Annotated in this window: 47 protein-coding genes and 1 riboswitch (1 of these 48 cut by a window edge); of the genes, 35 read left to right on the top strand and 12 right to left on the bottom strand. The window is 51.6% G+C overall.

Annotated elements, in window-relative coordinates; all coding sequences use genetic code 11:
- The 11 genes from PSAB_RS16435 to PSAB_RS16385 form a co-directional block, all read left to right on the top strand.
- A protein-coding gene (locus PSAB_RS16435) for a pyrimidine-nucleoside phosphorylase (RefSeq protein ID WP_025335683.1) crosses the window boundary here: on the top strand, positions 1–1,296 show its 3' portion. It extends 36 nt beyond the left edge of the window; the window shows 1,296 of its 1,332 coding nt (coding positions 37–1,332); the start codon falls outside the window, past its left edge; it ends in the stop codon at positions 1,294–1,296.
- A gap of 50 nt (positions 1,297–1,346) precedes the next feature.
- Positions 1,347–1,859, top strand: a complete 513-nt coding sequence (locus PSAB_RS16430; protein WP_025335682.1) for a flavin reductase family protein — start codon at positions 1,347–1,349, stop codon at positions 1,857–1,859.
- A gap of 258 nt (positions 1,860–2,117) precedes the next feature.
- A complete protein-coding gene (locus tag PSAB_RS16425) occupies positions 2,118–3,311 on the top strand; it encodes a D-alanyl-D-alanine carboxypeptidase family protein (protein WP_025335681.1) in 1,194 nt (397 codons plus the stop codon).
- A gap of 215 nt (positions 3,312–3,526) precedes the next feature.
- A complete protein-coding gene (gene spoIIAA / locus PSAB_RS16420) occupies positions 3,527–3,880 on the top strand; it encodes an anti-sigma F factor antagonist (RefSeq protein ID WP_025335680.1) in 354 nt (117 codons plus the stop codon).
- Positions 3,877–4,332, top strand: a complete 456-nt coding sequence (gene spoIIAB / locus PSAB_RS16415; RefSeq protein ID WP_025335679.1) for an anti-sigma F factor — start codon at positions 3,877–3,879, stop codon at positions 4,330–4,332. The genes spoIIAA and spoIIAB overlap by 4 nt, the downstream gene beginning before the upstream one ends.
- An 11-nt stretch (positions 4,333–4,343) precedes the next feature.
- Positions 4,344–5,099 (top strand): RNA polymerase sporulation sigma factor SigF, encoded by a 756-nt coding sequence (gene sigF / locus PSAB_RS16410; protein WP_025335678.1) that lies wholly within the window; start codon positions 4,344–4,346, stop codon positions 5,097–5,099.
- A 358-nt stretch (positions 5,100–5,457) separates the two neighbouring features.
- Positions 5,458–6,048: a chloramphenicol phosphotransferase CPT family protein gene (locus tag PSAB_RS16405; RefSeq protein ID WP_025335677.1), complete on the top strand. Its 591-nt coding sequence runs from the start codon at positions 5,458–5,460 to the stop codon at positions 6,046–6,048.
- A gap of 183 nt (positions 6,049–6,231) precedes the next feature.
- Positions 6,232–6,633, top strand: coding sequence for a YhfM domain-containing protein (locus PSAB_RS16400; RefSeq protein ID WP_025335676.1), 402 nt, complete (start codon positions 6,232–6,234; stop codon positions 6,631–6,633).
- A 32-nt stretch (positions 6,634–6,665) separates the two neighbouring features.
- Positions 6,666–7,193: a hypothetical protein gene (locus tag PSAB_RS16395; protein ID WP_025335675.1), complete on the top strand. Its 528-nt coding sequence runs from the start codon at positions 6,666–6,668 to the stop codon at positions 7,191–7,193.
- A gap of 195 nt (positions 7,194–7,388) precedes the next feature.
- A complete protein-coding gene (locus PSAB_RS16390; RefSeq protein ID WP_025335674.1) occupies positions 7,389–7,892 on the top strand; it encodes a ferritin in 504 nt (167 codons plus the stop codon).
- Positions 7,893–8,066: 174 nt separating this feature from the next.
- Entirely contained in the window at positions 8,067–9,104 is a 1,038-nt protein-coding gene (locus PSAB_RS16385; protein WP_025335673.1) for an NAD(P)/FAD-dependent oxidoreductase, read from the top strand.
- Between the two features lie 304 nt (positions 9,105–9,408).
- Here the strand turns inward: PSAB_RS16385 and PSAB_RS16380 are convergent, their stop codons facing one another.
- A complete protein-coding gene (locus PSAB_RS16380) occupies positions 9,409–10,029 on the bottom strand; it encodes an NAD(P)-dependent oxidoreductase (RefSeq protein ID WP_025335672.1) in 621 nt (206 codons plus the stop codon).
- Between the two features lie 218 nt (positions 10,030–10,247).
- Between PSAB_RS16380 and PSAB_RS25145 the strand changes: the two genes are divergently transcribed.
- The 4 genes from PSAB_RS25145 to PSAB_RS16360 all read left to right on the top strand — a co-directional run bounded on the left by PSAB_RS25145 (position 10,248) and on the right by PSAB_RS16360 (position 19,928).
- The gene (locus tag PSAB_RS25145; protein WP_226991717.1) at positions 10,248–10,481 is read left to right on the top strand and encodes a tyrosine-type recombinase/integrase; all 234 of its coding nucleotides are present in this window, start codon (positions 10,248–10,250) and stop codon (positions 10,479–10,481) included.
- Positions 10,482–10,721: 240 nt separating this feature from the next.
- Entirely contained in the window at positions 10,722–11,390 is a 669-nt protein-coding gene (locus PSAB_RS16375) for a type 1 glutamine amidotransferase family protein (protein WP_025335671.1), read from the top strand.
- Positions 11,391–12,128: 738 nt separating this feature from the next.
- Positions 12,129–12,788, top strand: a complete 660-nt coding sequence (locus tag PSAB_RS16365) for a hypothetical protein (protein ID WP_025335669.1) — start codon at positions 12,129–12,131, stop codon at positions 12,786–12,788.
- Positions 12,789–13,343: 555 nt separating this feature from the next.
- Positions 13,344–19,928: an S-layer homology domain-containing protein gene (locus PSAB_RS16360; RefSeq protein WP_025335668.1), complete on the top strand. Its 6,585-nt coding sequence runs from the start codon at positions 13,344–13,346 to the stop codon at positions 19,926–19,928.
- A gap of 111 nt (positions 19,929–20,039) precedes the next feature.
- Here the strand turns inward: PSAB_RS16360 and PSAB_RS16355 are convergent, their stop codons facing one another.
- Positions 20,040–20,483, bottom strand: coding sequence for a DUF3888 domain-containing protein (locus PSAB_RS16355; protein ID WP_038595997.1), 444 nt, complete (start codon positions 20,481–20,483; stop codon positions 20,040–20,042).
- Between the two features lie 127 nt (positions 20,484–20,610).
- On the opposite strand from PSAB_RS16355, the gene PSAB_RS16350 reads away from it, so the two are divergent.
- Positions 20,611–21,336, top strand: coding sequence for a hypothetical protein (locus PSAB_RS16350; protein WP_025335666.1), 726 nt, complete (start codon positions 20,611–20,613; stop codon positions 21,334–21,336).
- 156 nt (positions 21,337–21,492) lie between these two features.
- Here the strand turns inward: PSAB_RS16350 and PSAB_RS16345 are convergent, their stop codons facing one another.
- From PSAB_RS16345 to PSAB_RS16320, 6 genes are all read right to left on the bottom strand, one after another.
- A complete protein-coding gene (locus tag PSAB_RS16345) occupies positions 21,493–22,338 on the bottom strand; it encodes an ABC transporter permease subunit (RefSeq protein WP_025335665.1) in 846 nt (281 codons plus the stop codon).
- Positions 22,335–23,324, bottom strand: coding sequence for an ABC transporter ATP-binding protein (locus PSAB_RS16340; RefSeq protein ID WP_025335664.1), 990 nt, complete (start codon positions 23,322–23,324; stop codon positions 22,335–22,337). The genes PSAB_RS16345 and PSAB_RS16340 overlap by 4 nt, the downstream gene beginning before the upstream one ends.
- The gene (locus PSAB_RS16335; protein WP_025335663.1) at positions 23,321–24,496 is read right to left on the bottom strand and encodes a hypothetical protein; all 1,176 of its coding nucleotides are present in this window, start codon (positions 24,494–24,496) and stop codon (positions 23,321–23,323) included. Before PSAB_RS16335 ends, PSAB_RS16340 begins: the two co-directional genes overlap by 4 nt.
- Positions 24,465–25,022 carry a sigma-70 family RNA polymerase sigma factor gene (locus PSAB_RS16330; protein WP_025335662.1) on the bottom strand — a complete coding sequence of 186 codons (558 nt, stop codon included), beginning with the start codon at positions 25,020–25,022 and terminating at the stop codon, positions 24,465–24,467. The genes PSAB_RS16335 and PSAB_RS16330 overlap by 32 nt, the downstream gene beginning before the upstream one ends.
- Positions 25,023–25,249: 227 nt before the next feature.
- Positions 25,250–26,254, bottom strand: a complete 1,005-nt coding sequence (locus tag PSAB_RS16325; RefSeq protein ID WP_025335661.1) for an acyltransferase family protein — start codon at positions 26,252–26,254, stop codon at positions 25,250–25,252.
- Positions 26,255–26,684: 430 nt separating this feature from the next.
- Positions 26,685–27,209 (bottom strand): hypothetical protein, encoded by a 525-nt coding sequence (locus PSAB_RS16320; protein WP_025335660.1) that lies wholly within the window; start codon positions 27,207–27,209, stop codon positions 26,685–26,687.
- Positions 27,210–27,642: 433 nt separating this feature from the next.
- On the opposite strand from PSAB_RS16320, the gene PSAB_RS16315 reads away from it, so the two are divergent.
- From PSAB_RS16315 to PSAB_RS16295, 5 genes are all read left to right on the top strand, one after another.
- Positions 27,643–28,629 carry a phosphotransferase enzyme family protein gene (locus PSAB_RS16315; RefSeq protein ID WP_025335659.1) on the top strand — a complete coding sequence of 329 codons (987 nt, stop codon included), beginning with the start codon at positions 27,643–27,645 and terminating at the stop codon, positions 28,627–28,629.
- Positions 28,630–28,908: 279 nt separating this feature from the next.
- A complete protein-coding gene (locus PSAB_RS16310) occupies positions 28,909–29,148 on the top strand; it encodes a hypothetical protein (protein WP_025335658.1) in 240 nt (79 codons plus the stop codon).
- A gap of 7 nt (positions 29,149–29,155) precedes the next feature.
- The gene (locus PSAB_RS16305) at positions 29,156–30,250 is read left to right on the top strand and encodes a GerAB/ArcD/ProY family transporter (protein ID WP_025335657.1); all 1,095 of its coding nucleotides are present in this window, start codon (positions 29,156–29,158) and stop codon (positions 30,248–30,250) included.
- On the top strand, positions 30,247–31,647 hold the full coding sequence (locus PSAB_RS16300; RefSeq protein ID WP_025335656.1) for a spore germination protein: 1,401 nt from the start codon (positions 30,247–30,249) through the stop codon (positions 31,645–31,647). Before PSAB_RS16305 ends, PSAB_RS16300 begins: the two co-directional genes overlap by 4 nt.
- Before the next feature lies 1 nt (position 31,648).
- The gene (locus PSAB_RS16295; RefSeq protein WP_025335655.1) at positions 31,649–32,845 is read left to right on the top strand and encodes a Ger(x)C family spore germination protein; all 1,197 of its coding nucleotides are present in this window, start codon (positions 31,649–31,651) and stop codon (positions 32,843–32,845) included.
- A gap of 140 nt (positions 32,846–32,985) precedes the next feature.
- Here the strand turns inward: PSAB_RS16295 and asd are convergent, their stop codons facing one another.
- From asd to pyk, 3 genes are all read right to left on the bottom strand, one after another.
- Positions 32,986–34,071 carry an aspartate-semialdehyde dehydrogenase gene (gene asd / locus PSAB_RS16290; RefSeq protein ID WP_025335654.1) on the bottom strand — a complete coding sequence of 362 codons (1,086 nt, stop codon included), beginning with the start codon at positions 34,069–34,071 and terminating at the stop codon, positions 32,986–32,988.
- Positions 34,072–34,182: 111 nt separating this feature from the next.
- Complete coding sequence (locus PSAB_RS16285; RefSeq protein ID WP_025335653.1) at positions 34,183–35,103, bottom strand: phosphotransferase family protein; 921 nt, start codon at positions 35,101–35,103, stop codon at positions 34,183–34,185.
- A 117-nt stretch (positions 35,104–35,220) separates the two neighbouring features.
- Positions 35,221–36,636 carry a pyruvate kinase gene (gene pyk, locus PSAB_RS16280; protein WP_025335652.1) on the bottom strand — a complete coding sequence of 472 codons (1,416 nt, stop codon included), beginning with the start codon at positions 36,634–36,636 and terminating at the stop codon, positions 35,221–35,223.
- Between the two features lie 131 nt (positions 36,637–36,767).
- On the opposite strand from pyk, the gene PSAB_RS16275 reads away from it, so the two are divergent.
- The 5 genes from PSAB_RS16275 to PSAB_RS16255 all read left to right on the top strand — a co-directional run bounded on the left by PSAB_RS16275 (position 36,768) and on the right by PSAB_RS16255 (position 41,371).
- On the top strand, positions 36,768–37,148 hold the full coding sequence (locus tag PSAB_RS16275; RefSeq protein WP_025335651.1) for a (2Fe-2S) ferredoxin domain-containing protein: 381 nt from the start codon (positions 36,768–36,770) through the stop codon (positions 37,146–37,148).
- 114 nt (positions 37,149–37,262) lie between these two features.
- Positions 37,263–38,093: a GNAT family N-acetyltransferase gene (locus tag PSAB_RS16270; protein WP_051529785.1), complete on the top strand. Its 831-nt coding sequence runs from the start codon at positions 37,263–37,265 to the stop codon at positions 38,091–38,093.
- 130 nt (positions 38,094–38,223) lie between these two features.
- A complete protein-coding gene (locus PSAB_RS16265) occupies positions 38,224–39,387 on the top strand; it encodes an AI-2E family transporter (RefSeq protein ID WP_025335649.1) in 1,164 nt (387 codons plus the stop codon).
- A 26-nt stretch (positions 39,388–39,413) separates the two neighbouring features.
- Positions 39,414–40,889, top strand: coding sequence for a carboxylesterase/lipase family protein (locus tag PSAB_RS16260; RefSeq protein ID WP_025335648.1), 1,476 nt, complete (start codon positions 39,414–39,416; stop codon positions 40,887–40,889).
- Positions 40,886–41,371, top strand: a complete 486-nt coding sequence (locus PSAB_RS16255; protein ID WP_025335647.1) for a DinB family protein — start codon at positions 40,886–40,888, stop codon at positions 41,369–41,371. The genes PSAB_RS16260 and PSAB_RS16255 overlap by 4 nt, the downstream gene beginning before the upstream one ends.
- 146 nt (positions 41,372–41,517) lie before the next feature.
- Here PSAB_RS16255 and PSAB_RS16250 read toward each other — a convergent pair whose 3' ends face one another.
- Positions 41,518–42,696, bottom strand: a complete 1,179-nt coding sequence (locus tag PSAB_RS16250; protein ID WP_025335646.1) for a hypothetical protein — start codon at positions 42,694–42,696, stop codon at positions 41,518–41,520.
- 258 nt (positions 42,697–42,954) lie between these two features.
- On the opposite strand from PSAB_RS16250, the gene PSAB_RS16245 reads away from it, so the two are divergent.
- The 9 genes from PSAB_RS16245 to PSAB_RS16205 all read left to right on the top strand — a co-directional run bounded on the left by PSAB_RS16245 (position 42,955) and on the right by PSAB_RS16205 (position 57,147).
- A complete protein-coding gene (locus tag PSAB_RS16245) occupies positions 42,955–43,608 on the top strand; it encodes a stage V sporulation protein AA (RefSeq protein WP_025335645.1) in 654 nt (217 codons plus the stop codon).
- Positions 43,609–44,034 (top strand): stage V sporulation protein AB, encoded by a 426-nt coding sequence (locus tag PSAB_RS16240; protein WP_025335644.1) that lies wholly within the window; start codon positions 43,609–43,611, stop codon positions 44,032–44,034. It begins immediately after the preceding gene.
- A gap of 689 nt (positions 44,035–44,723) precedes the next feature.
- Entirely contained in the window at positions 44,724–46,448 is a 1,725-nt protein-coding gene (locus PSAB_RS16235; RefSeq protein WP_038597227.1) for a spore germination protein, read from the top strand.
- Between the two features lie 114 nt (positions 46,449–46,562).
- The gene (gene lysA, locus PSAB_RS16230; RefSeq protein WP_025335642.1) at positions 46,563–47,897 is read left to right on the top strand and encodes a diaminopimelate decarboxylase; all 1,335 of its coding nucleotides are present in this window, start codon (positions 46,563–46,565) and stop codon (positions 47,895–47,897) included.
- Between the two features lie 123 nt (positions 47,898–48,020).
- Positions 48,021–48,452, top strand: coding sequence for a peptidylprolyl isomerase (locus PSAB_RS16225; protein ID WP_025335641.1), 432 nt, complete (start codon positions 48,021–48,023; stop codon positions 48,450–48,452).
- Between the two features lie 684 nt (positions 48,453–49,136).
- Positions 49,137–52,742, top strand: a complete 3,606-nt coding sequence (locus tag PSAB_RS16220; protein WP_025335640.1) for a collagen binding domain-containing protein — start codon at positions 49,137–49,139, stop codon at positions 52,740–52,742.
- A 586-nt stretch (positions 52,743–53,328) separates the two neighbouring features.
- Entirely contained in the window at positions 53,329–54,720 is a 1,392-nt protein-coding gene (locus tag PSAB_RS16215; protein WP_025335639.1) for a TldD/PmbA family protein, read from the top strand.
- Between the two features lie 3 nt (positions 54,721–54,723).
- A complete protein-coding gene (locus PSAB_RS16210; RefSeq protein ID WP_025335638.1) occupies positions 54,724–56,076 on the top strand; it encodes a TldD/PmbA family protein in 1,353 nt (450 codons plus the stop codon).
- 198 nt (positions 56,077–56,274) lie between these two features.
- A complete protein-coding gene (locus tag PSAB_RS16205) occupies positions 56,275–57,147 on the top strand; it encodes an AraC family transcriptional regulator (RefSeq protein WP_025335637.1) in 873 nt (290 codons plus the stop codon).
- 136 nt (positions 57,148–57,283) lie between these two features.
- Positions 57,284–57,453: riboswitch (FMN riboswitch) on the top strand.
- The last annotated feature ends 218 nt before the right edge of the window (positions 57,454–57,671 follow it).

Genomic DNA, 57,671 nt, shown 5'->3' with positions numbered 1-57,671 from the left:
GGCGGCGAGCTGACAAGAGAGGAAATTTCTTTTCTCATTCAAGGCTACACCCGGGGAGAGATTCCGGATTATCAAATGTCCGCGTGGGCGATGGCGGTCTATTTCCGGGGAATGAACGCCCGCGAGACCGGCGACCTGACCCTGGAAATGGCCAAGTCCGGCGATCAGGTCGATCTCAGCCCGATCGCCGGAATCAAGGTGGACAAGCATTCCACCGGCGGAGTGGGTGACAAGACGACGGTCGTTCTCGCTCCGCTGGTGGCATCGGCTGGCGTACCGGTCGCCAAAATGTCCGGGCGAGGCCTCGGACACACCGGCGGCACACTGGACAAGCTGGAGTCCATCTCCGGCTTCTCCGTCGAGATGGAGCGCGAGCGCTTCTTCGCCCAGGTCGGCGAGATCGGCGCGGCGGTCATCGGCCAGTCCGGCAACATTACGCCCGCCGACAAGAAGCTGTACGCCCTGCGCGACGTAACGGCGACCGTGAATTCCATTCCGCTCATCGCAAGCTCCGTCATGAGCAAGAAGATCGCCGCCGGCGCGGACGCCATCGTGCTGGACGTCAAGACCGGCAGCGGCGCGTTCATGAAGACGCTGGACGACTCCATCGCGCTCGCGCAGGCGATGGTCGATATCGGTACACAGCTTGGCCGGCATACGGTCGCGGTCATCAGCGACATGGACCAGCCGCTCGGCTACGGCATCGGCAATGCGCTCGAAATCAAAGAAGGCGTCGAAACGCTTCGCGGGCACGGGCCAAGCGATCTCACGGAAGTGTGCCTGATTCTCGGCAGCCAGATGCTTGTTCTCGGCGGGAAGGCGAAGGATACGGAGGAGGCCCGCGCCATCCTGAAGCAGCATATCGCGGACGGCAGAGCGTTCGAGAAGCTGAAGGTGATCGCAGCGGCGCAAGGCGGGGATGTCGCCCAGATTGAAACGCCTTCGAAGCTGCCCACCGCCCGGAGACAGGCAGAGGTTAAAGCGCAGTCGGACGGATATATCGAAGCGATTCAGGCCGAAGAAATCGGCATCGCCGCCATGCTGCTCGGCGCGGGCCGGGAGACGAAGGAATCCGTCATCGACCTGGCCGTCGGCATCGTGTTGTCGAAGAAGGTTGGCGACGCCGTCTCCGCCGGAGAGACGCTGGCGGTCCTGCACATCAATGACGCTTCCGAGAGCAAGGTGAAGGAAGCCGAGGCCAAAGTGCTGGAGGCCTACCGCATTACGGCTCAGCCGGTAACTCCGCCGCCGCTCGTCTATGCTATCGTCACGAAGGATGGCGTAACCCGGTATTAATGGGTTATACTGGGTGATGGATGTTATTTTTTCGTGGTGGAGGAGAAGGAATGAGCCAAGGGTTTAAATTGTTGGAGCCGCAGGAACTGACGGATAATGTGTTCAAGCTGGTCGGGGAAGACTGGATGCTGATTACGGCGGGAGGCGCGGACAGCTATAACACGATGACAGCGAGCTGGGGCGGACTGGGCGTTCTCTGGCACAAACAAATCGCTTTTTGCGTCGTAAGGCCAACCCGCTACACCTATGAATTTATGGAGTCCTCGGATACGTTCTCGCTGTCGTTCTTTACGGAGGATTACCGGAGCGCGCTGGAGATTTGCGGAAGCGCCTCGGGAAGAGACACGGATAAAGCAGCGGCTGCGGATATCACGCCGGTAGAAGATACGCCCGGAATCGTGTATTTCGAGGAAGCCAGACTCGTTCTGGAATGCCGCAAGCTGTATTATCAGGATCTCGACCCGGAGAAGTTTCTGGACGAAAGCATTCACCAGATGTATCCCAAAAAAGACTATCACCGCTTGTATGTCGGTGAAATTACGCAGGTCCGGATCAAGGAGTAATTCCGGTTAACGGATGATCATCACCCGATATTCCGTTCTTCTTGCTTCATATAGTTACCGGGAAATGCCGTGATCAAGTCCCTCTTTTCGACATATTTACGGCAGCAGTCGGGAGCAGCCGCAGGATACGCTATTACGCGTATTCTGCGGCTGTTTTTTTGTCTATCTAGCAAAATCAGGAATAATTCCGCCCTTTTCTGACGAAACTGGAACACAGTACCTGTGATATGAAGGTAAACGTTCAGGAGGGGAACTTTGATGACAAAATTTCGCTTTTGCATACTGGTGCTGTGCATCGTCTTCGGCGCGTTAAGCCCGATCACCGTGTTCGCCGAGGAAAAAGGGCAGAAGCCCGGCAGCTCAGCGGGAGCTGCCGATCTCGCGCCGCAGGCACGCTCGGCCATTCTGATGGACGCCGGTACCGGCACTGTCATTTACCAGAAGAACAGCCATGACAAGCTGCCTCCGGCAAGCATCACGAAGATCATGACGATGCTGCTCACCGTCGAAGCGCTGGATGACGGCCGGCTGAAGCTGACCGATAAAGTCCGGACAAGCGAATACGCCGCCTCGATGGGAGGCTCGCAGATTTTTCTGGAGCCCGGCGAAGAAATGACGGTCGACGAAATGCTGAAGGGCATCGCCATGGCTTCCGGCAACGATGCATCTGTAGCGATGGCGGAGAAGATCGCCGGCTCGGAGAGCGCTTTTGTCGACATGATGAACAAACGGGCGGAGGAGCTTGGCATGAAAGATACGCATTTTGCCAACTGCAACGGGCTTCCTGCAGAGAACCACTATTCGTCCGCGCATGACATTGCGGTCATGAGCCGCGAGCTGCTAAAGCACCGCCAGATTATCAAATACACCGGCTCCTACCAGGACTACCTTCGCAAGGACACGGAGAAGCCGTTTTGGCTCGTCAATACGAACAAGCTGGTGCGCTTCTATACCGGAGCGGACGGACTGAAGACCGGCTATACGTCGGAGGCCAAATTCTGTCTGTCGGCCACGGCGTCAAGAGACGGGCTGCGGGCGGTCGCCGTCGTCCTGGGAGAGCCCAATACGAAGACGCGCAACAGCGAGGTCTCGGGGATGTTCGATTTCCTGTTCTCGCAGTATAAGGTCCATACGATCCACAAGGCCGGGGATACGCTGGGCACCCTGACGATCGAGAAGGGGGTCAAGGCCGAGCTGCCGATCAAGGCGGAAGAGGACTACACCCTTTTGCTAAAAAAAGGAATTACCCAGGAAGGCGTACGCCATGAAACCGTTATTCTGGACAAAGTCAAAGCCCCGGTGTCCAAAGGGCAGACGATCGGCAAGCTGGTGGTCTACCAGGGCAATGCCACCCTGAAGCAGTATGAGCTGAAGGCGCCCGAGGATATCGCGAAGGCCGGCTGGTGGAAGCTGTTCAAGCGGACGACGGGTTCCATGTTCTCGCGGAACTGACGAAAGGCGCCGCAGAGCCTTAAGCTTTTGGTCCGGACCGGAGGCTTAGGCGGTTTTTGCCGGGTGGCCCCGATCCTTTTGTAGAACGATGAGAGTTTTCTTCTAGTTTTGTCGTGAGGCAGGATTCGCTCTCCACCACGTAGAAAACGTTGTCCTTGAAGACGTTGTCATCAGCCAAGCCGTTTCAAAGCAACGAAGAGGAGAGTGGCGATAATATGAATTCACGTGTGCAAATGGAGCATCACCGGGGTGTGCTCATTGTCCGTCTGACGGGAGAGCTCGATCATCATGCGGCCGATTATGTAAGAATGGATTTGGATGAAGCGATTCTGCGGAGACAGGTGGAGCATCTCGTCCTGAGCCTGAAGGATCTCCAGTTTATGGACAGCTCGGGGCTGGGCGTTATTCTGGGACGGTACAAGCTGATTCATGCAAAAGGTGGGAAAATGGTCATCTGCGCCGCCAACTCGCCGGTCAAGCGGCTCCTGGAAATGTCGGGTCTGCTGAAAATCATGCCGCTGTACGAGAATGAGAGCGCAGCACTTTCGAATCTGGAGGTTGCGTTATGACACAGGAACAAGCGAAAAATTTCATGAGCGTCCAGTTTGCGGCGCTGTCGGAAAATGAATCGTTCGCCCGCGTCGTCGTAGCGGCCTTCGTCTCCCGGCTTGACCCGACCCTCGATGAGCTGAATGATCTGAAGACGGTTGTGTCGGAAGCGGTCACCAACTGCATTATCCACGGCTATGACAGCGATCCATCGGGCATTGTCTACATCTCCGCCAAGATCGAAGGCGAGACGGTGCATCTCCTGATCGAGGACAAAGGCAAGGGCATCGAAGATCTGGAGCTGGCCCAGCAGCCGCTCTACACCTCCAAGCCTGAGCTGGAGCGTTCGGGCATGGGATTTACCATTATGGAGAATTTCATGGACGAATTAGATGTGACCTCCGAGCCGGGCCGCGGAACCTCGATCCGGATGAAGAAGACGATCGTCTCAAAAAAAGCTTTGTATAATTAGGGGATGGAGCCATGGATGCAGAGTCAAAAAAAGCTCCGCCGACCTATTTGGACGATGCGGAGGTCAAACGGCTGATCGCGCTCAGCCAGGCCGGCGACACAACCGCCCGCGACACGCTGGTAGGCTGCAATATCCGGCTTGTCTGGTCGGTGGTGCAGCGGTTTATGAACCGGGGATATGAGCCTGATGATCTGTTCCAGATCGGCTGTATCGGTCTGCTGAAGTCCGTGGACAAGTTCGATCTGAGCTATGACGTCAAGTTCTCCACCTATGCCGTGCCGATGATTATCGGCGAGATCCAGCGTTTCCTGCGAGACGACGGCACCCTAAAGGTCAGCCGCTCCCTCAAGGAAATGGCCAACAAGGTGCGCAAAATGAAGGACGAAATGTCCAAAACGCTCGACCGTCTGCCGACCATCGGCGAGGTGGCGGACGCGCTCGGCGTCACGCCCGAGGAAATTGTCTTCGCCCAGGAGGCGAACAAGCCGCCGACGTCGATTCACGAGACCGTGTTCGAGAATGACGGCGATCCGATTACCCTGATCGATCAGATTGCGGACGAGTCCCAAGAGAAATGGTTCGACAAGCTCGCGCTAAGCGAAGCCATCGGCTCCCTGACCGAGCGTGAGCGGCTGATCGTCTACCTGCGCTATTACCGCGACCAGACCCAGTCCGAGGTCGCGAGTCGTCTCGGCATTTCCCAGGTCCAGGTGTCGCGGCTGGAGAAGAAGATTTTGCAGAACATCAAGGAGCAGATTGCGCAGTGAAGCCCTGGCTCCCTAGTCGAGACGCATGACCTATCGTGACTGCATAGCAATAACAACCCGTAAAAGGAACCCAATGGCTGCCTTTTACGGGTTTTGTTTTTCCTGCCGCCATCCTTCTTTCAGCCACATGGAGAGCTCGGTAAGGAACCGTTGATCCATCCGGCGATTTTTGTGATTACCGCTTTTCCAGATTGTTTCGAGTTCCTATACTGAGGGAAACCCAACGTCCAATTAAGCTCTAACGGGCAGGATAGTTTAATAGTTTCTCGAATGTTTTATCAGTTGGATAATTTAATAAACTTTATGAATATAATGTTGTCTGAATGATACGCAAATCTTATATGTGAGGGTGATTCGTGTGAAGCAAGGACTTATTGTGTTCTTGAACGGAACTTCAAGTTCCGGAAAGACTAGTATTTCAATGGAACTGAAAAATCAGAAAGAGATTCCTTTTCATCATTTATCCATAGATGCTTTTTTTGGTAATTACAATGATTTTATTGATAATAATTTTCCGGATATTGAACCTACAAGAGAAGTAGATGATGTCGGAAAAATCCTTTTTGATCCCATAATCTCAGTGTATTATGCAACAATTAAGTTGTTTTCAGAAATGGGTTTAAATGTAATCGTCGATACCGTAATCGACAATGACAAGCGGTTTAATGATTACCTTGATCTATTGTTCGATCATCCAACATTGTTTGTAGGCGTATTATGCTCGAAAGAAGAACTCACAAGAAGAGAGCAAATCAGAGGAGATCGACAGATTGGACTAGCGAATTCCCAATACGACCAAATATATTCCTTTAAAGAATATGACCTTAAAGTAAATACTGAAGAGTTGAGTCCAACAGAATGTGCCGAAACAATACTAGGCTTTATTAAATCCGATCAGGATTACTCTGCATTTAAGAAATTAATGAAAAGAGAGATTAGTGTTTCATAGGAGGGAATCCATCAGATAACTACATATTCAAGCATTGGAACTATTGCCCCTCGGTCTACCCGACGGATTTCGGAATTCTAACGGGAAACATTAGCAATAAACCAACGGTAGTCTAGGACTTATTTTCCAGTTCAATACTGCCGTTGATCAGTCTCCATCTTTCTTCAGTAAGGGAGGTAATTTATGAAAAGAATTAGCATCCTTTCAATTTCACTGATAATTTTGTTGATTTTAATATTTGTATTATTCAGACCAAAGCAAGAGATCGTTAGCGTTAGCCTTGTTTCCGAAACAAAGGAAATCACTTACACTGACACTGAAAGTATTCAAATATTCGAAGATGCTATAAGAACTGTAAAAAAAGTACACGGGGCTGTTGATGTGGGTCCACCAACTTATCGAATGACTGTTACTTACGCTGATTCTGAGGTTGTCGAATTCATCCTTTATATGGATTTTAAAACTAAAAATGGCTTCCTGATTAATGATAGCAATAGCGAAAAGATGCTGGATTTAAAAGATCAGAATTCTGAAAAGCTAGCTGATCTGTTAAGTAAAGTAAAGAGAGAAACGGTAAAGAAGTGAGGTTGATTCTTACATTAGGAAGGGAAGTAATTTTGAGAAAGTATATTAATGCAACACTCCTTATTTTATTAATTATGTCTATATTTATTAATGTTTCTATGTTGTATAAAGATTACAAGTCGACTCCAGGTAAAGGGGAAGTCAAAGGTTCATATGAGTTGTTTATGGTAGACGTCCGTGCTGTACAATCAGGCCTTAATATTTATTTAGGTGAAACGGATCAAAAGAAGAAACAACTTGCTCTGTACGACGTGTTAAGTTTTACTTACAAGATGGATTCTGAATTAAAACTACTAGATTTAAAGTCTAAACAAATATATAACAGAGGTTTAACCCCTCTTCCAAGTTACACTGCAGATTTTGTGACCACTTCTTCACGATTATTTAGTAGTTATTTAGTGGAAGGTAAGGATTTAACCGATGTTGCAAAAAAATTAAAGTCCTACATTGATGATTTAATTAAGATACTGGATGGTACATCCATGCAAGACAAGAAATCTTCCAAGGAAGTTTTCGAAAAAATTGATAATTACTCTAAAAAACACAGTCCGATGTATTAGTTCGACTTTCGACATGTGGTACTTACGATTGCCGTGAGAATAAGCAGCCCGACCACCCGGCGTAGGAAACAAACAAGTTCCGGATCTGTGGTTTTTCCTCCGATTCGACAAGTTTTTCATTCTGATGTCAGGCATTCAAAACAGACTTCATGGTATGATGTAGGGGAAAATATAAACAGGATGGAGTGTGGTTACATGCAAGAGGAACTGGCAAAGGCGTTAAACGACCAAATGAATTTCGAGTTTTATTCGGCGCATGTGTATTTGGCGATGGCGGCGTATTGTTCGGGCGAGAGTCTGGACGGATTCGCGAACTTTTTTCTGATTCAGGCGGAAGAGGAACGTTTCCATGCCATGAAGATCTACAAATTCCTGAACGACCGGGATCACCGGGCTACGCTGGCGGCACTGCCGGAGCCGAAAAATGAGTATGCTTCAGTTCTGGAAGCTTTTGAGGCGAGTTACGCTCATGAGCAGAAGAACACCAGCAAATTCTATCATCTGGCCGATTTGGCGCTCGATGCACGTGAGCATGCCACAATTTATTTTCTGAAATGGTTCATTGACGAGCAGGTTGAGGAAGAGGCGTTGTTCAGCAGCATTATCCAAAAGCTGAAGCGGATCGAGAACGACAGCAACGCGTTCTTTATGCTGGATGCGGAATTTGCAGCCCGCACGTTTACGCCTCCGGCCGAGTAAGCCGGCGGCTCTAAGCTTCTGAGAGAGATACATACAGCAGGAAATCAAGTCCGGGCGGGATCGCCCGGGCTTTTGTATTGCCAAAGGGAGCCGGATCGGATACAATTCAAATGAGAATGATTATCAATTATGCGAATAGGATATCGACCTAGACGTCCGATCTGGAGGAGAACAATGAGCGGTCAACCGGAATTATTTGATGTGACGATTATCGGCGGAGGCCCTACCGGAATGTATACAGCTTTTTACAGCGGCATGCGGGATTTGAAGACCAAGCTGATCGACGCCAATCCGGAGCTGGGCGGGAAAATGCTGATTTATCCGAAAAAAATCATCTGGGACGTGGGCGGTGTCACGCCAATTCTGTGCAGGCAGTTAATCGACCAGTTGAAGCGGCAGGCGCTTACTTTTGACCCGGCGATTTTTCTGGGTGAGCAGGTGGTCTCTATGGACCGGCAAAAAGATGGAACCTATACGCTGACTACTGCTGCGGGAAATCAACACTGGACCCGAACCGTCATTCTGGCGATCGGCTACGGTATTCTTAAAATGGCGAAGCTGGAGATCAAAGGGGCGGACCGGTATGAAATATCGAATCTGCATTATACCGTCCAAGAATTGGAGCCATTTCGCGGCAAAAAAGTGCTGATATCCGGCGGCGGCGACTCTGCAGTGGATTGGGCGAACGCGCTGGAGCCTGTCGCAGCGAAGGTTACCGTAGTGCATCGGCGGGAGGAGTTTGGCGGCCATGAGAAAAATATTGCGCTGATGAAGTCGTCCTCCGTTCGTGTGCGCACCCCCTTCACGGTCAGCCAACTGCACAGCAGCGGCGGTGAACAAATAGAGGAAGTTACCATCTGCCATACGGAGACCGGGGAAACGGAGCGTTTGGCGGTGGATGCCGTTATCATCAATCATGGCATGAGATCCGATTTCGGACCTGTAAGAGAGTGGGGGCTCGATATGGGAGAGTGGAGCGCCAATGTCAGCGAGAAGCTGGAGACGAATCTGCCCGGCGTGTTCGCAGCCGGAGATTTCGTGAACTATGGCAGCAAGGTAAGGCTGATTGCCGGCGCTTTTATGGACGCGGTATTGGCCGTTAACAGCGCCAAGCTGTATCTGGACCCAGAGGCTCCGAAGACCGCCTACGTTTCCTCGCATAACGAACGCTTCAAGGAGAAGAACAAGGCGCTGGGAACACTTGAATCATAAGCTTGGACACCAACGGTTGGTTACGAAAGGCTGCACCTGTTTTGACCCGGGGCAGTCTTTACTGTCTTAGGAAAATAAAGTATTAGACATTCATGCCGCTAACGTGGCACCATCAGATGATGAAATAGAGTTATTTCAGGATAGACTGTCGTTGCTTCATTAAGCTAACTGGCAGTTTAGTTAAAAAAGAGATGTTAAATTTTCCAGAAAGGGCGCTTTAGTTGAAGAGCAGGGATTGTTGCCGCAACTCATTTTCTTTTTCAACAAACGGGTTAGTCAAATAAGAAATAGTATAAGAATATTATTAGTAGGCGATACCTACACGTGATTTTATATAATCACTAGATTTTATCTGGCTAAATGTAAATTCTGCTGTATCCGGCACGGATATTTCAACTCCACCCTCAGGAAAAAAATTACGGTCTACACGATATTTACCTATACTTTCTCCATCAGGCAAATACGTAGGACAGACAATAGTCCATTCTAGTGTTGATTGTTTAAGCATATCGTAAACTTTATGATGTTCTTTCGCTGCACGGACTGATTTGCGCTTTGATTCACTTGACTGATAACGCAGTAAATTTGGGGTGGTTCTACTTTGCAGGATACCTGCAGTCCCTATAGTTATAATTCGTTGTATACCTTCGTTTTCCATTGCTTCGATAATTAGTGGCATACTTTCTGTTAGAGTGGTTGTCCCATCAGTATTTAGTGCACTAATAACTACATCGATCCCACGCATTGCACGTACGATATCATCTTTATTTAAAACATTACCTTGAAGAATAGATAAATTTTTATTATTTATTTGAATCTTTTCTGGAGTGCGAGCTAATACAGTAACATGATGTCTGTCATGAAGGGCATAAGTAACTATTTGACTTCCAACTCGTCCAGTTGCACCTAAAATTAAAATATTCATAAGAACGAACCTCCTTTTGCGAATAAAAGTTATTATATCGTCTTTTTCAACTAACGGGAAACGCTAGTTCACTACAGCAGGCAGATTAAACCTCTCCTTAGAAGCAAACTAGATTTAATAGCTTCTAAAGGGAGGTTTTGTTATGAACTTAAGTGAGTTATGGAGTTTGTAGGAGGCTGACAAACGCATTCAAGGGTTCAGTCCTAAAAACAAAACGAATGGCTATACCTACGATTAGATGGGCATTAAAACGGCTTGCAGATCGGGGAGAAATTGAAGCGAATGTATTCCCGCATCGCTTTCGACATACTTATGCATGCCAACTCCTTGATAATGGTGCCCCATTGGATTTCATCCAAGGAATGCTCGGTCATGAGAAGGCATCGACTACTCAAGTGTACGCACAGCTCCGCGGCGAACGTCGGAGAGAACTCTATCGACGATTTTTTTAGTTTGTATTGGCGGCGGATCAGCCTTTAGAATCCGTCGCTATTTAACTAAAGGGCAGTTTAACGTGGAAACATATTTCACATACTTAAATTCCAGTTTATGGTAATGTAGAGTTAAATTTATGAAAAGTGTACAAGAGATGCAAGCAAAATGGTTGAAGAACCGTTCATCTTTCTAACGTGTATAATATGTTTTCGTTAAGAATGGATGAATGTAAATAATACATATGGAGGTAATTAAGTTTGAGTACTCACTACTATCTCAGTTGGTTTAATAATTTTTTTCCAGAGAAGCTGGTCCATTGTTTGCATGAGGATATACAAGACAGAAAATCGCTTGTTATGATTAGCGCTACACCGTCTGGTTATACAGGTGAGAAAATTAACATTGATGATGTTTCTGAATGGACATGGTTGAATCAGGCTAACATTATTTTTAATGAATATCATTTCATTGATTACCGCATGCAGAAGGAAGATGCCCAGCGATTCATTCAAAACGCTTCTGTCATTTTTTTATGCGGTGGAGATCCTGTTTTGCAGAACGATTTTTTGGCGGAATATGAATTATCGGATGTTATTAAGAACAGCAATGCCGTTATAATGGGTGCCAGCGCCGGTGCGATAAACATGGCTGCAAAATGGTTAAGCTTGATAAACACTGGCTATGAAGTTGAAACAAGTAATATTTATGATGGTATTGGCTTTGATCATTTTGCCTATGAATCTCATTCTAAACGTGACTACGCCACGTTTGTTCAAGGCTACCTGTTCCCCTTGTCTGAAGAGATTGATGTTTATGCGGCAGAACAGGAGAGTGCAATGCGTGTAAAGGACTGCAAAATAGAAATAATGGGTCCTGTATATTTAATTTCCCACTCAAAGATTCAGAAATTGGTTGAGACGCTCTAATTAGGCTTACAGCGAATCATCTCAGGTTTTTAATATCCCCAGGACTTATTGTTGGGCAGAAATGATAAATTTTTTAGACCGCCTTCAATGGCGGTCTTTCTATGTCCGGCAGATGCTAGCTGCTCATTTTATTGAACTCCCTCGAAATGATTCAGTTTCCTCACTCAGACTCATGAATTCGCAGGATTTCACCCTTAAGTAAGAGTGAGAGAAGAAGATACATAGAGGAGGTTTGCTCGAAGGGGCGTATTCATCTTTCCAAGAAAGCAAAGCTTTGACGTTCTCCATGACGAATTGCATCCGTCTGCGCTGCATGCGATTAACGCACCAAGGCGCGTGATTTAGAAAATTGGTGATGCTACTCAGATGACAGCCTTGTCTTGCAGCGTTTCGGATCTGCGTAATGTTCTTGCGTCCAGCGCAAAGAATGATGCCGTGAACGAGCGTAAACAAGTGATTCCGCTGCGGCTTAGATAACTCCAATTTCAAAGCCAAAATAAACTTGACGATCGGCAGGTAGAGGGATACCATGGAGTTAGGACATCTCCTTTATCTGGAAATTGTGGCGTCGTTACCAACAATTTCTTCGTCAAAGGCGGATGTCCTCTTTATGTTTACTCATTCGATGAAGATTCTAAATTCCTGGCATTAACTCGGCTTTGTCGACAACAAGATTTTTACAACACTCAAGTTACTTTATTGTGCTAAGATTCATATAGATGAAGGGAAGGGGACAGCATGAAACAAAAAACCGGCGTTATTAAATTTGGCGGGATTACATTGATCATTTCTGGCATTCTCTTTTTTGCACAGTATCTATTTGTTCTGCCCATATTCAGTCCCCCGCTAGCGGATGCGAATCTGATGACATGGCTGCAGGACTGGCGCTTCAATTTCGCAATGGCAGATGAATTGCTTATCTTTGCCACATTATGTTTGATACCTTCAATTGCTGCATTATACAGGATATTGGTGAAGGTAGATAAAATCAAAACATTGTTGGGTTGTAGTCTTTTGGCTGTCGTCATACCAATCAATGTATTCTTGGTAATTATCTTAGGGCGATTGGCCTATCCAGTGTATGATATGGAACTTTCACCTACTATCTACAAGTTGGTACTCAGCACATACTATGGAGGCACGCACTGTGTAGCCATCATACTGAGTATGGCTACCATCATACTGTGTCTCGTAATAAGAAAAAGTGTAATTGGCAAGTCTATAGGTTATTTAGGATTTGTGGTAGGAATCTTGGACTTTATCGGCTCCTATCCCTGGTTGATTGGAACCGCAGTGCTATTTGTTTCTCAACTGTTCTTCTCAGCATGGTTTGTCATACTCGGCATGAGGATGCTGAGCAGATCAGAAGAAGTAGTAGCATTAGATTGTAATAACTAACTATTTTGGTTATTTTCCCGGATATTTTTTGTCCCTCATATAGAATCATGCCATGCATCAGAGAGACGATTACGCTGGGGAACCTTAATTGAAGTGCAAGAATGAACTTGTCGAGCGGCATATACAGGGTTACCATGATAGTGGACATCTTTTACGCGATCGACAAAGGTTCTTACGGGTTTACAATTGTTTACAATGTTTTACCGCAAAGTTTTTCAAGACTCAAGTACTTTATTTTCTTTTAACATTTACCGCGTATTCACCGGCTTCACTCAAATTTTCTTCATGCAATATGCTGGCGTAAAGTCAAAATAAATCTCCATATAAACCCAAATAAAGCGTTTACATCATTTTGCCGATATGCTATGATCGAATAGGCATTGGGATGCAAACGTTCGTTAAAGCGATCTGCTGTTGGATTTGGAAAACGACTCAAAGCGATGGGAAATGAACTTGAGTTTGATGATCTGAAGAGGGCAGCGGTTTTTTTATGAGCTTTGTGCAAACGTTAGCACAATGTTCGAACTTTATTATTTCGGAGGTGGTTTGAGCTTTATGTCAACGTCGTATGGAAAAAAACGCTGGCGCTGGCTGTCTGTTGTAACCGCTATCATAATGATTCTGCAGTTAGCCTCGGGGCTGGTTCCGGCCGCGGCATATGCCGATTCGGAGACGCTGGCCGCTGACCCTTTGATTGATCAGCCGGGCGGGTCGACCAAATGGATCGTTGTCGGCATCAAGGATTGGAACAACAGCAACGAAGAGATGCAGATGAAGCATCTGGCAGGGGGCTTTTATGCGTATTCGATCGTGCTGCCGGCCGGTCATTACGAGTTCAAGCTGGTCAGATCGGGTACCTGGACCGGATTTGACAATGCGGGAAACAATTTTGCCTTTGATTTGAGCACTTCCGCCAAGGTCAATTTCTACATAAACGAGGAACTGAACGAGGCGCGGATCAGCCTGCCGAACGTGCAGGGAATTGAGCAGTACACACCGGTTCTGCCTGAGGCGAAATGGCCAAGACTGGTCGGCGATTTGCAGTCTGTCTTCGGGGAAGCGGAATGGTCGCCGGGAGGAAGCCGGCAGTTTTTCGTCGATTATAACTTCGATAATACGGTCTACAAAATCCAGCGGACCCTGCCCGTGGGAAACTATCAGGCGAAGGTCATTTTCGGCACCGACTGGAGCAGCGATGAAAATTACGGAGACAACGGCCAGAATCTGGCGATCAATGTGCTTGATCCGGTCAACGTAACTTTTTCTATTGATTACAGTTCCGGCAGTAAGAATCTCACCCATGATTACGTCCCGAAGAACTCCAGCTTCGACGGCAAAATCGATAAAGGCTCCGTTTCTTTCGACAGCCGCTCGATTACTTACAAGAAGCCTTTTGGAGCGATCAAAGCGGGGCAGGAGGATGTAATGCTGCGCATTGCCGCCCAGAAGGGCGACGTGCAGCTCGCCAAAGTCGAACTGACGAACCCGGATTCGCTGTCCAAGGATTTCACGATGAACCGGGTGACTTCGGTAGGCAGCAAGGATTATTTTGAAGTGACGATTCCAGGAAGCCAGTTCTCCAAAATCGGCATCTGGGGCTATAAATTCATATTGGTGGACGGAACGGCGAAGGTCGAGTACGGCGACGACACTACCAGAGGCGGAAGCGGCAGCGTCAGCGACGAAGGCGCGGTGCCGTACGACCTGACCGTGTACGATCCGGGTTACAAGACGCCGGACTGGATGAAGCATGCGGTCGTTTATCAGATTTTTCCGGACCGTTTCTTTGACGGGGACAAGAACAATAACCGCGCCAAGACGGAGGACGGATACCGCGGCGCGAATTCCGGTCAATATGCGACGGATAAAGGCGGACAGAAGCTGCAGTATTTTGACGGCGGAGTAACAAATGATCCAACCCCGGATCAGGTGTGGGGAACCTGGGGCGATGTGCCCGAGAACCCGGACCGCACAACTGCCGAGAATCAGCCGTACTATCCGGGCGCCAAGACGGACGGAGCATGGACGAACGAATTTTACGGCGGTGATATTCAGGGCATTCAGGATAAGCTCGGCTATCTGAAATCGCTGGGCATCAACACCTTGTACCTGAATCCGGTAGCCTGGGCGGCCTCCAATCATAAATACGACGCCACCGATTACGGGCATCTTGATCCGATGTTCGGCAAGCCGGTATACCGCACCCCCGGCGATCCGTCATCGGGGCTTGATTACACTGCTACGCGGGCGGAATCCGACAGGGTATATCAGGCCTTTGCCAAAGCGGCCCGCGAGCTGGGCATGCATATCATTAACGACGGCGTGTTCAACCATGTCGGTGACGATTCGATTTATTTTGACCGGTATAGTAAATACCCCGAGATCGGCGCTTACGAGTACTGGGCCAAAGTCTACGACAAAATGAACGCGGACAACTTGTCCCAAGCAGATGCCGAAGAGGCGGTGCGCACGGAGTTCACGAGCAAGATCAATCCGATGACAGGAGCGCATTATAAATATCCGGACGATTTTACGTATACAACATGGTTCACGATCACGAGTGAAAAGGTCAAGAACCGCGATGACAACAACATGCATTACAAGTACGACGCCTGGTGGGGATATGACTCGCTGCCGGCGATGGATGCGAAAGATCCGCAGACGGCGGCAACGGATTTTTTTCCTGCAGATTCGCAAGCAATTGATGGACAGAATGAATGGAACAATATCGGCTACCGGGAGGCGGTCATTGGGCATGATCTTGGCGGGCTGAGTGAAGCGGGCGCCCAGAAGGCGATGGAATCCGCCAACTCGCAGAGATGGATGTGGATGGGCTCGAGCGGCTGGCGGCTGGACGTGGCTCCCGACGTATCAAGCAGCACGTGGCGGAAATTCCGCGAAGCGGTCAAATCCGTGGAAGGAAAAACCGACGCCAACGGAAATCCGATCGAGAATCCGGTTATTCTGGGTGAAGAATGGGGCGTGGCGACACGCTACCTGCTGGGCGACCAGTTCGACTCGGTGATGAATTACCGTTTCCGCGGCGCGGTTCAGAGCTATATGATTTCCGGTGACGCGAATACGCTGAACCAGTCACTGGAATCGATTCGCGAGGATTACCCGAAGGAAGCATGGCAGGCAATGCTGAATCTGGTCGATTCGCATGACACGACCCGCTCGATTACCAAATATGATCATCCCGACTATGAGGAGGAGCATTTAGTCATTGCAGATGACGCTTCCGACCGAGCGCTTAAGCTGCAGGCCTTGACGGCGATTCTGCAAATGGGGTATCCCGGCGCTCCAACCATTTACTACGGGGATGAAGTCGGCGTGACGGGTACGAAAGACCCCGATTCCAGACGGACTTTTCCTTGGGAGAGAATTATTGCGGGCGGCGGTGAATACAGTGCGACGGGCAAATATGCGGAGCTGTTCCAGACCTATCAGTCTGCGGCCAAAGTCCGGAACGACAATGAGGTCTTCCGTACCGGCGATCTGAAGGTGGCTTACGCAAGCGGAGACGTTATCGTCTACGCCCGCAAAAACGACACCAAAGGCGGACTGGTCGCTATCAACCGCGGCACCGAAGCCCAAACGGTGAACGCCGATGTGACCGGATTTCTTCCGGACGGCTTGACACTGGCAGACCAGCTAGGCAGTGACGCTACCGGTACGGTGACTGGCGGCAAGATCAGCCTGACGATCCCGGCGCTCTCCGGCATGATGATGCTGTCGACGGGCGAGCTGTCGGTTGTGCCCCAGGTGACGGGACTCCACGCCGCCGGCGGGGACGGCAATGTAGCCCTGTCCTGGAACGCCACGGACGGTGCCGACAGCTATGTAATCTACCGGGCCGCGATTGAGGGCGGCGATTTGCAGAAGGTGGGCGAGAGCAATACGCCAAGCTTCACCGACAGCAGCGTAACCAATGGCAGCAAGTACTATTACACGGTGACGGCCATAGCGGGTGCCAATGAGAGCGAGCCGTGCGACATGGCTTCGGCAACGCCTGCTTTTGTCATCGATTCAGTGACGATCGTGCAAAAAGCTGAGGATATGACTGTCGGTGTCGGCAAGGCCACCTATGAAATCCAGGCGGAAATCCGCATTCCCGGATTGACGGATGTGCCTTCGAGTGTGTATCAAGAGCCGGAGGGTGTGATCGCCAAGCTGATCTATTATCCGAGCGCGGGCTCGCCGGATCAGGCACTGGAGACAAAGCTCCGGTATAAAACGGACAATGAGACAAACGGCTCCAAGATTTATTGGGCGGCTTTTGAGCCGATATTCGCTGGCAGCTATACGTATTTGGCCCAGGTGTCCACCGATAACGGCGAAAGCTTCGTTTCCTCCGCGCCGGAGACGGTGAACGTCTCTTCTGATCCTGCCGATACGGAGCCGCCTTCATCGCCGGTTCTGGCGGATATCCCGGTTGAATCCAATATGACGCATTTAACCTGGACCCTTGACGCGGCAGATGCTTCGGGCATTGAAGTTTACCGGAAGGGAGACGGGCCGGATTACAAGCTGATCGCCTCCCTGGATAAGACGGTACGGGAATACAAGGATTACACGGTCAGCAACGATACGGCTTACACGTACAAAGTTGCGGCCTATGACGCCGCTTACAACCGCTCTTACTCCGAGGAGCAGGCCGTCACACCGAAGCTCGTTATGGTGGATGTCACGCTTCGCCTGCATCTGCCGGATTATACGCCGAGCACGGACACCATTAATATTGCGGGCGACTTCAATGGCTGGAATGCCGGTTCGACTCCGCTGAAGGTGCCGAGCGGCGCGACCGACCGAAGCGTGGTCGAATACAATTTCAAGATGATGGCTGGAAAGTCCATCCAGTATAAATATACGCGAGGCAGCTGGGAGACCGAGGCCTTCACCAGCCATACGCGTACAGCCAATGACACGACGGATATGGGCAACTGGGCTTACAGTTCAACCGACACGAATATGAGGCTGACGATCGCCAATCAGGGCGGCAGCAAGCAGGTCGTCGACGACTATGTGCTGCGCTGGGTCGATATGCCGATGATCGTCACTCTTCCGCGAACCTCGTATGGCACGGACATTGAGTATGTAACGGGAGACAGTGCCATGAATTTGAAGGCGTTCGTGCCGTATGGCGTAGCCTTTACGATTAACGGGCAGCCGATCCCGGAAGGCGTGATGGACACTCACGGTAACGTTCTGCTGAGCGGAATCCCGATTGCGCCGGGTGTGAACAAGTTCGTGCTTCATATCGAGCCGACTGCCGAAACGCTGGCCCTGCCTTGGTATACGGATAAGGGACGCGCCGGTCAAGCTACCAAAACATTGACGATTACCGTCACAAGAACCGGAACCGATGACGGCAGCGGCGGCGGACCGGTGAAGCCGACGCTATCCGGATTGTCTGCTGCAGCTCCGGCTTCCAGCCTGACCGTGGGCGACACATGGAGCACATCCGTTCAGGCACTGTACAGCGACAACAGCAAAGTGGATGTCACTTCGCAAGCGTCGTTTGAATCGTCGCAGCCGGAGATCGCAAGTGTCAGCGGACAGGGTGTCGTTGCGGCATTGGCGGAAGGCAGCGCGGTGATTACCGTCCGCTACGGCGGATTGTCGAAGTCGTTTACGGTGCAGATCGTCAAGAAACTGGACGTTCCAGACAACAACAAGCCCGCGCAGTTAATCGCCAGCGCACCCGCTTCAAGCCTGAAGGCAGGCGATACATGGAGTACCGTTGTTCAAGCTGTATACAGCGATGGCCGCAAGGTTGACGTAACTTTACTGTCCGCGTTCGAGTCGAGCTGGCCGGAGATTGCAAGCGTAGAAGCCGGCGGTCTGATTAAAGCTATTTCGCCGGGGACTGCTGCGATTACCGTCCGTTATGACGGACTTATTACGAGCTTTGATGTTCAGGTGGTATCGCAGAGCACCTCGGACGGAACCGGGGGCAACGGCGGAAACGGCGGAAACGGCGGAACCGGCAGCGGAAGCGGTGGCGCGGGAACCGGTCAAACCCCGCCAGCCGGAACCCAGACGGTGACAGCAGATCAGCTGAAACCGGACAGCAATGGCGCTGCGTCGATTACTCTGGACCGTGGCGTTCAGCAGCTCGTGCTGCCCGTTCAATCCGGATCGGCCGGAGGCGTGGACCGCATTGAAATCAAGGGAGAACAAGTGTCGCTGACGATTCCGGCGGCGGTGCTGCAATCCCTGGCCGCTCTTCTGCCGGCCGAGCAGCTGAGCGGGGCGCATCTTGCGCTGAACGTCAGCAAGCTGGACCAGGCCGCCAAGGAAGGGGCGATCAAGCAGCTTTCGCTGCCAACCGGGACCGCTATAGGCTTGGCGAGCGAGGTGTACGATTTCTCCCTTCAGGCGGTAACGAAGGATGGAAAGGCCATCAGCCTCTCTGCGTTCCCGAAACCGGTGGAGCTTGTCTTCCACACGGACGCAAAAGCCGATCCACAGCTTACCGGTGTATACTACCTCAATAACGCTGGTATCGCGGAGTATATTGGAGGAGAGTGGAACGGCGGCCTTCTCAAGGCAAAGGTGACCCACTTCAGCCGTTATGCAGCGATGGAGTACGTGAAGACTTACAGCGATGTTCCCGCCGGACATTGGGCGAATCGGGCAGTTACCGTGCTGAGCGCGAAGCATATCGTGAATGGCGTAAACGGCGGCGTATTTGCCCCCAACCAGCCGGTTACGCGCGCGGAGTTCGCAGCAATGCTCGTTCGTTCGCTGGGTCTGACCGCTAAGGGTAAGGCTCCGTTCAAGGATGTGACCGGCAAGGAATGGTACTCTGGTTCCATCGCGGCCGCTTATGAAAGCGGAATTGTCAAGGGCGCAAGCGCCGGAGCCTTCAACCCGCAGCAGCGAATAACGCGCGAAGAGATGGCGTCCATGATCATCCGGGCCTATCGGGTGAAGACGGGCCAAGCGGCGGACAGTTCGGCAAAAGCTTCTTTCGCAGATGCTTCAAGCATCAGCGGTTGGGCGCAGAACGATGTGTCCGCAGCCGTTTCGCTCGGCCTCTTGAAAGGCAAGGACGGCGGCCGGTTCATGCCGAAAGCCAATACGACCCGCGCGGAGTCCGCGCAGGCGCTGTATAATCTGGTTTCGAAATATTAAAGTACAGCCAACAAGAAGCAACAGTTATTCTAGCCCCAAGCATCCGCTTGGGGCTATTCGATTTGCCGAAGAAGGGTAAGGGGGTTAAGTTCCCCGTTTTTTGCGGTTCCTCTACTTTTCACGAAGGGTATTCTTCCAATTTGGCGGTAGCTCAAAGTCTTTTATGTGGTTATATTTTATCAACTTAACGGTAGGTCCCGCAGATATTTCAAACGTAATACGATCCATACCTACTGAAATATGTGGTCCTACAACAGGCGTCACTTCCACCGTTAATAAAAACATGAAACCCCGAAATCCATTTTTTCGTTCGATCTGAATCACATCTATTTGATACGGATAAACCAAGGGCGGCTCTTTTAAATATTTTAAGTAATAATTGCTGACTGCGTCTTGAATCGCTGGAGTTAGTAAGAGCATAAGCATGTCTTGTATTTGGAGTTCTGTAGAATCTTGCTTAGGATTGTGCATTCCCGAATATGCTTTTGATTCCAGGGGACTTATGATTAGTATCAGTGACAGTAGCAAAAGGACAATTCTTAGTTTTATTTTCATGTCTGTTATCCCATTATTTTTTCTTGTTAAGTTTCCCTGAATTGTGATGAAAAATGCACGCCGAATGCCATGGGGATTAGGTTAAAATAGATTACTCAGGTAATATTTAAAAGGAGTAACAGAGATTATGAAAAAGCGAATCCTTATAACACTTTTGAGTATAATTATTCAAAGTATGGTAATAATTATGCTAATCATCATAGATACTACACCATTTGTTGATGGTTTGATTGTTACATCTGCGATGTTATATGCTCCTATAGGTTCACTAGCTTTTGCGGGTATCATAATAACTCTTGTCAGGGAAAAAAAATCTCAATTGCATCTTTTATTCTTATTACCATTGTGTTCTATTTTTTTAATCGCACAGCTACAACCCTATTATAAATATTTAGATCACCGGAAAACTGAATATGAAGACTTGCTATCGACCAAATATTCTGTTCGTAAAGGTTACAATGACTTTTATCCCGTTTGGAGATCAACTAAAAACCTTAGTCCTGAGAGCGAAAACAAATTAACTTCATTATTAAATAAGCATATGTCTAAGGAGCAAGTGATAAGTCGATTACAACTGGATGAAGTTGAACCCATTGTTTGGATAGAGGTACTAAACCCTTCCCTTTTTGTGGGGAGTACATCAGAATTCGCTTTTTATAATATTCAAGATGAGAAACTATCAAATTTTATTAGTGAAAGTGATATTTTAAATGCACTTTTAAAGCATGGTTATAACAGAGTATATTTTTCAAAAAAGGATGATGTAATATATAGCATCTTTATTAATGAGATTAAGAATGAAAAAAACAAAGTCAACATTATTAAATCAAACGAAAAATTGATTATCGAATAATTAATAACGACATATAACGGTATATCGGTACGGAATACTTTAGTGAAATAGCGCAGCGGCAGTCTAGGACTTTATTTTCTCGTCCCGGGCTGCCGCTGTCTCTTTTCTTAAGATTAGTTAATCCAATCAACCATGATTTTTCCTCAGGGTCAAGCACTACAGATCCTTCCGGCCGAACGCCCGGCACCCCAGAAAGAGCAGAACCGCCGCATACCCCACCGTATACAGGAGGAAGGCATTCGAAGGAACACTCGAAATGGAAAAGGGTCCCATGTCAGCTATCGCCAACCCGGCCCAATCAGCTCCCCCCATAAGCTCGAAGAGGCTTCTTCGGTAGACCGAGTCCGTGGGCAGGAGCAGCCCGGTTAGTAGGAAGAATTTTTCCAATGCGGGGTGGGCCCCTCCATAGCTCGCTACCCCTTCAACCAGCCCGCTGAAGAGGGCAAATCCGTACAGCAGGGCGGAGAAGATGCCGTTCCCCAGCATCGGCAGATAGACCGAACCCAGCATGGTAATCGTGAGGAGAAGGAGCGGCATCCAGAGGAATAGCCCTAAGCCTCGTAGCATCTCATCCGCCAGTATGGGAAACCCGGCCTGGATGTGGATGGTCCAGACCACGGAAACGAACAGGGCTGTGCTGTATACGGTGATCCAGACGGCGTGGCCCAGCCATTTGGCTAGATACAGCTTCCAGCGGGGGATGGGGCGGGCGGCGACGGCCAGCAGCAGGCCGTTCTCCTGCTCGCCCGTGACGGTTCCCATGGTTGAGAAGAGCACGAAGAAGGCCGCCAGGAATTGCGAGAAAAAAAGTCCCAGCACCATCAGCACTATGCTGTTCATCAACCGTTCGGCGGGGGAGACCTGGTTCTGTCCGGTCATGCCGGTCAGCTCCCGGACCCCGAAGGCGAACAGGACCAGAAAGATGAAGGTCAGAATTAGCGTGACCAGAAACACTCTCTTTCGGGTGAGCTCCTTGAAGGTGGCAGAAATATACATGGTCATTGCGGGTCACCTCCCTGGCGGGACCCGGCCATCCGGAGGAACCAGGCCTCCAGACTGTTCGGCTCGGGGCCGGATTCGTAGAGCGTCAGGCCGCTCCGGATGAACTGTGAGCACAGGTAGCCGGCCTGTTCCCGGTCCGAAACGCGGGCGGTCAGGAGAGCGTTGCCGTCTTCATCGGCCTCGACCAGGCGCAATTTGGAGGAGAGGGCGCCGCCGACCGCTCCGTTCAGCTCCGCCCAAGTCTCCGGGAGCCAGCCGCCGAGCCGGAAGCGCCAGTTGGCACCGCTGCTCTCGCTATCTCCGGTGCCGCTGAGCAGCTTGTGCAGCGGTCCCGACGCCAGCAGCTCGCCTCCGTACAGGAAGGCGGCTTCATCGCACAGCTCCTCCACATCCTCGAGCAGATGGGTATTGAGGAAAATCGTCACGCCCCTGCCCCGGAGCCGTTTCAGCAGGCTACGGATCTCGTAGCGGCCGACGGGGTCCAGGGCCGAAGCGGGTTCGTCCAGGATGACCAGCTCGGGATCCAGGAGCAGTGCGGCAGCCAGGCCGAGGCGCTGCTGCATTCCCTTGGAGAAGCCGCCGACCCGGCGGTCTGCGGCATCGGAGAGGCCGACCAGCTCCAGGGTGTCCCGGACCCGGCTGCGGAAGGAGGGCGCCCGTGTTTCCTGCGGGCGCAGCCCCCCCAGCTGACCATGGAAGCGGAGCACCTCCGCCGGGGTCAGCCAATCCTGAAAGCGGAACAGCTCGGGCAAATACCCGAGCTTGCGCCGTGCCTCCGGTCGGCCCAGGGGCTGTCCCAGTACGGTGGCCCGCCCGGAGTCGGGGCGGTGGAGGCCGGCCAGCATTTTGACGAAGGTGCTTTTGCCGGCACCGTTGGGTCCCAGCAGGCCGAAGATGCAGCCCTCCGGTACCTGCAGGGTGATACCGCGGCAGCCGCCGCGGCCGTTGTAGGTCTTGGTCAATTCTGCTGTGTCAATCATCATCATGGCTGGACTAGCTCCTCCGCGGCCCGCTGGAAGGCGGATTCCGTAGGAAAATCCTTCGTATCGCCGCTCAGAAGGCTGATCCGGTCCCCACCAAGCCAGAGCAAATAGCGATTCCCGCTGTCCGCGGTCATGACCGCATCATGTCCGCCCAGCTGGAGGTTGGTGGTCACGCCGTCATGGGCCGGAACAGGCAGGGTGCTCCGCCAATCGCCGATGGCGGCCAGCTTGGTCCGCAGGCTGTCCGGCAGCACGGGCAGCCCCAGTACCGCCTCTCGGACGGTCGATGCATCAATGCCTTTCTCCACTGTCAGATCCGGCTTACCGAATTGGAGCAGACGCACATGCTTGCCTGACAAAGTGCCCTCTGTGGTGATGCCGTCCGGGATGTACAGCCTGATGGCTTTGCCGTCCGCTTCGGCGGGCAGGGTGGTAGTGCTGCCCAAACGGGTGAGCAGCCGGTTGACCGCCTTCACATTCAGGTTGAAGGTAAGCGTGGTAGCTGGCTGGTAGGAAGGGGCGGTGGAGTTCCCCAGCTGGAGCAGGGAGGCGCCCATCCGTTTTTCCGCTTCGTCCCAGGTAATGGTACGGGTCTCTCCGCCACTTGACTGGGTCAAGGTGCCGTATTGGGCCAGGTTGAAGCTCCGGTCTCCCTCAGGCGAACCGTGGTCCAGAAGGCCGGAGATGCCCGCCATGTCATCCGCTGAAATCCCGACTCCAACCATGTGCTGGATGCGGAACGTTTGCAGCATGGCGGCCAGCGCCCGATCCCCCAGAGGGGTGGTGAACAGGCCGATGGCCATGACAGCTGCGGCAACGCCGGCGGTCAGTCCCCGAAGCCTGCGCCTGGCCGGTCTCTCCGTCCGCCAGGTGCCGTCCGCCCCGCTAGCCCTAGCCGAGGAGCTTACAGCCCCCATCGCTGGGTCAGCCGAGGACCCCTTTGTAACACGGAATTCTCCTGTCTGCTTCATCTCAACTGCACCATCCTTATCATGATTATCTTGATTTCCTTCCAGTCGTGCCTCGATCCTTGTTTCATCCGAACGCAGGTCTTCCTCAGCCTGCCTCCAAAACGCCGGAACCGGCTCCCCGGCCGTCAACCTCTCAAACCGGTTCAAAGCCTGATCCGTATCAAAAACCGGCTCACCGCCGGTCCGCTTCGTTCCGTCCGCCATCGTACTGCTCCTCCTCCTGCCCGTATTTCTTCTTCAGCCGTGCCTCCGCCCGGGCCAGCAGCGTGCCGACAATCTTCGGTTTGACCTCCAGCCGGACGGCAATCTCCTCGTAGCTGTACCCTTCCTCCCGAAGCAGAAGGGCGGTCCGGTCCCGGTCCGAGAGCTTCTGCAGCACCCGGCGGACCACGTCTTTTTCCCACTCGCGGATGACCTCCGCCTCTCCCGAAGGGGCGGCGCTTTCCGACCAAGCCGCCACGCGGGCGGTTTCTTTTTCCAGTAACGTCTTGCCAGACGACCGTTGTCTCAAATAATCGTAGCCCACCCGGGTCAGCACCCGGTGCAGCCAGGCGCCGACGGCCTCCAGCCGGTCCGGAGGGCTCCGGAAGAGCCGCAGGAACACCTCTTGGGCCAAATCCTCCGCCGCCGCATAATCGCCGGTCAACGCATAGAGCTTCCGCGCCACCCCGGGGTAATGCTCCCGGAACAAGCGCTGGAACAGCTCGGGTACCTGTGTGCCTTCCTCCATGTTGCGGCCGTCCCCCTTTCGTTTATTAGACGGATGCCGGATCGGTTTTGTAGCAGTTGTAAAGGGAAATATCCATTTTGATGCCTGTTTTTTTGCTAGTTTCTCTGCTTCGCCGCACTAGTAAACATGAAGCAGTTAGGTTTTTTTAGCATAGTCGATTAACCCTAACGGGAAGCTCTAACGCGGATTAAATCGTTGATCAAACAAATCAGGTGGTAAGAAAAAAGTCACTGCGCCCGCGATAATGGCGAGCTTTTCTTTTTGTACAGATAAGATAAGTTAGGGCTGAAAAGCACCCGGCAGAGTTTTTCGACCCACTTCATGGAAAAGATAAAGGTTATGACGATGGCAAGCAGAATCAACAGCGTTTGATCCGCCCATGTGTTGATATACCGGTAGATGCCTTGATGATCCATTATTTTAAATACGAAACCGTGCAGCAAAAAGGGATACATCGTCCGAATGCCAGGCTCGCTGATCCGTGTCCGCCCTGTTGGGATTAAGGAGAGAACGCAAAGTGACAAAATGACCGATACTGCTGCTATAGCCACCCTGTATATCCCCGCATACCATTCCGGGCTGCCCAGTTTGGAGTAGCTGTAGCTGCCCCAAAGCCATTCGCAATTGAGGTTCTGGCCATAGCGGAATAGAAGCCCCAGTGTGAGGATCATAATAAACGCAGATGCCATTTTGACCGGCCATTTAAATAAATAACAGAAGTATTTCCGCTTCATATAGTAACCTGCCAGGAAGAATGGAAAGAAGTTGACCGCCCGGAGCGATGACAAATTATACCCCAGTTCCGTTGAAGCGTAGCCGGCCAATACCGCAAGGCAGCTAGCAAACAGGATCGGATACCTTAATTTTGTAAAATACGGCAGGGCGATTTTCCATAAAGTAACCGCAAGCAGGTACCAGGTTATCCAATAGGGCAGAAAGAAGGTGAATTTCAGGTTTGCCCGGCCGTTCAGATAATAATCCAGGAGCGTATACAGCGTTTCAAAAATGATGTACAGAACGAGATAGGGGCTAAGCTTCCCCGATTTCTTGGAAAAGTAACCCGTTATAAAAACAAAAAGCGGGATATGAAAAAAGTAAATGAAGTTGTACAAGGCCTTCGCGGACTCGCTTGTTGAATAAAGGGGTTCGAGTACATGGCCGATGACCACGAACGTAATCAAGACAAACTTCACATTATCGAAATAATGGTCGCGTTGATTAACCTCTGGCATCGTTTTAACTCCTCCAATCGGTTTTATTCACTCATATCCCAATATGCTAACAAACCAAGCTCGCATCCTCATCCTTTATAATCCGCTAGATTTCTGCTTTATCCAGTCTCTCCTAGTCTTAGGGAACCTGAGTGGTCGTATTTTTAGTCTTTCTCCGCGATGATACAGTATCCTTTGCTATGTTATAGGATATATGGATTCACCGGCAAACCCGTAAGCTATAACAGCTAATAGCATGTAAAAATTCCCAGGAAAGTTAAGAGAATTTCTATAGTATAGTGAAAAATAAGCATGCCAAATACCCCCCCCCATTTGGTTTAAAAAGTAAGCAGGGTATAAGTGCAAACGATTTATATCTTGTCAACCATCGTTGAGCTCCCTCGGATAGAGAAAACAAAGAAAGTCCCACCAATCGGTAGGACTTTCTTTATTATACCTTGCTGGCTTCCTTAAAAAATTCTGGGTCAGCGTTTATGTAGTCGTACGACACCCATGCATAATGGGTAAGTCCCAGTAGGTCCGCAACCTGATAGGCGAGATGGGGATCTAAGGAAAATAGTTCCTCAACATCAGCAACTTGAAACAGCGACTCTAGATCACCAGCGGGTTTACCCTGCTCCAGTACAAGGCCTTCAACTACACCCAGGTCAAATTGTTCCATCTGAATCTCGAACTCTTCACCCCAAGAACAGCTATACCCACTGACCATTTCTTGTTTGTTAAAAATGAGAAGCTCCCATCCGTGATCTTCGGCATAAACATAATGCAGTAATATTCCCTGATTGTTGGCGACGATGACTTCGTCCGCCGAAAAATCCGCGTCAGACGTAACGAAGGTCACCCAGCCTTCCTTTGATTCGAATACATAACCATGTTTTCCAGCGCGGTTTAAAAGCAATACAGCATCATCTTTGCTGTTCGCTCGCAGATGATAGCTTTGACTAAACTCGCTCATGAATATCCCTCCATATAGATTATTACTGTAAAAAACGACTGCACCAGCCCGGAAGTGCAGACGATCGCCAATCAAATAAGCGGCATAGGGATTTCTCCTTACAGTATTGCCAGAGCCATTGCGTTTGCCATTAATGAACCTGATGACACGCTAGTCAGCGAAATTATGGTTAGGCCGAACGCGTTGTCCTGAAAAGCATAACTCCAATAAAAGATCGGGCCAATACATTTTGGTCCGATTTTTTTTCCCTATACGGTTAAGTGAGGGACTGTCCTAGCACATCATATGACTATCTAGTTAGTAGAAGAGAAAATAACTCCTCATCTAATTATGAGTTTATTTGGAAAAAAGATAAGTCTATATCTTTCTAGAATTTTCATATATTGTTTGGTTATACCTGGCCGGGCGACTCTAATAGATGGGGGCATTCTTAATGGCAAGCTCGAGGATATTGCTTCAAGCAGCAAAATCTTATGAATTTAATGTAGAAACGTTGGTCTTCCTGAGCAACTCAACAAATGAAGTCTACCGGTTTACCAAGGGTGATCTGTCCTATATCTTACGGTTATCTCAGAAACCACAGGAATACGTAGAGAAGATAAGGGCTGAGGTGGATTGGGTTTATTATTTGGTGAAGAACGGTTTACGTGCATCATTACCAATCCAAACAAGAGATAATCAACTAACGGCAGTTTACCATGATGGAGATAAGTGTTATATTGCAACAGCTTTTTACGCGGCTCCAGGCCGCTTTTTTGATAAAAACGATGAACAATATTGGGGGCCAAAGGTATTCAGGAATTGGGGAGAAACCATGGGGAGAATGCATCGGCTATCGAAATCTTACGGAGCATCAGACGTTCTTGTGAAAAGAGACTGCTGGAGCATAAAGACCATCAATAACCCTCATCTGCAGCGCGGAAGTTTCAATGTACTCCTCGAAAAATTGATCTCTATGGAGAAGAAGATTCATTTACTCCCAAGGGATAGAGACTCGTCTGGACTGATTCATAATGATTTCCACCCTTATAATTTTTTTATTGACGACAGTGAAATAACCGTCTTTGATTTTGACGACAGTATCTATGGCTGGTTTTCATTAGACATTGCTATTGCTGCCGCTCATGCCGTCTGGTGGGGAGTGCAAAAAGATGAACGTGTAGCTAAAAATGAGTTTGCTCAACTGTTTTTACGTGAATTTTTAATGGGTTACGGTAAAGAAAATCATCTCTCCGAATACTGGATACAGACAATCCCCATGTTTATGGAGTATCGGAATATTTGTTCTTTCTTCTGGTGGTTAGGTGAATGGGATGGTAATGAGAGTCGTCTTACAGTGGAGCAACGGAATGCAATCAACTATGCGGTTAAACTTATTGAAAGTGGTCTGCCTTTTGATGGTTGCGATATTCAAATTTAGTGAATCATTTCCTTTTGGTGATTAAGCTTAATGGAAACGTTACAGAGAGGTTTAAGGAACTCCACGTGGGGTCATGGTCCTGCTAAGATTAAACTAGCGGAAAGACAAATAATTAAATAAAACGCGAAGGCAGCGAATCAAAGTGATTGGCTGCCTTTGTTCAGAACGGGCAGGATAATTAAATTAATAACAAGAGGTTTAATGAGTATTTTTCAGTTACATAATATTGGGTTCGAATGAACACATTAACAATAATTCGGGGAAATGGGAGGGATATCGTTGATTACGGTAGGCATTTTCATTTTAGCGTTTATGGGAACAATCTTGCTGGTATTGCTGGACACCCTGGTGTACCGTTTGTCGTTCTCATCGGCGCTGTTTCAGTTGTTCTCCACACCTTCACATTCTTCGGCTGCTTGGATTCTCGTAGTTGCTCTCTTTACGGCGGGATGGTCTGACTTGAAGAACACCTCGTTCATAAAACGTTTAGCCTTCAGGCCATCGAGAAAAAGGGGATGAGCACGTAATGATAACTACCCGCCTTCAACCCTTTCATACATTTACGATAATGTTCGTCTTTCTGCTCGGTACCTCGCTCATTTTCGGCACGCCCAGATTGGTTGAGGACACGTGGCTTGTCGACCTCATATCACTAGTTCCTTCATGCGCTTTGCTCATGTTTTATACGTATTTGATAGTGGCTGGGAAGAGCACCGACCTGTATTCGCTTCTATATGAGACTTGGGGCCGATTCCTGGGCCGGCTTCTTATTTTGGGTTATACCGTCTATTTTTTATATATTGCTTCCCGGAACATACGCGACATGATTGAGTTAATCAAGACAACGCTTCTCGCGAATACGCCCGAGGAGCTGCTCATTCTCCTCTTTAGTTTCCTCATTGCCTATGCTTCATCCGGCGGACTGCCAACGATTGGCCGAATAGCCATCCCGATTTCGAGCATGGTTATCCTTTTCTTTGTCATACTGGCCGTTCTTCTCGGGGTCAGCGGTTCAGTCGATACGGAACGCCTTCTCCCATTACTTTCCAAAGGAATCTCACCGGTCCTCAATGCTACATGGAACAGCACGATATGGTTCCCTTATGGGGAAATTGTCGTGTTTCTCGTCTTTTTGAATGGTCTGGGGGAACCGCGCCAATTTCGAAAGCTTGGATTAGCCTCGATGATTTGCAGTTGCATCGTGCTGACCTTCTCTAGCCTGCTGCAGATCTGTACACTCGGGAAGGAAAACATGAGATTCTCGGTCTTTGCATTATTGGACGCAGCCAGGCAAATCAATATTGCCGACTTTATTACGCGCATGGATGCGTTAGTGGCGTTCATTATCTTCTTTAGTGTCCTGTTAAAATGCTCGATCTTTTTGTACGCGGGCACTAAGGGGGCCGCGTATGTTTTCAAGAAAAGCTATACAAAGTTCTCGCTTCCATGTGCGATCCTTATAGGAGGCTATTCCATCTTGGTTACGGACAATTATGCCGAACATGTAGAGGAAGGTTTGAAATATGTCATCTTCTGGCTGCATATTCCGATGCAGCTGGCGATCCCGGTTGCCACTCTGCTTCTTGTTTGGATTCGTAATCTGAAAGGAGAAGAGCTATGACAACGAACGAAAAAACGCCAAGTGCCGACATAAATATGGAGTCCGTAAAAGAGGAAATCAAACGTTGCTTTGGATCGACTTCTGACTTGGCATCCGTTATGATACGGATTTTTGGAGAGGAGGGGGTATTAAGCTATTTAACCTCGATGACTAATACTGCTTTCATGATGGACAATGTCATAAAACCACTCATCATTGCAGGTAATTCTTTGGACACGCCGAGCAAGGACCAGTGGCTCGATCGTATTCGAGAGCAATATTTGGTTGGTTTGAGCACCGAGACAACGAATGATCTTGGGAATTTCACGATGTTAGTGATGAAAGGTTATGCTTGTCTGTATATTGCCGGCATGACGGAAATTCTGATGATTGATGTTAAAGAACTCGAAATGCGTGCTGTTGCCGAACCGACTACGCAGAGTGTAGCCATAGGCCCTAAGGATGGATTCACGGAATCAGCCGATACCAATATCAGTTTAATTCGGAGGAGGATTCAGAACCAAAAGCTTCGCTTCGAAAAGTATGAACTTGGCGAGAAAACAAAGACGGCCGTTTACCTCTCATATCTGGAAGATCAAGTTGAGACAGGCGTCTTGAACCAAATCCGCGAGCAATTACGGCACAGCAAGATGGATCGTCTTTTCGATTCCAGCAGCCTTGAATCTCTGTTCCGGCAGAAGGAGCTTTCGCTGTTCCCCACTGTCTATAATAGCGAGCGCCCAGATACCATTTGCGAAGGTTTGCTGGAAGAGCGGATCGCCATTATCGTAAATGGCAGTCCGTTTGTACTGATGGTTCCCTCGTTTTTCAAGGATTACTTTAGATCGCCTGAGGATGCTTACCAAAGGTTATCATTCGGTGTATTTAACAGGTGCTTGCGCTATTTGACCTTTCTGATCTCACTTTGCTTGCCAGCGGTCTATGTATCGATCACGAGCTATCATCAGGAGCTTATTCCGACAATGTTGCTCACGAGCATTGCCGCCCAGCGGCAGGGCATTCCGTTTCCGGCAGTGTTAGAGATTTTAGTACTTGAGATCACATTTGAAATCCTAAGGGAAGCAGGAACCAGAATGCCGCGTATTATTGGGCAATCCATCTCGATTGCGGGTGCACTCGTGCTTGGACAGGCGGCGGTTTTGGCCGGGTTCGTATCGAATATCAGCATTATCGTCGTTTCGTTATCGATCATTTCAGGCTTTGTATCGCCAGTCTACAGTTTTGGTGCAAGAATTTGTTTACTTCGTTACGGGTTTATTGTACTCGGTTCCGTTCTAGGTTTATTTGGTGTGTTCCTTGGGAGCGCGTTTCTGTTGATTCATTTGTCACGCATCGAAGCGTTTGGGATTGCCTATCTAACATCCAGCCTTACAAATCTGGAGAGAAAGAGGGAGTGAAATGATTCGTAGAGGCTTGCTTCTCATCATGACGACAGTCGTGTGCCTGCTTCAAAGTGGCTGCTGGGATTGGGTTGAGGTTAGCCAGTCTTCGATGTTGACCGGAATCGCCATTGAGCCCGGGAAGGATGGATTGTTAAAGCTCACCATGGAAGTGTTGAATCCTGCCGAGGCGCAGCGGGTACAAAGCGGCAATGGGGGGCCTGCTACCCTGCTGTATACCCTGGAGGGGAAATCAATCAGTGAGGCGTCTTCCCGCATGAACGAGATGGTTGAACGGATGATCATTTACTCCCATATCCAAATGGTTATCGTGGATGAAAGCATCGCACGCAAAGGACTTAATCAGATTATAGATGACCTTCAGCGATCCCGGTTTGTACGGGAGGACGTTTTGTTGTTGATCGCAAAGGATACATCCGCTTCGGATGTACTAAAGATCATGTATCCCAGTGGGCAGTACGCGAGCTGGAAACTTAAGAAGCAGATCGGTCATTTTTATCGTACTTGGGGAGGTACTCCGAAAAGCACATTGTTCGATTATACAGAAGCGATCTTGAGGGAAGGGAGAGAACCTGTTCTCGGTGCGGTTACCGTGCAAGGCGATATCAAGGAGGCCAAGAGCAGCGAAAGAACAAAATCGTCTTCGCCCAAGGCAATCGACAGGTGTGTAGGTTCCGCCGTGTTCAGTGAAGACAAACTCATAGGTTTTCTCTCTGTGTCCGATACACGATTGCTAAACCTGGTTAGAGATGAGATCGAAGGAACGAGTTTTGCGGTTCCAATTGATTCTGACAAAGGTGTCGCGACGATTCGGATGAACCCGATGCATACAGCCATGGATGTAACGTTAAAAGACGGACGTCCGAACGTAAAGATAAGCATCGTAGGGGAAGGCCATGTTAGCAGCATCGATACGGATTTGCCGCTTGATACTGCGGCCGGGTATCGAGAGCTTGAGCTTAAGGAGTCTGATTTCCTGAACGAACAGGTTGAAGCCACAATTGACCGGGTACAAAGAGAGTTCGGTGTGGATATTTTTGGATTCGGTGAGTGTCTGAACCGTTATCACTACCGTCAGTTTAAGACCGCGAAGAAAGATTGGAACAGTCATTTCGCTGATGCCAAAGTAGAGGTTTTCAGCAAAATCGCCATTTCCCGATCTGACTTGAAAACGAGGAGAAATGAAGAGCACTGATAGTGGACAATGAGGAAAGGCAGCAATTAATTAACGAGTAGTGAACCGCAGTCTTGAACTTCGTTTTCTAATGTCATATAAACGCAAAATGCCCGCCTCCTGCAAACAGGAGACGGGCATTTAATATGCTTTAGACTTGCTTACCGTTTGGTAATGTATCCTTCGGCTTTCAGCAGCTCGGCGATCAGCACGGCACCGCCAGCGGCGCCGCGGAGCGTATTGTGGGAGAGGCCGACGAATTTGAAGTCGTACAGCGAATCTTCGCGCAGGCGTCCGGCGGAAATGCCCATGCCGTTCTCAATGTCGCGGTCCAGATTCGTCTGCGGCCGGTTCTCTTCTTCGAAATACGTGATGAATTGTTTCGGCGCGCTCGGCAGCTCAAGCTCCTGCGGGCGGCCTTTGTAATTCTTCCAGCTTTCCAGAATGTCTTCCTTGGAAGGCTTGTTCTCGAACGAGACGAATACGGTAGCCAGGTGGCCGTCCGTAACCGGAACACGGATACACTGTGTCGTGATATGCGGAGCGGAGGCTTTTACGATCTGGCCGTCTTCAACGGTACCCCAGATGCGCAGCGGCTCCTGCTCGCTCTTCTCTTCTTCTCCGCCAATGTAAGGGATGACGTTGTCCAGCATTTCCGGCCAATCGGTAAAGGTCTTACCCGCTCCGGAAATCGCCTGGTAGGTGCTCGCGACGACCTGTGTCGGCTTGAAGCCGCGAAGGGCGTTCAGCATCGGCACATAGCTCTGAATGGAGCAGTTGGGCTTAACGGCGATGAACCCGGTTTCGGTCCCGAGACGCTTGCGCTGGGCAGCGATAACCTCCAGATGCTCCGGATTGATTTCCGGAACGACCATTGGCACGTCCGGCGTCCAGCGGTGGGCGGAGTTATTCGAGATCACAGGCACGCCCGCTTTCGCGTATGCTTCTTCGAGCGCTTGAATCTCATTTTTCTTCATATCAACAGCGCAAAAAATCAGGTCAACCCCGGCGGCAACTTCCTCTACGCGCGAAGCGTCCTGAACGGGAATGTGTTTAACACTTTCAGGCATTGGGGTGGAAAGCTTCCATCTGCCCTTTACCGATTCTTCGTACGTTTTGCCCGCAGAGTTCGCGCTGGCAGCGATTGCCGTAACCTGAAACCACGGATGATTTTCCAAAAGAGCGATGAAGCGCTGGCCGACCATCCCGGTCCCGCCGACGATACCGGCTCTAAGCTTTTCTGTCATGACGTTATTCAGTTCCTTTCGAAGGCTATAGATAATAGCGGCTTATATTGTACTGAATTATATAGGATATGCCCGGAACCTTCAATATGAGAATGCGCCCAAGCGGCATAATTATTTCATAATGTGTAAGGATTCGGTCACAAACCAGCGGTGTCTTTCCCGCATCGTCTCCATGGTATCAGGGCCCAGTCCCCATTCGGTAAATTTGGACAGGCGCAAAGCGGCATACAAATCCCAGTACGGCAGGTTTGAGAAATCAATGCCCGTCATAAGCGACCGATACTGGCGGGTGAACGCATTCATGGCGTCTATTCCAAAATGAAAAAGCATTTCCAGCCGGGCATTCGCAAGGTCAGCCAAAGGGTCGCCCAAAGCCGTGTCTTCCCAGTCGATAATGGCCGCCAGCCTGCCGTCCTTCCACAAAATATTTCCCGGCCAATAATCTCCATGCAGAAGGGCCGTTTGATTTGTCTGTTTTAAGGGCCAGACCGCTGTTAAGGTTTCCCTGATCCTACTTACATTTAGAGAATCGTCAGTCTGTACGGAATCCTGATCCAGTATTTCGGCGGCCAGTTCCTCCTGTCGGGTCAGGAAGGGCAAGCGCTGAGATGGACAATCCACTTGATGGATAGCCGCCAGATTCTCAGCCATTTGGAGAAGATAAGTCTCTATATTGGCGGGCTCGAGATCCGTCTCGCCCTCCACATACCCGATAACTAAATATGGCTGCGGAAAAATGCTGCACGACTCGTCTAAATAATAAGGCTCCGGCACAGGAAGCCTTTCGGATCGAAGCACCTGCAAAAGCTTGAATTCGGCTGCGGCGATTCCCGGGTTGCGCTTAAGATCGGCTTCACCGTGCCGGCGGACAATCCTGGTCGCGATTTGGCCGCTGTCCAACACCATTTCAATCGCTGTCACCCGGGCGGATACGCCGCCGGTCATCTCCCGTACGGAGAGCAGTTTTCCATGGGGCTCCATCCTGCATACCAATTGCTCAAATCGTTTGTCATCTTCATTGAAATTTGTCATCCGTTTCCTCCAATAAAGCCTAATTGGCAAAAAACAAGCGGCCGTTCGGGACTACGGTTCATGTCCCCGGCGGCCGCTTTGTTTTTCTAAATCTTATACACCAGGGGCTGTTCCCGGTTAGACCTGCTGGATTTTAACCAGATTCGTTGTTCCCGTCTTCCAGATCGGGATGCCCGCGCACAGCACAACGGTATCGCCAGCGGAGACTGTTCCCGTCTTTATCGCACCCTTGACGGAGGACTCGAACATCTCGTCGGTCGTGGATACCGGATCGCCCAGGACAGGGATGACGCCCGACAGCAGGCAGATCTTGGGCAGGACCTCCCGGTGCGGCGTAACGGCGATAATCGGCGCCTGCGGCCGGTGCTTGGAGATCATCCGGGCGGTGAAGCCGCTCTCGGTCGCCGCGATGATCGCCTTGGCACCCAGAATCAGCGAGGAGCTGACGGCGCTGCGGCTGATCACCTCGGTAATGCTCTCGCTGTCCCATTCAAAGCCCCGGATGAACCGGTTTTTATAGTCGATCATCGTTTCGGCTTTTGCGGCGACGGCCGCCATGGTGCGAACCGACTGCACGGGGTATTTCCCCGCAGCCGATTCACCCGACAGCATGACAACATCGGCGCCCTGCAGCACAGCGTTCGCCACATCGCTGACCTCCGAGCGGGTCGGGCGCGGATTGATCTGCATCGACTCCAGCATATGCGTCGCTACAATTACGGGCTTCCCGACCTTGTTGCACTTGTCGATCATTTCCTTTTGCAGCATCGGCACATCTTCGATCGGTACCTCAACGCCAAGATCGCCACGGGCCGCCATAATGCCGTCCGACGCCTCAATAATATCGTCCAGATTCGTCATGCCCTCATGATTTTCGATCTTGGAAATAATCTGCACATGATCAGCTCCGTTAGCATCCAGAATGCTGCGGATTTCCCGGATATCGTCGCCCCGGCGAACGAATGAAGCGGCGATCATTTCAACGCCTTCCTTCAGCCCGAAATGGATATGCCTGATATCCCGCTCGGTGACGCCGGGCAGAGTCGTGCGGATGCCGGGAAGATTGACGCCTTTTCTTGGCTTCAGGTTCCCGCCGCTGACAATCAGGCATTCGATGTCGTGACCCTGCACTCCCGTTACGGTCAGGTCGATCAGCCCGTCGTCGATCAGAATCCGGTCCCCGGGCTTCACAACCGCGGTCATATCGGGATAGTTAACGGAGATGCGCTGCGCATCTCCGAGGATTTCTTCGGTGGTCAGAATGAGCGGTTCCCCGGCCTTCAGGACGCAGAACTCTTCCTTCAGCTTCCCGATCCGTACCTCGGGCCCCTTGATATCCATCATAATCGGCACAAAAGTGCCCAGCTCGGACGCGGCCTGCCGCACGTTGCGAATTCGGGCTGAATGTTCCTCCAGCTCTCCATGCGCCATGTTCAGGCGGGCGACCGTCATGCCGGCCGCAATCATTTCCTTTAGCGTTTCAATCGATTCGGAAGCGGGTCCGATGGTACAGATAATTTTGGTTTTCATGATAAATCCTGTTCCTCCTTGCATTGCAAGATTGGCGGACATATGCTGAATATATTATATCGTATGTCCATCCCGTTATTCATTGAATTACCCGTGTCTACGGGGTATAAACGTTATAGAGAGGAGTGAATGTCATGACGACATGGAATCTCGAAGGAACGAAATGCCATCTGCTGGTCTGCGGGGGAAGCAGCTGCAAGAAGCGCAGAGGGGAAGACATTCTGGAGACGATCGAGGAGGAAATTGAGAAGCAGGGGGCCGAAGCCCGGATTCATCCGACGCTGACCCGCTGCATGGGCCGGTGCAACGACGCTCCGGTAATCGTTGCCTATCCCGAAGGCGTCTGGTACGGGGAGATGTCGCCGAAGCTCGGCAAGGCCCTGGTCAGAGCAGTGCTGAAGGATGAGATGCCCGAAGAAAACCGGATGTACACCTTCGGAGAAGACGGTATGACAGCGTCAAGCGAACGGGGAACCAAGGGGAAGAAAAAAGGAGGAAAAGCAGCCAAGGTGTAACGGATTCCGAAATGGGACAGGCGCCTGACAACCCGCTCCGGCTATTTTGCCGCCGCGGGTTTCTTTTTATGACGTTCGGGATTATGATCGAAAGAGGTTAGGATATAAAAGGAAATGATGGGAGTGGACCGGATGTTCGTAAAGCTTGCCGACAGGGATCACGTATTGAACGGAAGTCCGTTTCTGGAAGACGAGGTCCGATTTAACCTGCTTCATCTCATCTGCAGTTCTCCTGAGGCCCTGCGGATAAAAAATGACAGCAACGAGCTGATATTCGCTCAAACCCCGGGGTTCAATCCCTGGCTGTGGATCGCTCCAGGGCTTTCGAAGGAAAGGGAGGACGAGCTGCTCCGCGGGCTGGCGGAACAAGTGTCTTCGCATGACTTTCCCGGCATATCCGGTGATTTGGAGATTTCGGAATCTTTTGCCCGTTATTATACGGGAAGCCGCGGGCTGAAGCCTGAACCCTACATGATGCTGGAAGCGTATGCATGCCCGGAAGTCAAGCCTCCGGCAGATGTTAGCGGAACCCTGGAACGCGCGAACTCGCGGCATACGGAGATGATCGCGGCCTATTTGGCCGCTTTTTCGATAGAAGCCTTTAATGTCAAGCCCCAGCCAAGCGAGGTGTATAAAGCGGCGACGGCGGCGATCGGCACGGGAGGGCTGTATCTTTGGCAGGAGGGCGGCGAAACGGTATCCATTGCGAGAATCGCCCACCGCACAGCGCGGCATGCCCGAATCAATGATGTGTACACGGTCCCGGGAGCGCGGAAAAAAGGATATGCAAGCGCCATTGTGGCCGCCTTGTCCGACTATTGCCTGCGGGACGGCCTAACGCCGATGCTCTACGCGGATGTCAAAAATCCCGATTCCAATAAAGTCTATCGGTCCATCGGCTTCAAAGGCGCGGGGAGGATTGCGGATCTGCGGTTCAAGCGCTGAACGAACGCTTCTTGCAAAAAAAGGGTCTGCCTAATTTGACTTGTCCAAGTCAAGTTGACTATGCTAGCAAGAAGGAACGTCTGACGGCGTCATGTTAAGACGAATTACTCGCAAAGTGGGAGGCTGAAGGATGCAAAGGTTGCAGTTCTGGCCGGATAAATTCCGCAATTTTTTTCTCAACAATAAATTCGTCGTCTTTCTGCTGGTGCTGCTGTTAATCGGACTTAACGTGCTCGTATTCGCCAAGATACCGTTCGTTTTTAGACCTTTGTCGGTGCTGCTTCACACGGTGGCGCTGCCTCTGATCTTGTCGGGCGTGGCCTATTACCTGCTGAACCCGCTGGTGGACCGGCTGGAGAAGAAGAGCAAGGTGAAGCGCACTTACGGCATTATCGTGCTGTATCTGTTTATTGCCGGCGTGATCACCGTCATTCTACTGACGGTTACTCCGATTATCCGGGGACAGCTGCTGGGTCTGATTGACAATTTTCCCCGGTACAGCTCGAAAATCCAGGATGAACTTGCCCATCTGACGGGCAGCGAACTGTTTGATCAGCTGCAGCAGAACACGGGGGCCGAGTTAGGCACGGTGACCAACCGCATTACGACATGGCTGACCACATTTCTGCATAACGCACTGAACAGTGTCGGCAACTTTGTCGGGGCGCTGACCGAGATTGTGCTGGGGATCGTGACGACCCCGCTCATTCTTTTTTATCTGCTTCGGGACGGGAAACGGCTGCCTGATTATATTTTGCGGCTTGTGCCCGACGCGCTGAAGCCCCAGACCCGGATGGTTCTGTCCGAGATGAATCAGCAGATCTCTTCCTATATCCGCGGCCAGATTATCGTAAGCTGCTGTATCGGCGCGCTGCTCTATATCGGCTACCTGATCATTGGGCTGGAATATTCGCTGGTGCTGGCGATCGTGGCGGCCTGTACGGCTGTGGTTCCTTATTTGGGCCCGGCCATAGCGATTACGCCTGCGCTTATCGTGGCGCTGGTCACCTCGCCTCTGATGCTGCTTAAGATGATCGTTGTCTGGACAGCCGTTCAGCTGATCGAAGGCAAATTTATCTCTCCGCAGATTATGGGCAAAACGCTCAAGATTCATCCGATTACCATCATCTTCGCCATTGTGTTCTTCGGCAAAATGTTCGGCGTTGTCGGCATCATTCTTGCCGTGCCTGGCTACGCCGTGCTGAAGGTTGTGGCGACGCATATTTTTCAGTGGTTCCGTTTCCGTTCCGGACTATATGCTTCATCCGGCGAGGATGGCGGAGAACACTCCTAAGACATTTGACGAAAGGGTGACCGCTTGTGAGACAGCCTGAAGCTGCAACGATGTATGGAATAGTTAGAGGTATGCAAAAAGACGGCGTCAACGTTTGGCGCGGCGTCCCTTTCGCTTCTCCGCCTGTCGGCGAACGCCGTTTTGGCGCGCCTCTGCCTCCGGAGAGCTGGCAGGGGGTACGGGACGCTTCCGCTTTCGGTCCGGTCAGCCATCAGCCGCCCGACCGCAAAGGCACCCGGTTCCCGGAAGAGCCTCCCGTCTATGACGAGGACTGTCTGTATTTGAATGTATGGGCGCCTTCGGAGGCGGAATCGCTGCCCGTTATGGTTTGGATTCACGGAGGGACGTTCCTGACGGGAGCGGGAAGCCAGCCGTTGTTTGACGGAACGGCTCTGGCCCTTGACGGAAACGTGATCGTCGTATCCGTCAATTACAGGCTCGGACCGTTCGGTTTTCTCCATTTGTCCCCCTTGGGCGGCACCTTCACGTCCAATGCGGGACTGCTGGATCAGATCGCCGCGCTGGAATGGGTAAAGGACAACATTGCCGGCTTTGGGGGCGACCCCGGGCGTGTTACGGTGTTCGGCGAGTCGGCGGGGAGCATCAGCATAGCCGCGCTGCTGGCAAGCCCCAAGGCGCGCGGCCTGATCGCCGGAGCGATCTTGCAGAGCGGCCCGTCACAGGCGCTAAGCCCCGGCCACGGCTGGGGGATCACCCAAGCGCTGCTTGCCGAGCTCGGACTCGCCCCGGAGGATGCCGGGAAGCTAAGGACGCTTCCGGCCGAGACGATCACCCAGGCCGCAGGCACGGTCATGCAACGGATGACCGGGGGAGCGCCAGCTCTGTTTTTTCAGCCCGTCATCGATCCGCTGACGCTGCCGGAGGAACCGGTTCGCGCCGCAGCCAAGGGGGTGGCTCAAGGCATTCCCGTGATGATTGGAACCAATCTCCACGAAGGGGACTATTTCTTCCGCGAAGGCGCGCCGTTACCCGAAATGGGCCAGTCGCTCCGGGCGCTTGAGCAGACGCTGGGCCTGCCGGATTTGTCGGGGCTTGCCGCTCATTATCCCGCGACCCGCGAAGGACAAGCCGGAATCTTGACGGATGTGTTCTTCTGGCGCGGCGCGGTCGCTTTTGCGGAGAGTCTGCTGGAGCATGGACCGGTCTGGATGTACCGTTTCGATTGGGTAGTGGAAGCCCATTCTCTGCTCTCCAGAGCGGTACATACCGCTGAGATTCCCTATGTGTTCGGCAATCTGTCGCATTTACGGCGGCTGGGGCTTGCGATCAGTCCGGCGATGAAGAGTCTGTCGGATACGATGCGGGGCGCATGGGCCGCATTCGCCCACAGCGGAAATCCGGATACCGCCCGGCTCCAGTGGCCGCAGTACAGTCTAGCGGATCGGGCAACGCTGATCTTTGACGAGGCATCGTCAGTGGTGAAAGACCCGCAGCCGGATAAACGCCGACTGCTATTCAGTTTAAAGGAGGCGGGGATATGAGTGGACAGAACAGCAGCTTGAAGGACTATTTCAGCCGGCTCTTCCGGCATGCAAGCTGGGCGGACGACAAGATTGTAGCGACTCTTCGCCAAGCGGACCGGATTCCCGAGAAACCGCTGACCCTGCTTGGACATTTACTGAATGCGGAAAAGATATGGCTGATGCGCATCAATAGGTTAGACACTAAAGGGATGGCGCCGTGGTCTCCCCAAAGCCTGGAGGAATGTGCAGCTCTGGCGAAGGAGAACGCCGCAGGGTATGGGGAGCTTCTGAACAGATTGGATGATTCCGGGCTGAACGTGGAGGTTGCATACCGCAACAGCACCGGAACGGCGTTCAACACTACCGTTTCGGATATTTTGACGCATGTTGCGCTTCATGGAAGCTATCACAGAGGACAAATTTCTTCCTATTTGCGGATGGAAGGACTGGAGCCGGTGAACACCGACTTTATCATCTTCGTTAGAGACAAGGACGTTTGAAAATCGGGATTGTATTTATAACAGGGGCCCGCCCCAGACCTTTTACCTAAAAAGAACGCCCAAGCCGGTTGTTGCCGCTGGCTTGGGCGTTCTTTTGCGTCAACCGGATTTCCCGGACAAGAGGTGGAATTCGGCTGATTCGGCACTTATTCGATATGGGGAACAAGCTTTACCGATCCAAGCCCAAGCGCCCCCAGCTGACCCTTGGTCATGAACAGCCTTCCTCCGGTATTAAAGCTGTTCGAAGGGGTAAGGACGATTTTTGCCGCTCCTTTGGTGATCGTATATTGATAGTTCGCTGCTTTATACGTACCCGCCAGCTGGTCCAGCAGATCTACCTTCCAGCCGAGCGCTTTCGCGAGGGGACGCACCGGTATCCAGCGGGTGCCGTTAACCTCGAATACCGTGGATACCGGGATGCTCAACCCGTTTATTCCCGCCGTATATTCGTATTCTTCAATAACAGGAACAGGGACAACGGGCAGATTATCGGGGCTAATGCCGTCAGGAAGAGAGAGCTTTGGCTTGGAAAGCACAGACGGATAGAAAGCAGAACGCTCGGCTTCGTCCTTCAGGAGATGGGAGGAAGCCTTCTTCAGATCGTATACCCGCAGCTGCCGGCGGGGCTCGTTCTGCACGTAAAGCAGCTTGGAGCTGGCATTGTTGAAGGCATACATCCTGCCCGCCAGCACCGTTGTTCTTTGGTTCGTTTCGGGATTGTAAGCCGTAATCATATTCTGCTTTGCCCTGCTGTCGTATCCGGATTCCAGCAAAGTGTGGCGGTCAACCCATGCCGTCAGGTAACTTGTCCGCGTCGATTTGAACAGCGTTACGGCACCGGTCTTCATGTTTTTCAAATAGTATTCGTTAAGCTTAGCGATATAGTCACTGTACAGCCCGGGTGATGAAACGTAAAGGTAGCGGGAACGCTCCAAAATTCCCCAATTTCCGTCGGGAGAGAGGGAATAGATATTTTTGTGAACCATGGATTGCCGCTCGGGATCATATACATAGCCGCCTTCGGGATCATCTGACCTTCCGATCCGCACGGTGCCGTCTTCCCACACACTGAATGAACGGAACGGTTCCTGCCATTTGGCATAAGCGCCGTCCTGCTGTCTATATACCACCGAATTCCGGTATGTTCCGTCGGCCGCGGTGCTGATCGAGTACAGCTCGATTCCTTTGGAGACATCCAGCAGGTAGTCCTGCACGTCAATGCCGGATTCGGCATGAATGTAAGGCGAACCGTTGAGATGGAAGGCCAGGAGCACGGCGGCGGCCAGAACGAAACAGCGAATTTTAAAACGGAATGAGAACCTCATAATCTGGTCGTTCCTCCTTTTTTAAGATAATGATATAGACTGGTTCGACCTGGAAAAGGTTTCGAATCTTATGGATAATAACCCATTTTTTAGTGAATAAGTTCGATCCCATGTTGGATGCCTGCGAAAAAGAGTAAAAATAAGCCTTTCCACCCATACTACCGTTAATCTGGCATGCTGGCGTTTGGGGCCGGAAACAGAGGGGGCGCCCACGGCGGGCGGCTCTTTCGAAAGATTGCTTGATGAGGAGGACAGCGGATGAAGACCCAATCTGGCTCCGCCATCTATATACAACTGAAGAACCGGGTAACGCTTCCTCATGGAAAAGGTGTGACTCTTGGCGACATTGCGTTTCTGATCGCTCCTCCGGAGCTTGAGGAGAAGCTGAAATCGCTGCTTCTGGTCCAGCCGGAATACAGTGACGGCAACCTGATCCTTATTGACACGCTGAAGGTCATTCCCCTGGTAAAACAGCTCGCGCCTGATGCTGAAATCGAGCCGATTGGAGAAGGCCGGACAATTGTGCAGATCAGCGGGCCCGAGGAACCGCGCAAGCCGTCGCCCGCGATGTTCGCCCTCGTCTGGCTGCTGCTGTTCTTCGGCGCGGCGCTGACGATTATGAACTTCCATGCGGATGTGAACATGCAGGAGGTCCAGGTCCGGATTGTGGAAATGCTGACCGGCCGCCGGGACGAGCATCCTTATTTGTTCCAGCTGGCCTATTCGATCGGTATCGGCTTTGGCATGGTTATTTTTTTCAATCATCTGTTCAAGAAAAAATGGAACGAGGAGCCCACCCCGCTGGAAGTAGAAATGTTCCTGTATCAGAAAAACATCGACCAGTATGTCATTCATGAGGAATACCGGAAAATGAAACACGGCGAAGCGGATAAGGGCAGGGAGGCGACGTAAATGACGGCTCCGGTCGAAGTGGGCCTGAATTTGCTCTTAGGCATTGCTGGAGGCATCGCCGTCGGCGGCGGGGTGATCGCCCTGTTCGTCGTTCTTGATATGATTCCGCGCCTGGCGCAGTTGACGGGCTCCTACGATAAGGTCCATTGGTATGAAGGCGCGATGGTCTGCGGATCGCTGTTTGGGACGGTAAGTGATTTTTGGAACTGGAAAATCGCGTCGGGACCTGTGGTGGTAACGGCGGTTGGTCTGTTCGACGGGATATTTGTCGGCATGCTTGCCGCGGCTTTGACGGAGGTGCTGAACGTACTGCCGATCTTGGCTAAACGTCTTCACATGACTTCATACCTGTTCGGGCTGCTGATGGCGATGGTATTCGGCAAGGTAGCCGGTTCGTTGTTTGATTGGTTTGTGTATCGACAGTAAACGGAGGGCTTGAGATGAGCAAATACGTTCACAGCGGAGATTACTTTGGAACCGATGGGGCCGGGCAGCCGGTTTCCGGTCTGGAGCAGGGGGCGGCAGCTGACGCGGGAGCAAATGATGCCGGTGCGAATCCGAACGCCGGGGATGCAGCCGGAGCATCCGCTACCAGTGCGGATCTGAGCGCCGAGGACGCAGCCGGAGCAGCCGATGCTGGTGTGGAGCAGAGCGGTCTTGACGCCGGCGGCCCGGCTGACGTTGCTTTGGAGCTAAGCGCCGTGAACGGCGCTGGAGCAGCCGATGCCGTTACGGAGGAGAGCGCCGGGGGTAGCGTGGGTGCGACTGATCCCGGCGCGGAGCTAAGCGCCGTGGACGCTCTAGGTACGGCCGCCCCCGGAGCGGAGCAGGGCGCAGCAGCGGCGGATACGGCTGATCCCGACGCGCAACTGAGCGCCGGGGATATAAGCGGCGCGGTAGTTAATGGTGCAATGCAGAGCGCCGTCGATGCCAGTGGCGCGGTAGATGCCGCTGTCGGGCAAAACGGCGAGAATGGCGCGAATACGGCCAATGCCACGTCGGAACAAAACGCCGCAGATGCTGGCGGACCAGTTGATGCCGCCGCGCAGCAGAACGGCGAGGCTGGCACGGATGCAGCTGATCCTGTCAGCGGTCAAGCCACCGGCCCAGGCGAGATGGAAGCGGCCCGCGAGCTTGGAGCGCCGGATGATGGCTCCGAAGATAAGCCGTCCGGCTTTCTGAACTTCCTCTTCGGCAGTGACGATTCGGAATCTCCGAAAAAGTCGGCCGAGGAGGACCCTGGAACGGAACCCGTCCAGGGAAAGGAGAATGAAAACAGGCAGTCCAATGACCCCAAGCAGAATAAACGGGACAAGGAGCTGTCCAATTCAGTAGAAGAGTCAATCGAATACTGGCATGGCGAAGACAGGGTTCCGGATTCGCTTGAGCAGACCAAAGAAGTGCTGACTGAAATAATGGGCCTCGGGGCGTCTTTTGACATCGTATTCCGCGAGATGACGTTCGGCGGAACGAAAGCTGCCCTGCTGTTTATCAGCGGTTTTGCCAAAGATGTTATTCTGGATGAAATCCTGAAGCGGCTTACCTACCTTACACCGGATGATCTGTCCTCTGACGCTTTTGCCGCGTTCATGCAGAAATACATTCCCCATATCCAGGTCGAGAAGTCGGAGAAGCTCAGCGATGCGATGATCAAGACGATGGCGGGGATGAGCGCTCTCTTTGTCGAGGGAGAAGCCCAGGTCATTATCATGGATACGCGCGCCTATCCGGTCCGGGGACCGGAAGAGCCCTCCATCGAGCGGGTGGTGCGCGGTGCGCGGGACGGGTTTACCGAGACGCTGCTGAGCAATATTGCCCTTGTTCGCCGCAGATTGCGCGATCCGGGCCTGAAATTCGAGCTTCACCAGGTAGGCCGGAGAACGAAGACAGATGTGGCTATCGCCTATATTGACGATATTGCAGACAAAACGCAGGTCAAGGCGGTTACCGAAAAAATCAAAACCGTCAACATCGACGGCATTCCGCTGGCCGACAAGCAGCTTGAAGAAGCGATCATAGGAGAAAAATGGAATCCGTATCCGATGGTCCGTTATTCCGAACGGCCTGACATCGTCGCCTCCCATCTGCTTGAGGGCCGAGTCGTCGTGTTCGTCGATACTTCGCCGAGCGTGATGGTCATACCGACCACATTTTTTGATCTGTGCCAGCATGCTGAAGAAAACCGCCAGACTCCGCTCATGGGTTCCTATTTGCGGTGGGTGCGGTTCGCGGGCATTTTCGCTTCCATTTTTCTGCTGCCGCTGTGGATGCTGTTTGTCCTACATCCCGAGCTTAAGCCGGCCCCGCTGGGATTTATCGGTCCGCATGAAATGGCCAAGATCCCGCTGCTCGTCCAGTTTCTGATCATCGAGTTCGGTGTGGATCTGCTCCGGATGGCCGCGGTGCATACGCCTTCGCCGCTCGGCTCGGCCATGGGTCTCATTGCCGCGATTTTGATCGGGGACATCGCCGTCAAGACGGGACTGTTCGTCAATGAGGTCGTTCTCTACATGGCCGTGGCCACCATCGGTATGTTCGCTACGCCAAGCTACGAACTCGGACTGGCCAACCGGCTCGTCCGGCTTCTGCTGCTCGTGGCTACGGGGCTCTTTCACGTTGCCGGATTCGTGATTGGCTCGACTCTTTTCGTCTTGCTGCTGACGATCAACCGTTCCTACAATTCGTCTTATCTGTGGCCGTTTATACCTTTTAATGCAAAAGCGATGGGAGCGATCCTGTATCGCCAATCGGTGGTTTCTTCCAGCACGAGGCCGTCGTTCAACAAAACGCGGGACAATACCCGCATGTCTGAAAATGAAGGCAAGAAGGGCAAGCCGTAGGATAATACAAATCAACTGCGTATTTGTCCATTCTTTGACGTTCCCTTCCTCTGCTATACTGAATATCATAAAAGAATGGGATGGATATTCCACAGAAATCGGAGGATTGCGAATATGTTCTTACACGGGACGAGCCGGATTAACGATGCCGGACATTTGGAAATAGGCGGTTGTGACGTAACGGAACTCAAGGCGGAGTATGGAACGCCGCTGTATATAGTGGACGAGCAGCTTGTTCGCCGCCGCTGCCGTGAATATATGGATGCTTTTGCGGCATCAGGTCTTGGATTTCAGGTTGCTTACGCGAGCAAGGCTTTTTCGGTAATGGCGATGTGCCGCCTGGCCGATGAGGAAGGGCTGTCGCTGGACGTCGTGTCCGACGGCGAGCTGTACACCGCGCTGCAGGCGGGATTCCCGGCTGAGCGCATTCATTTTCACGGCAACAACAAAACGCCGGATGAGATTGAAATGGCCCTTGATGCGCGAATCGGCTGCTTTGTAGTCGATAATTTGGTGGAGCTTGAACTGCTCCAGGCTATTGCCGCAGAGAAGAACCAGACGGTCAACGTTCTGCTGCGCGTGACGCCTGGCGTTGAAGCGCATGCCCATCATGCTTACGCCGCAACCGGCCAGACCGACTCGAAGTTCGGCTTCGACATCGGCAACGGTTCCGCACAGGAAGCGGTGCGCCTGGCCTCGAGCAAAGCCAATTTGAAGCTTCTCGGCGTACATTCGCATATCGGCTCGCAAATTTTCGAAACGGAAGGCTTCCAGCTTGCCGTCGAACGCGTCGCCGGATTCGCCCGCAAGGTGAAAGAAGAGCTGGGCATTGAGTTCAGCGTCGTGAATCTCGGCGGAGGCTTCGGCATTCGTTACGTGGAAGGCGACACGCCGCTGCAGGTGTCGGAATACGTCGCAGCGATTACCGATGCGGTGAAGACGCATTTTGCCGGAATCGGCAGCAAGCTGCCGGAAATCTGGGTCGAGCCGGGCCGCAGTATTGTAGGCGATGCCGGTACGACGCTCTATACGATCGGTACAAGCAAGGAAATCCCGGGCGTCCGCAAATATGTCGCCGTCGACGGCGGAATGACCGACAATCCGCGTCCGGCGCTGTACGAGTCCAAGTACGAAGCCGTGCTCGCCAACCGGGCGGGCGAACAGCCGGAAGAGACCGTATCGATCGCAGGTAAATGCTGCGAGAGCGGAGATATGCTGATCTGGGACGTGGAGCTTCCGAAGGCGGAGAGCGGGGATCTGCTCGCCGTAGCCTGCACTGGAGCTTACAACTACTCCATGGCAAGCAACTACAACCGTATCCGCCGTCCAGCCGTTGTCTTTGTGCAGAACGGCCAAAGCGATCTGGTGGTCAAGCGCGAAAGCCACGGCGATATTATTGCCAATGACATCGTGCCGGCGCGTATTGCCAAACAGCCGGTTACCAAATAGCAATACCGAGAGAGCCATTCATGCGCATCCCATGCATGGATGGCTCTTTGCTTTGGGGAGGCTTTCATAGTAAACTGTTAAGGTATTGCACATTTTGTCCAATGAGGAAGGGGTATTTTATATATGGCAAAGCAAGCGAAAATTAAACTCGAGAACGGCGGCGAAGTGGTCCTGGACCTGTTCGACAATGACGCGCCCAACACCGTAGCCAACTTTGAGAAACTGGCCAATGATGGCTTCTACAATGGCCTTGTCTTCCACCGCGTTATTCCGGGCTTTGTCGCTCAAGGCGGCTGTCCGAACGGTACAGGCACCGGTGGCCCTGGATACACAATCAACTGCGAAATCAACCCGAACAAGCATGAGCGTGGAACGCTCGCTATGGCGCATGCCGGACGCAACACGGGCGGCAGCCAGTTCTACATCTGCTACGCTCCGCAGCCGCATCTGGACGGCCAGCATACGGTATTCGGCAAAGTGGTAAAAGGCATGGAATACGTCGACGCCTTCCAAGGCCGCGACAAAATGACTTCCGTGGAAGTATACGAAGCGTAAGTGTCATACACCACCTAAGCCCGGCATGAAGGTCCGAGTAATTCGGAACCTCGTCCGGGCTTTTTTTATGCAAAATTTTTCAACCACACCTGTTTTATGGAGTATATAAAATAATTTTATAGCAATTCCCCGATCTAGCCCCTTTCTTGTCCACATACAGATTCCTATGGCGCGTTTTTGCTGTAAATCCCATAACATTGGCTTACTTTCGTCATATCAGCTGCTCTTTAATGTTTTAATGAGACTTCTTGTACACTTTTCGTTCTTTATAGTAGACTATTTATGTAACGTAAAACGAACAAAAAGGTGGTTTATCCGCCAGTCTGATCGGCCCCAAATAATACCTCTTAAAAATGATTGAATTTAAATTTCGTTCATGAAAAAATGGGTAATACAAATTAGGGTTATCTGCGTACATATCAGACTTGAAGCGTAATTTTGGTTCGGCAGGAGGAGTTGGAACGGATAGATGAGCGGGCGCCGAAGCTTGGGATGCGGACGGGAACGACCGGAAGACATACATAAGCGAGCGCAGAAGAAAGTGAAACGCAGAAAAAGGCTGACCGGCAAGGAGGGAGAATGCGGGGAGAGACAACAGCATATATTCGGCATCAGTCCGCTTTTAATAAATGAAAGATCAAGGTATTGTACCGTCAAATGAACTATGGGAGAGGAGTAAAAAGGATGACGACGCGGAGAACGATTAGGAAGAAACTGGCCTTGTGGCTCGTGATCCTGCTGCTGGTTGCCGAGTACAGCTACGGCCTGGGATTTACGACAGAAGTGAAAGCGGAAGCAATCGAGAATGACAGGAACATTATCACCAGCGTTTCGATGGCGGTGTATGGTCCTGATGGCCAGACAGTTACTGGCGACGTCTACGAACAAGGCTCCGAGGTAACTTTGAATTATACGTGGGAATTACAGGATGGGCATGGCTATCATGCGGGAGATACATTTTCTTTCCAGATCCCCGACCAGTTCAAGCTCTACAATGATATCAGCGGACCGCTGGTTTCGGATGAAGGCGATGTGGGAAGCTTCACGGTAAACAAAGATACCCACCTTGCCGTCATGACCTTCAACAGCTTCATCGAAAATCATGACAATGTCCATGGAACGTTAAGTGTAAGGACCAAGTTCGATAAAGAGGTCATCAAAGGAAGCACGGTTCAGCAGATTTCGTTCCCGGTGAACGGAGATACCCAGGTTGTAGTCCTGCGCTTCAAGCCGGATGTCGCGTCAACCATTGAGAAAAAAGGAACGCCAGAGGGGTATAACGCTCAGAGCATTTACTGGACGGTTGATGTGAACAAAACGCTGGAGTCCGTGTACAGCGCGGAAGTAACCGACCCGATTCCCGATGGATTGAGTCTGGACCCGGTGACGGTTGCCGTGTATCAGCTTGATGTCGGGCTGGACGGCACGGTGAGTCAGGGGATTCTCGTTGATCCCTCAAACTATACGCTGGATACGCAGGACGGAAAGCTTAAGCTGAAGTTCGCCGATTCGCCGATTAGCGGCGCATATCGCATTGCTTTTTCCACAGATATTACTAACTTAACCAAAACGAAATTTAAAAATACTGCATATTTTTCGGGCGACAATTTGCCTCAAGCTGAGTCCTCGGCAACGGTTGAGGTTAAGCGAGCGCCAAGCCTTCAGAAGTATGCCATTCATTACGAGCCGTCCATTCAGACGATCACCTGGGGCATAAATTATAATTACAACTATGGAAGCATTCCGCAGGCCGATGCGGTGCTGAAGGATTTGTTCAACGAATCCCAGGAGCTGGTCGCAGGCTCGGTTAAAGTCTACAATGTGACAGTCGATGGCGATGGAAAAGCAACAGTCGGCGCACAGTTGGCCGAAGGGACGGATTATACGCTCACACCGGCATCGGCGGATGGAAAAACCGGTTTTGAGATCCGATTTTTGCAGGATGTAAGCACGCCTTATTTTATCGAATACAAGACCAAGTCCAAGGATCGGCTGTTCTCGCCAAAAAGAATCACTAACACCGTAACCTCCGGCACTTATAAAGCGGAAGCCAATCAGGATATTTATCCCGTCATCATTTATAAAACGGTCGATGCTGCCGGCGCGAATTACCGCAACAAAACCGCCGACTGGAAAATTACGATTAATGATGACGGCTACCCGATGAGCAATGTAGTTGTCAAGGATACGTTTCCGTACAGCGGCCTTACCTTTATTCCGGAGTCACTCGTAGTCCGCAGTGCTTCGGGAGCCGTAGTCCCCGCTTCGGAATACACCCTGGATTACGATAAACCGGTGGTGCAGGGCAAAGGATTCACGGTCACCTTCCTGAAGCCGATCACTGGAAAATATACGATCAGCTACAAGCTGCAGTTTGACTATTACGGACTCACGGATGGCAAAGATAAATTTTATAATACGGCTTACTTGACCTGGGACGGAGGTTCGGCTTCGGCAACGGGAGTGTTCAATCCCCGGATTGAAGTCAAGAACAACGGCTTTAAATTTGGCGAATACAATGCCGCTTCCAAGACCATCTCCTGGTATGTCGCAGCCAACTATAACAGCAAACCGCTGAAGAGCGCCGAAATCGTGGATGTGATTCAAGCTCCGCAATCTCTGATTGACGGTTCGGTGAAGCTGAAAGAGCTCTATCTGTACCCAAGCGGCCTGACCTCTAGAAATGGGGATCTAAACGTCAAATATACGTATACGGTCACTCAGGAGAACGGCAACAGTATTTTGCGGATCAAGCTGCTGGAGCCAGTCAATTATCCGTTTTACGTCGAGTTCAAGACCAGTCTGGATGGAAAGCTGATCAACAGCGGCAAAATCAATAATACAGCGAACATCTATGACGAAAACAAGCCGGTATCGGCAGATCTGACCGGTTCAGTGACCATTCCGTTCGGCGGAGAATACGTGGTCAAGAACGGGGCGCAAGCCGGCGACAAAATCAACTGGAGCGTCTACATCAACCGCGGCCAATCGTTTATACACGACGCGAAGATTACCGATGTCGGAAGCGCAAACCAGCTGCTGCTGACCGATTCGTTCCATCTGTATCCGACCACGGTTTCTCCAAGTGGAACAGTAACCAAGGCTGGCCCCGAGCTGGTCAAGGGAACCGACTATACTCTGGACGTCATTACGACGAATGATGGCAAGCAGACGTTTGTCCTAAGCTTCAAGAATCCGATCGGTTCGGCCTATATTCTGGAATACCAGTCGCTCATCGCCGCGCGCAGCGGGGAAACGGTGACGAACGCCGTAACGCTCAGCGGTAATAATGTAGTGGAAGTAACCAAAGAGACTTCAACGGAAATTATTGTTGGGGTATCAAGCGGTTCGGGAACGGGTAATGGAACACGCAGCATGTTGACGGTCAAAAAGCTGGATGACAGTGATTATCTGAAGCTGCTGGCCGGAGCCACTTTTGATCTGTACCGGTTAAACGGCAGTGAACGCTTATTAATTGGAACGCAGACAACAGGCGCTGACGGAATTGCCGTGTTTAACGGCATTTTGGCTGGAAGCTATATCCTGGTTGAGACAAAAGCTCCTTCAGGCTATGTCCTCGATGGCGCCGAGCGTCCGGTAACCGTCGGGGCAGGCGCGAACATCGTTCTGCCGATAACCAACCATGTGGCCCCTTCGCCGGTGCCGTCCGAGACGCCGCCGCCATCCGCAACGCCGACGCCGTCTGCGACACCGTCGCCAGTGGTGTCCGCATCGCCGACACCGTCTGCGACGCCGTCACCAGTGGTGTCCGCATCGCCGGTACCATCTGTGACGCCGTCACCAGTGGTGTCCGCATCGCCGACACCATCCGCGACCCCGTCGCCAGTGGCGTCCGTGACGCCGTCGGCGGAGGTGTCTGCGGCACCGTCGGCAACACCGTCCGCGCCGGTATCTTCGGAAACGCCACCGGTGGTCGTTCCGGTTCCGTCGCCGTCACCAACGGGTTCAAGTGTTCCGGGTGTTATTATCCCGGATGAGCAAATCCCGGCAGGGCCGGCGAACCCTGGCGAACCGCAGGCAACGCCGCTTCCTAGTGTGACGCCGACGGAGGTGCCGATCGATGACGAGGTTCCGCTTGGCGGAGTCGACATTGACGATGACGACGTGCCGAAAGGCAATCCTTCCAATCCGGAGGTAAGCCCGGCTACGGGCAAGCTGCCGAAGACCGGAGAAGGAAGCTCGCTGCCGATCTATATGGGCGGTCTGGGCCTTATCCTGATCGGAATTGTCATTAACCGCTGGCTCAATCGCAGCAAGAAACAGGAATAAATAGAGATTCAACTTGAAATGAACGGACAATGAACCGCCGGCTCAGCCGGAAAGCGCCCGGGATGCTTATTCCCGGGCGCTTTTTCTGCCTCTGGAGAGAGTGTACCCGCAAGCATCAGTTTCTTTGCACGTTTGCTTGGGCCAATCTTGCCCCGTCTGGTGGTAGAAGCAATGGAAGTCATGGGTAGCGGGAAATAGAGCGGAAAAAGCGGAGCTTATTCGACTCAAACTGGGCTTTCTCGCATTCGAACGGGAAAAACTCCAGCTTAATTTGAAGGATTCGTCTGGATTTGGTCTTATGCCAGAAATAAGACGTAGCTTCTCCGTCTTAATCGGCTTAAATGCTCTTTAGCCGCGGAATAAGAGGGAGTTTTTCCGCTTTATCAGCAGCGGGAGGACAGTGGGAGGATATCGGGAGGGGAGCGGGGGGACAGTGGGAATATAGTGGGGGTCAGCGGAAGGACAGTGGGAGGAACAGCCGGATGCCACCCGGTTCGCATGAACAGAAGGGTAGTGAGATGAAGCGGCCGAAATAAGCTATACTGGTAAGGAAAGGTATTATTATAGAATAGCGGGGAGGAAGGCTATGCTTCAGGAACGGCTTATTATTAATGTATTGACGGCAGCGCTAGAGACGGGCGCCGATTTTGCGGAAATCTTCGCCGAAGACAAGATCAGTGGAAGACTGGAAATGGTGGGCGGCATACTGGAAAGCTCCCTCTCCGGCCGTGATTACGGAGTGGGCATCCGGATTCTGAAAGGGAACTTTTCCGTCTATGCCTTCACGAACGACAGCAGCGAGTCCAATCTGGTCGCTGTAGCCCGATCGGCTGCGGCTGCCATTCGCGGCGGTGGAGCCAGCAGCGGGGTTATCGATCTCCGCCGGGCGGTCATCGATAACCGCCATTCCGTCGCAATCATGCCGGACAGCTCGCAGAAGAAACGCGCCATCGAGCTGATGCGACGCGCCCACAGCACGGCGGCTGCATTCGATCCAAGCATTGCCCAGACGAAAATCCATGCGACCCATCAGCTGCAGCATGTGCTGATTGCCAATACCGAAGGCTTGCTGGCTGAAGATAAGCGGGTCTACACACGGCTCGGAATCAGCGCAGTGGCCGAGGACGGCGACCAGAAGCAATCCGGCTTCAGCGGGCCGGGCGCCTATGCCGGCCACGAATTCCTCGAAGGCCTGGACATTGAAGAGCATGCCCGCAAGGCTTCCCGAATCGCGGTCACGATGGTCAAAGCCGGCTTCGCGCCCAGCGGAAGACTTCCCGTCGTGATCGACAACGGTTTTGGCGGCGTTCTGTTCCACGAAGCCTGCGGCCACGGGCTGGAGTCGACCTCCGTCGCTCCCGGCTCGTCAGTGTTCGCGGGTAAGCTCGGCGAGCGGGTCGCTTCTCCGCTTGTAACGGCGGTGGACGACGGCACGATTGCGAACGCCTGGGGCTCCCTCAATATCGACGACGAAGGGGCTAGAACGCAGCGCAATGTCCTGATCGAGAACGGCATACTGAAGGGCTACCTGATCGACCGAATGGGCTCCCGGAGAATGGGTATGCCCGCTACTGGTTCCGGCCGCCGGCAATCGTATAAATTCGCCCCGGCGTCGCGCATGAACAACACATTCATCTGCAACGGAACCTCGACTCGCGAAGAGATTATCGCGAATACCGAATACGGCATTTATGCGAAGTCCATGGGCGGCGGCTCGGTCAACACGGCGACCAGCGATTTCAATTTTGCCGTTCAGGAAGCGTACATCATACGGAACGGTAAAATCGCGGAGCCGGTCAAGGGCGCGACCCTGATCGGCAAGGGGATCGACTGCTTAAGCAAAATCGACATGGTCGGCAACAATCTCGAGCACGGACAGGGCATGTGCGGGTCTGTCAGCGGAAGTATTCCAGTGAACTGCGGGCAGCCTACGATCCGGGTGTCGGAGATGACCGTCGGCGGAAGAAAGGGGGAGTAGCGCTTGAACATCGGAGAGTTTCAGGAAGCTCTTTTTGCCAAAGGCCGGGAAGCGGGATTCGCCGAAATGGAAATTTATTATGCGAATGGCCGATCCGTCTCGGTGTCGGTGCTGAAAGGCGAAATCGACGAGTATAAAAATGCCCAGACAGGAGGCCTGTCGTTCCGCGGTCTCATCGGCGGCAAGATGGGTTATTCATCCACCGAAAGGCTGGATCAGGAATCCATTGACTATTTGCTGGAAGAAGCAAGGAGTAATGCCGAGGTGCTGGAGAATGAGGAGCCAGAGGAACTGTTTGCCGGTTCGGAGCGCTACCATTCCGTGAATACGTATTCGCCTCCCTTGATCGGGACAGTACCCGACCAGCTGATCGAAGCGGCCTTATCTATGGAACGTATAGCCCTGGACGCCGACCCCCGCATTGATATGGTCAGACGCTCGGCGACTTCCGTAAGCGAGAGCGAAGTGCTGATCGTCAACACGAAAGGCTTGAACTGCCACCGCCAGCACAGCTCTGCCTCCGCGAGCATTTATGTGCTTGCCAAAGAATCGAAGGATGCGAAGGAGACGGTAACGGGGGGCTGGTTCGACTTCTCGCTGCGGAGCTTTGACGATATTGATGTGGAGGCTGTAGCGCTGACAGGAGTCCGGGAGGCCGTATCCAAGCTTGGCGCAAACACGGTGCCATCGGACAATTATCCGGTCATTCTCCGGAATGACGCCGCAACCTCATTGCTGTCCAGCTTCGCGTCGGTGTTCTCGGCAGAGTCGGTCGATAAAGGGTTTTCTCGGCTGAAGGGCAAGCTGGGCGAACAGGTGGCGGGCGGCAATATATCGATCATCGATGATCCGCTGATGGAGAATGCGCCGACAAGCAAAGCATTCGATGCGGAAGGCAGCGCCACCGCGCGCCATGAGCTGGTCAAGGACGGAAGACTGCTGACATTTCTGCATAACCGCAAAACGGCCCGAAAGGCCGGAGCTGCGAACACGGCAAACGCCGCCAAAGGCGGATACAAAGGTATGGTCGAGGTTTCGCATCATAATCTTTATATCGCTCCCGGCACGGACAGCCTTGACGAAATCATCCGCGGCACGGACCGGGGAATCTTGATTGTGGAGCTCCAGGGGCTGCATGCCGGGACGAATGCAACTTCGGGCAGCTTCTCCCTGGCGGCAATCGGCTATTTGATTGAACACGGAGAAATCGTGAGGCCGGTCAATCAGATTACGGTATCGGGCAATTTTTTCGAGCTGCTTAACGGAATTGAAACGGTCGGCGACGATCCGCGGTTTATCGGCAGCTGCACTTCTCCGACGCTCAAAGTCAGCTCGTTGTCCGTGTCGGGAGCCTGATTCAGGCGTATATGGCGACAAAATATCAAGGCAGACGGCGAACTCCGCCGTCTGCCTTCTTTAGGTACGACTAGCATGGGCGTCATACCTATGCTGAGAATCCGCAATGGGGCTGTCATGCCTGCATAATCAGGCACGAAATGTCGGATGAACGTCTTCATTTTCTGTTATTTTTATGATGAAAAGGAGGTCGAATTCATGGATTTGCTCAAAAGTATGAATAGTGCGTTGAAATATATCGAGGAAAATATCGCAGGCGACATCGACATCAAAGAAGCCGCCAAAAAGGCCCACTGTTCCGATTTTCATTTTAGAAGAATGTTTTCTTTCCTCGCAGGAATCACGCTATCGGAATATATTCGGCGCAGACGTCTTACTCTGGCGGCATTTGAGCTTCAAGGCTGCAGCAAAAAGATCATTGATATTGCTGTCAAATACGGATATGACTCGCCGGACGCTTTCGCGAGAGCTTTTCAGAAACTGCATGGCGTCAAACCGTCAGAAGCGAGAAATAACGGCTATTTACTTAAAGCTTATCCGCCGATGACCTTTCAGTTAACCATTAAAGGAGGAAGTGAAATGAACTATCGGATCGAAGAGAAAGAAGCATTTCGCATTGTGGGGATGAAGAAAAGAGTCCCGATACAATTCGAAGGGGTTAACCCGGAGATTGCCGCGATGTGGGAAAGCTTGGACAGCGAAACAATCCGCCGGCTTAAGGGACTTTCTAATGTAGAGCCCAAGGGGCTGATCAGCGCATCCGCGAACTTTTCCGAGGGCAGAATGGAAGAAAAGGGGGAGCTCGATCACTACATTGGTGCGGCAACGACGGAAGAGTGTCCAGCCGGCTTGGCGCAGATTGAAGTTCCCACCTCAACTTGGGCGGTATTCGAAGCCATCGGCCCTTTCCCCAGCACACTGCAGAATATATGGGGGCGTATCTATTCGGAATGGTTCCCTTCTGCGAACTATGAGCAAATGGAAGGTCCGGAAATTCTGTGGAATGAGAGTATAGATGTAACCTCGCCAACGTTTAGAAGTGAAATTTGGATCCCGGTGCTGAAAAAGTAAGCAAGGGATGCGGTACAGAACTTACAATAATAAAGTAAATTTAAAACCATTACTTAATAATGATTGATTTTTGCGCGATAAAATGATAAGATACCGACATAATCTTTGGTATTTATTACGTTATCAAATAAATAAGACAATCCTTCAGGGCAGGGTGAAATTCCCTACCGGCGGTGATGATTCGCATGACGCGTAAGGCGGTATGCGCAAGACAAGTCCGCTACCCGGATCGCGCTTGTCGCGCGGACGGTGGACCCGGTGAGATTCCGGGACCGACAGTTACAGTCTGGATGGAAGAAGGAGAGTTAGCCGTTTGCCGCAGGTTTCAAGCGGCAAGCCTAATGAAAGTGCTCCGCATATTATGTGCGATAATTCACAAGTACCTGTGTACGGGGACTTGCACGCATATGATAAGAGCTGCATTTACACTCTCAAACTGCCCATTTACCGCTCCTCGAAGGAGCTGTAGATGGGTTTTTTAGACTTATGGGGATATGAGCTTGCGCGCTGCGTACGCAGGGGAT

It is taken from the genome of Paenibacillus sabinae T27 (genome assembly GCF_000612505.1).
Taxonomy (GTDB): domain Bacteria; phylum Bacillota; class Bacilli; order Paenibacillales; family Paenibacillaceae; genus Paenibacillus_AQ; species Paenibacillus_AQ sabinae.
This window is presented reverse-complemented; position numbering and strand designations above follow the sequence as displayed.

Coding starts and splice junctions, on each gene's coding strand:
- PSAB_RS16430 (WP_025335682.1), top strand. CDS start 1,347: ATGAGCCAAGGGTTTAAATTGTTGGAGCCGCAGGAACTGACGGATAAT.
- PSAB_RS16425 (WP_025335681.1), top strand. CDS start 2,118: ATGACAAAATTTCGCTTTTGCATACTGGTGCTGTGCATCGTCTTCGGC.
- spoIIAA (WP_025335680.1), top strand. CDS start 3,527: ATGAATTCACGTGTGCAAATGGAGCATCACCGGGGTGTGCTCATTGTC.
- spoIIAB (WP_025335679.1), top strand. CDS start 3,877: ATGACACAGGAACAAGCGAAAAATTTCATGAGCGTCCAGTTTGCGGCG.
- sigF (WP_025335678.1), top strand. CDS start 4,344: ATGGATGCAGAGTCAAAAAAAGCTCCGCCGACCTATTTGGACGATGCG.
- PSAB_RS16400 (WP_025335676.1), top strand. CDS start 6,232: ATGAAAAGAATTAGCATCCTTTCAATTTCACTGATAATTTTGTTGATT.
- PSAB_RS16390 (WP_025335674.1), top strand. CDS start 7,389: ATGCAAGAGGAACTGGCAAAGGCGTTAAACGACCAAATGAATTTCGAG.
- PSAB_RS16385 (WP_025335673.1), top strand. CDS start 8,067: ATGAGCGGTCAACCGGAATTATTTGATGTGACGATTATCGGCGGAGGC.
- PSAB_RS16380 (WP_025335672.1), bottom strand. CDS start 10,029: ATGAATATTTTAATTTTAGGTGCAACTGGACGAGTTGGAAGTCAAATA.
- PSAB_RS25145 (WP_226991717.1), top strand. CDS start 10,248: ATGGCTATACCTACGATTAGATGGGCATTAAAACGGCTTGCAGATCGG.
- PSAB_RS16365 (WP_025335669.1), top strand. CDS start 12,129: ATGAAACAAAAAACCGGCGTTATTAAATTTGGCGGGATTACATTGATC.
- PSAB_RS16360 (WP_025335668.1), top strand. CDS start 13,344: ATGTCAACGTCGTATGGAAAAAAACGCTGGCGCTGGCTGTCTGTTGTA.
- PSAB_RS16355 (WP_038595997.1), bottom strand. CDS start 20,483: ATGAAAATAAAACTAAGAATTGTCCTTTTGCTACTGTCACTGATACTA.
- PSAB_RS16350 (WP_025335666.1), top strand. CDS start 20,611: ATGAAAAAGCGAATCCTTATAACACTTTTGAGTATAATTATTCAAAGT.
- PSAB_RS16345 (WP_025335665.1), bottom strand. CDS start 22,338: ATGACCATGTATATTTCTGCCACCTTCAAGGAGCTCACCCGAAAGAGA.
- PSAB_RS16340 (WP_025335664.1), bottom strand. CDS start 23,324: ATGATGATGATTGACACAGCAGAATTGACCAAGACCTACAACGGCCGC.
- PSAB_RS16335 (WP_025335663.1), bottom strand. CDS start 24,496: ATGGCGGACGGAACGAAGCGGACCGGCGGTGAGCCGGTTTTTGATACG.
- PSAB_RS16330 (WP_025335662.1), bottom strand. CDS start 25,022: ATGGAGGAAGGCACACAGGTACCCGAGCTGTTCCAGCGCTTGTTCCGG.
- PSAB_RS16325 (WP_025335661.1), bottom strand. CDS start 26,254: ATGCCAGAGGTTAATCAACGCGACCATTATTTCGATAATGTGAAGTTT.
- PSAB_RS16320 (WP_025335660.1), bottom strand. CDS start 27,209: ATGAGCGAGTTTAGTCAAAGCTATCATCTGCGAGCGAACAGCAAAGAT.
- PSAB_RS16315 (WP_025335659.1), top strand. CDS start 27,643: ATGGCAAGCTCGAGGATATTGCTTCAAGCAGCAAAATCTTATGAATTT.
- PSAB_RS16305 (WP_025335657.1), top strand. CDS start 29,156: ATGATAACTACCCGCCTTCAACCCTTTCATACATTTACGATAATGTTC.
- PSAB_RS16300 (WP_025335656.1), top strand. CDS start 30,247: ATGACAACGAACGAAAAAACGCCAAGTGCCGACATAAATATGGAGTCC.
- PSAB_RS16295 (WP_025335655.1), top strand. CDS start 31,649: ATGATTCGTAGAGGCTTGCTTCTCATCATGACGACAGTCGTGTGCCTG.
- asd (WP_025335654.1), bottom strand. CDS start 34,071: ATGACAGAAAAGCTTAGAGCCGGTATCGTCGGCGGGACCGGGATGGTC.
- PSAB_RS16285 (WP_025335653.1), bottom strand. CDS start 35,103: ATGACAAATTTCAATGAAGATGACAAACGATTTGAGCAATTGGTATGC.
- PSAB_RS16275 (WP_025335651.1), top strand. CDS start 36,768: ATGACGACATGGAATCTCGAAGGAACGAAATGCCATCTGCTGGTCTGC.
- PSAB_RS16270 (WP_051529785.1), top strand. CDS start 37,263: ATGATGGGAGTGGACCGGATGTTCGTAAAGCTTGCCGACAGGGATCAC.
- PSAB_RS16265 (WP_025335649.1), top strand. CDS start 38,224: ATGCAAAGGTTGCAGTTCTGGCCGGATAAATTCCGCAATTTTTTTCTC.
- PSAB_RS16255 (WP_025335647.1), top strand. CDS start 40,886: ATGAGTGGACAGAACAGCAGCTTGAAGGACTATTTCAGCCGGCTCTTC.
- PSAB_RS16250 (WP_025335646.1), bottom strand. CDS start 42,696: ATGAGGTTCTCATTCCGTTTTAAAATTCGCTGTTTCGTTCTGGCCGCC.
- PSAB_RS16245 (WP_025335645.1), top strand. CDS start 42,955: ATGAAGACCCAATCTGGCTCCGCCATCTATATACAACTGAAGAACCGG.
- PSAB_RS16240 (WP_025335644.1), top strand. CDS start 43,609: ATGACGGCTCCGGTCGAAGTGGGCCTGAATTTGCTCTTAGGCATTGCT.
- PSAB_RS16235 (WP_038597227.1), top strand. CDS start 44,724: ATGGAAGCGGCCCGCGAGCTTGGAGCGCCGGATGATGGCTCCGAAGAT.
- lysA (WP_025335642.1), top strand. CDS start 46,563: ATGTTCTTACACGGGACGAGCCGGATTAACGATGCCGGACATTTGGAA.
- PSAB_RS16225 (WP_025335641.1), top strand. CDS start 48,021: ATGGCAAAGCAAGCGAAAATTAAACTCGAGAACGGCGGCGAAGTGGTC.
- PSAB_RS16220 (WP_025335640.1), top strand. CDS start 49,137: ATGACGACGCGGAGAACGATTAGGAAGAAACTGGCCTTGTGGCTCGTG.
- PSAB_RS16215 (WP_025335639.1), top strand. CDS start 53,329: ATGCTTCAGGAACGGCTTATTATTAATGTATTGACGGCAGCGCTAGAG.
- PSAB_RS16205 (WP_025335637.1), top strand. CDS start 56,275: ATGGATTTGCTCAAAAGTATGAATAGTGCGTTGAAATATATCGAGGAA.